The following is a 48545-nucleotide window of genomic DNA, read 5'->3' on the forward strand; positions in this document are numbered from 1 at the left end:
GACCGCGGACATCGCTTATCTCCGGCGCCAGCTGCGCCGAGCTCGTCGAGCACCGTGACGATACGGCGCGGCGGGCGCGGACCGGCGTCGACCACCAGCATCGCGTCGTGGGCGGCCGCGAGGTCGGCGCCGACGCGCACCGCGGCCTCGCCGTCGGCGTCGTCGCCGGCCCGGACCACGACCGTGTCCCAGCCGGCCGGCGGCGGCGCGATCACCGTCACCAGCCGGGGACCGGCGCCGGCCAGCTCGGGGTGGTCGCCGCCGAGCACGACCGTGTCGGGGCGGGCGACGTCGATCTGGGCCCGGACCTCGGCCGCCGGGTCGGCGCTGAACCGGGCGAACACCGGCGCCGCCGGCCCCCGCTCGCGGACCGGCCCGGCCAGCCGGTGCAGCTCGGCCATCGACGCGGTCATCGCGAGCAGGTCGCCGGACAGCCCGGAGCCGACCTCGATGCGCGTCTGCTCGTAGGGCACGACCCGGCTGAGCAGCACCTCGGACGGCACGCGCCGCACGGCGAGGTCGGTCGCGAGCTCGACCACGGCTGCCGCCGCCGTCCCCGGCGGGACGACGACCAGGACGCGGTATGCCTCCGGTACACCGAGAGCCGCCTTCCGCAGGTCGGCGGCATCCTGCTCGACCAGCCGGCGCGGATAGACGACCGCGAGCAGCGGGCCGGCCATCGCCGTGGTGACGAGCGCCATCACGACCATCAGCGAGAACAGGTCGGCGGGCAGGATCCCCAGTTGCAGGCCGACGGTGAGGATCACGATCTCGGTCAGGCCGCGGGTGTTCATCAGCGTCGCGAGGGCGCCGGAGCGGCGGGCGTCGATCCGGTTGAGCCGCGCCCCGGCGTAGGCGCCGAGGAACTTGCCGGTGATGGCGACGACCAGGATGAGCGCGAGGTCGAGCAGCCCGCGGCCATCCACGGTGGACAGGTCGACGCGCAGGCCGGCGATGACGAAGAACACCGGCAGCAGGACCAGCACGCTGAGCTGTTCGAGGCGTTCGAGGGTCTCGTGGCGCAGGGTCTCGCCGCCGGCGCGGGGCATGACCGCGCCGAACAGGAACGCGCCGAAGATGGCGTGCACGCCGATCGCCTCGGTGAACCAGCACGACAGCAGCAGCCCGATGAGCATTACGGCGAGGATGTCGGGCGTGAGCCGGCCGGCCCGGTCGCGGGCGGTGACGAGCCGCCGCAGGAGCGGGCGGACGACCAGGAACATCACCAGCACGTACGGCAGCGCGAGCAGCACCTGCCAGGGCACCTCCCCGCCGCCGGCGCCGAGCGCGACGACGCCGGCGAGCAGGGTCCACGCCACGACGTCGTCGACGGCACCGCTGGCCAGCGCGAGCCCGCCGACCTCGGTGCGCAGCATGCCCCGGTCGGCCAGGATGCGGGCCAGCACCGGGAACGCGGTCACCGACATCGCCGCGCCCAGGAACAGCGCGAACGGCGCCACGTCGGTGACGTCGTGGTGCCCGGCCAGCCAGACGGCGAGCCCGATGCCGAGGCCGAGCGGCAGCACGACGGAGCCGACCGACACCGACACCGCGGCCCGGCGCCGGCCCCGCACGGCGGCCAGGTCCACCTCGTAGCCGACGATGAACATGAACAGCACCAGGCCGACGTTGGCCAGCCCGGCCAGGGCGGTGCGCACCTCGGTCGGGAACAGCCAGCCGCTGACCTCGGTGCCGAACAGCGTGGGGCCCAGCAGGACGCCGGCCAGGATCTCGCCGATGACCGGCGGCTGGCCGAGCTTGCGGGCGGCCAGGCCGAGCACCCGGGCCAGCACGATGATGCAGGCGAGGCCCAGCATGAGCTGACCGACGGCGTGCGCGCTCATCGGGTCGCCCCGGACAGCAGCGTGGCGACCGCCGCGGCGGACGGGCGTTCGCCGGCCGGGCCGAGGCAGGCCCGGACGATGCCGGCGAGCGGTTCGGGCAGTGCGCCGCTGACCTGGGGCGTCGCCGCGAGGACCCGGCGCAGGGCGAGCAGGCCGTCGCCGTCCGGCAGGTCGCCGTAGACGCCGGTGCCGCTCACCACCCGGTGCAGCAGCACGCCGAGCGACCACACGTCGGCGGCGGGCACCGGCCGGCCGCCCATGAGCACCGCCGGGTCGACGTACTCGACCGTGTCGAGCGCGCCCATGCCGGTGATCGTCACGCCCTCGGTGAAGACCTGGGCGAGGCCGAGGTCGGACAGCTTCCCGCCGCCGGGGTGCAGCAGCACGTTGCCCGGCTTGACGTCGCGGTGGACGATGCCGGCGGCGTGCAGGTCGGCGACCGCGCGGGCGGCGTCGGCCACGGCCCGCAGCGCGGCGGCGGGGGAGACCGGCGCGGCCGGGCTCGCGAGCGAGCCGTCCGGCAGGTACTCCATCGAGTAGTAGAACGTGCCGTCCTGCTGGCCGGCGTCGAACGGGCTGACCAGGTACGGCGACGCCACCGCGCTGAACGCGGTCAGCTCCCGCACGGCCCGGCGGAACGCGGCGTCGCTCGACTCGGCCGACAGCACCTTGACGGCGACGAACTCCACGTCGACCGGCAGCCGGGCCGGGCGGCGCGCGAGGTAGAACTGCCCGTGGTTGCCGGCGCCGAGCGGCCGGATGAACTCGTAGTCGGCGATTCCCTGCACGGCGGACTGACCCCTCTCGCTCACGGATTGCGGTGCGACTCGTAGCGCAGCCACCGGCGGCCAAAGATGATCTTCGCGCCGGGCCGGACCTCCACGGCCCCACCGGCCGGGACGCGCGGCGCCTCGTCGGCGCCGGGGCCCTGCACGTAGGTGCCGTTGGCCGAGCCGAGGTCGACCACCCGCACGGTCCAGCCGGACAGCTTGACGCGCAGGTGCCGGCGGGAGATGCCGCCGTAGGAGTCGGCGATGCGCAGCGGGCGGGCCCGGCCGGCGGCGACGTCGGGGTCGCGGCCCGGGTCCCGGCCGACGACGTAGTCGGCGTCGGCCCGCAGCGTCATGCCGTTGTCGAGCAGCAGCACGCCGAGCGGCGGCCGGGGCCCGAGCCGGCTCACGAGCGTCAGCTGATGCATGGCGATGCCGCAGCGTTGGCAGTACCGCAGCGCCGGGTCGTTGAAGTGACCGTTCTTGCAGTCGACCCCCTCGACGAGCACCTCCGTGTCGGCGACCGGCTCGGCCGGCGCGAGCGGCGGCGCGAAGCCGGGCACGAGCAGCACCGCCTGGAACGGTTTCGGTGCCTCGTCCGGTGGCTGCGGCGCGGCGCCGAACCGCACGCTCAACCCGGCCGCGCCGACGACCCCGGCGTCGAGCCGGGCGAGCGGATGGGGCGCACCGGCCTCGGGCAGCCGCAGCTGTACCGCCGTGACGGGCCCGGCGACAACCCGCGCGGCGGGGCCCGGGCCGGTCAGGCGGACCTGCTCGTGGCGGCCGTCGACCTCCGCGGTCGCGTGGCCGCAGACCAGGACCGCCAGGTCTCCGTCCGCGGTCGGGCCGGCCACCGCGCAGCTGAGCTCGCCGGCCGGGAACAGCTCCGCGACCCGGCGGACGAGGTCCGACCCGTCGCCGCCGTCGGCCGCGATCCGCTGCACGAGGGTCAGCAGCTCCTCGGCGCCGGCCGGCTCGGCGACCGCGAGCAGGGCACCCGCCCGGGTCACCAGTCCGGGACCGGGCATCGGCAGTACCGTGGGATCCGTCACGTCAACCGCCCGCCCCGGAACCGCCACCGCAGGAACGGCACCCGCATCGGCCCGTTGCCGACCAGCCAGACGGCGAGCCACACCGCCGCGAACTGGAGGACGAACGCCGTCAGCGGCGGCGCGGCGGCGATGCCCGGCACGGCGCCGGCGCGCAGCAGCAGCCACAGCACCACGGCCTCCGGCACGCCGGTCAGCAGGCCGAACAGCGACGGCCAGTCCTTCTCCCAGCGGAACTGCATGAGGAAGTGGTAGAGCAGCTCCCAGCCGATGCCGAGGACGGCGACGGCGGCGAGCACCAGGAACGCCGTGCGGTACCGCTCCGACAGCGGCCCGTCGCCCGGCAGCAGGGGGACGATGAGCGCCGTCACGGCCGAGCCGACGACGGCCAGCAGGAAGATCCGGGTCTGGAGGCGACCCGACAGGATGGGGACCATTGGTGGGTTCTCCGTCTCAGATCGGGCGGCCGAGCGCCCAGCGCCACCACTGCACCGTGGAGCGGATCGGTCCGATGCGCCGGCACCAGCCGCGCCGGGCCAGGTCGTCGGCGATCTCCTGGGCGGCGATCTGCAGGCCCAGGAACGTGTCGACGCCGGGGAAGTAGCCGCCGAGCGTGGTCGTGCCGGAGGCGTAGAGCGCACCGTCGCCGCTGGCGGTGCCGCGCACCTCGAAGTGCCGCTCGACGTCGAGCCGGCCCAGCGGGTTGCGCCCGGCGCCGCCGTGCTCCAGGAGGTCGGCCAGCACGCGGTGCTCGGCGATGTCGGCCTCCAGGCCGGTGCAGTCGATGACGTAGTCGGCCCGGATCTCCCGGAAGCCCTGCTCACCGGCGACGACGCTGACCAGCCTGCCGTCGGTGTCGGGCCAGACCTTCTCGACGGTGCCCTGCGCGGCGCGGTACCAGCCGGCGGTCCGGCCCTCCCGCATCTGCTGCTGCCAGCGTCGCCGCTTCGGCGTGTTGGTGCCGCCCATGCCCTTGTACGCGGCGGCGCGCTCCGGACCCTCCAGCCGGCGCATGCGGGCCTTGAGCTGCCCGCCCCAGACCGACTTCGGGTAGTTGAAGCCCTGGTAGGCGAAGCCGTCGCCGCCCCTGCGCCGGGCCCACAGGTGCGGGCCGTGCGCGCCGGTGACGTACGTGCGGAAGAGGTGCTCGATCTGCGTCTGCAGCCCGTGCTTCGCCCGGTCGTCCATGAGCCGCTGCAGCACCCGGGAGGCGACGATCCCTCCGCCGCGCACCAGCACCGTGCCCGGCCGCGTCTTGAGGAACTCGTAGACGTGCTCGTGCGGCTCGTAGGCGTTCACCACGTGCTCGAAGTCGCCGTGCTCCTCGCGGAACTTCTGGAGGTCGGGCAGGAACCGCAGCCCCGGGTAGCCGACGGCGAGGTGCACGAACCGCGACCGGTAGGCGACCCGCCTGGTGGGGCCGTCCGGCGGGGTGAGCACGGTGAAGTACCCGCCCTGGTCCCGCTTGCGCACCATGCGCACGACACCCTTGGCGACCATCGCGTCGTACCCGATCCGCGCGGACTCCCGCCGCAGCCCGGCGAAGACGTCACCGGCCCGCGGGGTCCAGTAGTCGGAGAAGACCGGCTCGCCGAGCACGTGCACCAGCGGCCGCAGGGTGCGGTCCCGCCAGGCCTCGGCCAGCGCGTACGACGGGAAGCCCCAGATGTTGTCCGGCCGCGACGACGAGTCCGAGCGGATCCGCTCCGGCTCGGGGATCTGGGAGACCCGGGTAAGGTACTGGTAGGTCTGCCACGGATGGTCGATGTTGGACAGCACCCGGATCTGTTCGGGCGGCACGCCCGCGATCCGCAGGTAGTCGACGGTCACGAACGAGCCGATCCCGCCACCGACGGTCACAAACGGCACGTCATGCACGGGAATGCCGGCCGCGGCCACCATGCCGTCGGACCACACGGCAGAGCCAGTCAGCTCGGGCGTGAGCTCACCAAGATCCATTTGAATCCCCCGATTTTATGTGCCAATACGGGTAGCACACCGGGAGATCGCCGGGCAATACACAATGAGGACAGTGACCGCTCGCCGACACTCGCACTTCGAGGGGCGCCGCCCCGCGGCTGCCGGCCGTCGAGGCCAACGAGCTGCCGAGTCACGCGGTCGCCAGGCCTCCCGGGCGAGCGCTTGGGCCCTACCTGCGGACCTCCGCGCACCTGTGGGCCTCCGCACACCCGCCGGCTGCCCCGCACCTGCGGGCCTTCGCGCGCCTGCGTGGCCTCTGCGCTCCTGCGGCCCTGTACGCGCCTGTGGCCTCCGCGCGCCTGCGGGCCTGCACACGCCCGCGGGCCTTCGCGCGCCCGCCGCCCACCTGCGGGCCTTCGCGCGCCTGCGTGGCCTCCGCGCAACTGCAGGCTGCGCGCCCGCGCGCAGCCTGGCTTCTCCCGTTCGCCGACAGCGGGCTGCCGCCCACTTGCCCGCAGGCTGCCGGCAGTCGGCCGCGGCGGCGCGTCGCCGTCGCGGCTCACATCCGGAGGACGCCGGCCGCCGGCGATCCATGATCGCGAAAGGTTGTTGTCGCCCGAGCCGTCCCGCGGGCTGTGCTGCGGGCAGATTGGCCATGATCCCGAAGAGTTCTTGCCGCTTGGGCGACCAAAAGTCTTCGGGATCATGGTCGACGTCGGCGACAACCCTTCGTGATCATGGTCGTGGGTGGTCAGGTCTGCCCCGGGCCCGCCGGCGCGGCGCTCGCCGCGACCACCGTCCAGGAGGCCGCTGGTGCGGCGGCTGCCCGGACGGCTCAGCGCCGCTTCAGCGAGCACCGCACGGCCGTCCGGGGTGGGCGCGCCTACGCAGGCACGATGATCGGGGTTCCGGCCACCGGGTCCGGGACCACGACGCAGCTCAGGCCGAACACCTTCTCGATCAGCTCCGCCGTCACCACGTCCGTCGGGGCGCCCTCCGCCACGATGCTGCCGTCGGCCATCGCGATGATGTGGTCGCAGTACCGGCAGGCGAGGTTCAGGTCGTGCATCACGATCACGATCGTCTTGCCCGACGCGGCGTTGAGCTTGCGGAGCAGGCGGAGGAGCTCGACCTGGTGGTTGATGTCGAGGTACGTCGTCGGCTCGTCGAGCAGCAGCAGGTCGGTGTCCTGGGCCAGGGCCATCGCCACCCAGACCCGCTGCCGCTGGCCGCCCGACAGCTGCCGCAGCGGGCGGTCGATGAGCTCGGCGGTGCCGGTCGCGTCCAGCGCGCGGGCGACCGCGTCGTCGTCGGCGTCGGTCCAGCGGCGGAACCAGCCCTGGTGCGGGTACCGGCCCCGCGAGACGAGGTCGGCCACGGTGATGCCGTCGGGCGCCACCGGGGTCTGGGGCAGCAGCCCGAGCACCTTCGCGACGTCGAGCGTGCTCAACGATGCCATCTGCCGGCCGTCGAGGTACACCGTGCCCTCACGCGGCCGCAGCAGCCGGGCGAGCCCGCGCAGGAGCGTGGACTTGCCGCAGGCGTTGGCTCCCACGATGGCGGTGACCTTGCCCTCCAGCACGGTGACGTCGAGGCCCGCGACGACGGTGCGGTCGTCGTAGCCGAGGGTCAGGTTCTCAGCGCTCAGCCGGGTCATCCACCTGCTCCTTGCCGGTTTGTGGTGGCCAGCAGCCACAGGAGGTACGGTGCGCCGACCGCGCCGGTGACCACGCCGGTCGGTAGTGCGGTCGGGAGCAGGTGCACGGCGACGAGGTCGGCGCCGAGCAGCAGGGCCGCGCCGGTCAGCGCGGCCGGGACGATGCCGCCGGTTGCCGGGCCCAGCAGCCGGTTCGCGACGGGGCCGGCGACGAGCGCGACGAAGATGATCGGGCCGGCCACCGCGACCGCCATCGCGATCAGCGCCACGGCCGTGGCGAGCAGGCCGGCGCGGTGGAGCTCGGTGCGCGAGCCGAGCGCGCGGGCGGTGTCGTCGCCGAGCTCCAGTGCCCGCAGCCCGCGCTGCAGTACGACCGCCAGCGGCAGCAGCACCAGCAGCGCGATGATCAGCAGGCGCAGCTCCGGGCCGCTGGCCTGGCCCACCGAGCCGGTCAGCCAGTGGATCGCCTGCCGGGCCTCGAACAGCTGCGCCCGGGTCAGGACGTAGCCGGTGAGCCCGTCGAAGAAGACGGCCACGCCGATGCCGATGAGGATGAAGCGGTACCCCGTGACGCCGTCGCGCCAGGCGAGCACGTACATGAGCGTGGCCGCGACGATCGCCCCGCCGAGCGCGAAGCCGGTGATCGCCAGCCCGCCGGCCTGGAGTACCACGATGCCGGTGACGGCCGCGAGCCCGGCGCCGGAGGTGATGCCGACGAAGTCGGGCGAGGCGAGCGGGTTGCGCAGCAACTGCTGGAAGATGGTGCCGGAGGCGCCCAGGGCCAGCCCGACGGTCAGGCCGGACACGGCGGTCGGCAGCCGCAGCTCGCGCACGACGAAGTCGACGCTCGGGTTGTCGGCCAGGTGCAGCACCGACGTGATGACCTCGCCGGCGGTGAGCCGGAAGCTGCCGACCATCATCGTGACGACGAAGAGGGTGACCACGGCGGCGGCGAGCCCGCCGGTGACCACCGCGAAGCGGGTGCTGCGGCGCCGCCGGTCCGAGCGCAGTGCGCGGACGGTCTCGAGGGTGGCGGTCATCGGTTCACACCTCCGAGAGCTTGCCGTAGCGGACGACCGCGACGAAGGCGGGCGCCCCGAGCACCCCGAGCACCACGCCGACCTGCAGTTCGTCGGGCGCGGCGACCACCCGGCCGACCACGTCGCACAGCAGCAGCACGATCGGCGCGAGGAGCATGGAGTACGGCAGGATCCAGCGGTAGTCGGGGCCGCAGATGAGGCGGGCGAGGTGCGGCACGACCAGGCCCACGAAGACGATCGGCCCGCAGGCGGCGGTGGCCGCCCCGGCGAGCACCGCCACGACGACGAACGCGGCCGCGCGGGTGCGCCCGACCCGCTGGCCGAGGCCGCGGGCGACGTCCTCGCCGAGGGCGAGCCCGTTGAGGGCGCGACCGAAGCCGAGCGACGCGAGCAGCGCGACGATGAGGAACGGCGCGACGCCGGTGAGCACCGGCGCGTAGCGGCCGGCGAGCGAGCCGACCTGCCAGAACCGCAGCTCGTTGAGGGCGTCGATGTTGGTCATCACGATGCCGGTGGTGACCGAGGTCAGCCCGGCGGTGACGGCGGCGCCGGCGAGCGCGAGCTTGACCGGCGTGGCCCCCTCGCGGCCGAGCGACGCGATCGCGTAGACGAGCACGGTGGCGAGGATGGCGCCGGCGAACGCGAACCAGATCGACACGCCGATGCCGTGGACGCCGAGGACGGTGACGGCGAACACGACCAGGACGGCCGCGCCGGCGTTGATGCCCATGATGCCGGTGTCGGCGAGCGGGTTGCGGGTGACGCCCTGCAGGATGGCGCCGGCGACGCCGAGGGCGGCGCCGACCAGGATGCCGAGCAGGGTCCGGGGGACGCGCAGCTCCAGCGTGACGGTGCTGTTGATGGAGCCGTCGTCGTCCACGCCGCCCAGGGCGTGCAGCACCTCGGACAGGCTGATGTCGCGGGAGCCCTGGGTGACGCTGAGGAACGCGACGACGGCGAGCACGGCACACAGCACGGCGAGGCCCGGCCCGAGGGCCGCGCCTCGCCGCACCGCGTGAGCGGTCCGGTTCATCAGTTCCCGATGTTGGGGTCGGCGCTCTTCACGGCCTCGGTGAGCTTGTCCAGCTCGGTCGCGAAGTGGCCGTAGGTGTGCAGCCAGTACGCCGGCCATGCGACGACGGCGCCGGCCTTGGCCGCCTTGATCTTGAACCAGGTGGGCTGCTTCTGGCCCCACTCGGCGTTGGCCGAGGCGGTGTAGGAGCGGCCGTCCCACAGGATCAGGTCGGGCTGGTACTTGTCGGCGTTCTCCCAGCTGAGGTTCTCCCAGTACGGGAACGCCGGGTCCGGGCTGTCCGGGTTGATCACCTTGAGGCCCCAGCGCTGGAAGTCGAGCAGCTCCGGCGCGTACTCCGGGTTGGCGAAGTACACCTTGTCGTCGGCCGGCGACATCGCGCCGACGGTCAGGCCGGGCTTGGCCGCGACGGCCTCCTTGAACTTGGCGAGGGACTGCTCGAAGCGCTGCTTGTTGGCCGCGATCTTCGGGTCGTCGACCTTGGCGCCGAGGCTCTCGGCGAGGTCCTCGTACCCCTCGGCGAGCTCCAGGATCGACTTGCCCTGGCTGATGCCGACGATCGGGGCGAGGTCCTTGAGCTTCTTGCTCTTCTCGTCGACGCCCTCCTCGAGGCCGCTGTTGGCCTTCTCGGCCGGCCACCAGTCGGCGACGATGAGGTCGGGCCGCAGCGAGGCGGCCTTCTCGACGTCGATCTTGCCCCACTCCTCACCGAGGATCTCGATCCCGCTGAGGTCGAGGTCCTTGAGGTTGGAGTCGGTCTTGACCGACTCGTCGGCGTAGATGCCGACCGGCTTGATCCCGAAGGACATCAGGGCGGCCGCCTCGCCGGCGTGGGCGATGATCCGGGTGGGGACCTTGTCGGCGGTGACGACCTTGCCCGACCCGTCGGTGAACTTCCAGGGGCCGGATGCGCTCGGGCCGGACGAGGGCGAGTCCTCGGAACCACATCCGGCAAGGACGGCACTGAGGGCCGCAACGGCGACGATCGAACGCCAGACACGCATATGAACTGATTTCCATTTCAGTCAGTGACGAGGAGTTAGGTTAGGCTAAGCTGACGACTCCCTGTTTGGTCAACAGTCGAGATCAAACAGTGACCTGATCGGCGGTACAGTGCGGGTGGCTGTCCGGGCAGCCGCCGGTCCGCGGAAATGGGCACAGCCCACCCGGTGCGCGACAAACCTGAGGCCTCACCCTCCTTTCGGCCTGACCCAGCGGACAGCAGGCGTGAACGAGAGGAGGCCACCGTGCCTGACTTCCGCCGAGCGGCCCGAGCCCTGCAGCGCGCGGTGCGCGCAGGCGATCCCGACGCGATCGCCCGGGTCGCCGCCCACCACCCCGCCGGCGCGCCGGCCGACCCCGCCGACTTCGCGCTCACGGCGGCGCAGCTCGTCGTGGCCCGCGAGCAGGGGTTCGCGAGCTGGCCGCGGCTGCGGCGGTACCTCGACACGGTCGCGTCACACGGCTGGGACAGCCGGACCGCGGCGTCGCCCGCCGCCCTCCCCGCGGACGAGTTCTGCCGGCTGGCCTGCCTGACGTACACCAGCGACGACGGTCCCGACCGATGGAGCGCCGCGGGTCGCCTGCTGACCGCGGACCACATCTGGGCGGCGTCGGCCGCCGCCCGCCCCGCGGACGTCGCCCGGCTGCTCGACCGCGACCCCGGACTCGCGGGGGCGCGGGGCGGACCGTTCGGGTGGCGGCCCCTGCTGTACCTCACCTACTCCCGCGTCGACCCGGCACCCGCCGAGGCGGACGTGCTCGCCGTCGCCCGGCAGCTCCTCGCCGCCGGCGCCGACCCGGACGAGGGCCACCTCTTCGCCGGGCTGACGTTCCCGTTCACCGCGCTCACCGGCGTGCTCGGCAACGGCGAGCTGGGCCCGGCGCGCCAGCCGCGGCACCCGCACTGGCACCCGCTGGCCGGCCTGCTGCTGCGCGCGGGCGCCGACCCGAACGACGCGCAGGGCCTCTACAACACCATGTTCCTGCCCACGACCGATCACCTGGAGCTGCTCCTCGCCCACGGCTTGGGCTCGCCCGGTCGCGGCACCTGGCGCTCCCGGGTGGGCGGGGCGATCCCGCCCCCGGACGAGCTGCTGCGCACCCAGCTCCGCTGGGCGGTCGAGCACGACCAGATCGCGAAGGTGCGGCTCCTGGCGTCGCACGGCGTCGACGTCCGGTCGCCGTTCACGGCCGCCGGCCCGGCCTGGGCGCCCGGCGACGGCCGGACCCCGCTCGAACTGGCCCGCCTGTACGGCCACGCGGAGATCGCCGAGCTCCTCGTCGAGCACGGCGCTCCCGCCCCACCGCCGGACCCGGTCCAGGATCTGATCGCGGCCGCCTTCCGCGCCGACCGCCCGGCGGTGCAGGCGCTGCGCGCCGAGCACCCGGACGTCGTGGCGCGGGCCCGCGCGACCCGCCCGGGCCTGGTCGTCTGGGCCGCGGCCCACTCGTCGCCGCCGACCGTGGAGCTGCTGGTGGAGCTGGGCTTCGACGTCAACGCCCTGGGTCGCGCGGACGCCCCGGTCGAGGAGCCGTGGGAGACGGCGCTGCACCACGCCGCGGGCGCGGGCGACGTGGAGCTGACCCGCCGCCTGCTGGCCCTCGGCGCCGACCCGGACGCCCGCGACCGCCGCTTCGCCGCCACGCCCCTGGACTGGGCCCGCCACCTGGGCCGGCCCGCGACCGCCGCCCTGCTGGAGGAGGAGGCCCGTCGGTAGGTCAGCGGATGGCGCGCTCGGCGAGGGCGAGCAGCGAGTCGGTGAGCTTGCCGATCAGGGCCAGCAGCAGGATCGCCAGCAGCATCACGTCGGTGCGTCCGGTGTTCTGGCTGTCGATGAGCAGGAAGCCCAGGCCCATCGACGACGCGATCAGCTCCGCCGCCACCAGGAACAGCCAGCTCTGGGCCAGGCCGAGGCGCAGGCCCGAGACCACCGCCGGGGTGGCCGCCGGGAACAGCACGGTGGTCAGCAGGGCCACGCCCGAGCGGCCGTAGGCGCGGCCGACCTCCACCAGGTGCGGGTCGACCTGGGACAGCGCGGCGGCGACCGTGGTGTACACCGGGAAGAACGCGCCGATCGCGACCAGCACGATCTTCGGCGTCTCGTCGATGCCGAGCCAGAGCAGCAGCAGCGGTACCCAGGCCAGCGACGGCACCGCCCGCAGCGCCTGGACGGTCGGGCTCAGCAGCGCCCGCGCCGGCCGCGACAGGCCGACCAGGCCGCCGAGGGCGAGACCGGCGGCCGAGCCGAAGGCGAAGCCGATGAGCACCCGCTGGACGCTGATCGCGACGTGGTGGCCCAGCTCGCCGCGGGTGGCCAGCTCCCGCAGCGCGGCGAGCACGTCGGCCGGCGGCGGGAGCTGGCTCGCCGACCAGACCCCGCTCGCGGTGGCGGCCTGCCAGGCCGCCACCAGCAGGACCGGGACGACCGCGCCGGCCAGCAGCCGCCGGACGGTCGACGTCACGGCTTGGTCCGGGCCTGGGCGAACCTCGGCTCGAACAGGGTGTCGAGCGCGGCCTGGCCGTCCTGGGCCGACTTGATGTTCCCGTCGGCGACGAGCACCGGCAGGATCGTCTGGAGCACCGTCCGCTGGGCGTCGCCCGGCACCGGGTCCAGGTCGAGCGTGGTGCGCTCGGTGAGCACCAGCTTCGCGACGGCGGGGGACACCTTCGACTCGCGGGCGAGCAGCTCCACGGCTTGGTCCGGGTTGGCCGCGATCCACGCCTTCGCCTTCTCGTAGGCGTTGACGACGAGCTGGGTCGTGGCCGGGTACTTCGCCAGGAAGTCCTCGCGGGCGTTGAGCGTGCCGTAGGAGTTGAACGCCTTGTTGCGGTAGATCAGCTTCGAGCCGCTGTCGACCTGGGTCTGCGCCATGATCGGGTCGAGGCCGGCCCAGGCGTCGACGTCGCCGCGCTCCAGCGCCGCCTTCCCGTCGGCGTGCTGGAGGTTGACCACCTCGACGTCCTTCGACGTCAGGCCCACCTCCTTGAGCGACTGGAGCAGGAAGAAGTACGGGTCGGTACCCTTCGTCGCGGCCACCTTCCTGCCCTTGAGCTGCGCGACGGAGGTGATCGTGGAGTTCTTGGCGACGACGATCGCGGCCCACTCCGGCTGGCTGTAGAGGGTGACCACCTTGATCGGCGTGGCGTTGGCCCGGGCGAGCAGCGCGGCCGCGCCCGCGGTCGAGCCGAAGTCGACGGCGTTGGCCCGCAGCGACTCGTTCGCCTTGTTGCTGCCGGCCGACAGCACCCAGGTCACCTTGGTGCCCTTCGCGGCGAGCTCCTGCTCCAGCCACTTCTGCTCGCGCAGGACGAGGCTCGCCGGGTTGTAGTACGCGTAGTCGAGGCGCAGCTCGCCCGGCGCGTCGCCGCCGCTCGCCGCCGCCGCGGGTGCGGGGCTGCTGTTCTCGCCCTCGACGCAGCCGGTGGCCAGCAGCGCCGCGGCCGCCAGGGCGATCCCGAGCAGGACACGCTTCATCGAGACTCCTCCAGATTCTGTGGTACTCCGAGCCGACCGAGCAGATCGGCGCGCATCGCGGCGAGGACGGCGTCACCCCGGTCGCGGGGCCGGGCGCCGGGCACGTCGACGGCGTGGACGACGGTGGCGCCGGGCCGGCCGGGCTCGCTGCCCAGCAGGACCACCCGGTCGGCCAGGCGCAGCGCCTCGTCGACATCGTGGGTCACCAGCAGCACGGTGGTGCCCGCCCGGCGCTGCACGCGGTCCACGAGGTCCTGCATCCGCAGCCGGGTCAGGGCGTCGAGGGCGGCGAGGGGCTCGTCGAGCAGGAGCACGCCGGGGTGCCGGGCGAGCGCCCGGGCCAGGGCGGTGCGCTGGGCCATGCCGCCGGACACCTGCCGCGGCCGGTGGCGGGCGAAGTCGGCCAGGCCGACCACGTCGAGCAGCCGTTCCACCTCAGCGCCGGCCTCCGCGCGGGTGGTACCGCGCGGCAGCCCGTAGGCGACGTTGCCGGCGAGCGTGCGCCAGGGCAGCAGCCGCGGCTCCTGGAACATCACCGCACACCGCGCCTCGATGCCCCGCACCGGCCGCCCGTCGACGGTGACCGCCCCGGCGGTCGGCGCGTCGAGCCCGGCGACCAGCCGCAGCAGCGTCGACTTGCCGCTGCCGGACGCGCCGAGGATGGCGACGACCTGCCCGGCGGTGAGCTCCAGGTCCACGTCGCGGAGCACGACGTGGTCGGCCCAGGCCTTGCCGACGCCGCGCAGCCCCACGGGGACCGCGGTCGTCACGGGGGGTGCGACGGTCACGAGCGCACATATTACATATAAACTCGATCTACTTAATAGGTGATCGATGCCACGACGATCCGCACCCGCTTGCGAACCCTGCGTAACCGAAACGGACCGGCCGCACCTCGGGGGTGGCCCGTTCCTTCGCAGGTGGAGGGGGTTGTGCGATGCTGGCGGGGTGACGCCGGAGGACCTCAAGCACCTGCGCCGCGCCCGCGACCTGATCGACCGCGACTACGCGCAGCCGCTCGACGTGCCCGCGATGGCCCGCGCCGCGCTCATGTCCCCGGCCCACTTCGCCCGCCAGTTCCGCGCCGTCTACGGCGAGACCCCCTACTCGTACCTGATGACCCGCCGGATCGAGCGCGCCAAGGCCCTCCTGCGCCGCGGCGACCTGTCGGTGACCGAGGTCTGCATGGCGGTCGGCGCCACCTCGCTCGGCTCGTTCAGCACCCGGTTCACCGAGCTGGTGGGGGAGAGCCCGAGCGCCTACCGGGCCCGCAACCACAGCGACCTCGCCCCGATCCCGGCGTGCTGGGCCAAGCTCGTCACCCGCCCGAGCAGGAACAAAGAAGCGCAGGTCAACCCGGCCGGGTAGCGTTCCGTGGCATGGAGCTGACACTCACGTACACCTTCCTGGAGGTCGACGACCACGACGCCGCGCTCGCGTTCTACCGCGACGCGCTCGGCTTCGAGGTTCGCCAGGACGTCGCGATGGAGGGCGCGCGCTGGCTGACCGTCGGCCCGAAGGCGCAGCCCGAGCTCGGCATCGTCCTGCAGTCGGCCGGTGTCGCCCGGTCGCCGGAGGACGCCGACTCGATCAAGGCGCTGCTCGCCAAGGGGTCGCTGTCCGGGCTGGTCTTCCAGACCGACGACGTCGACGCGCTGTTCGACAGGCTCATGACCAGCGGCGCCGAGGTGCTCCAGGAGCCGATGGACCAGCCCTACGGCCTGCGCGACTGCGCCTTCCGCGACCCCGCGGGCAACATGCTGCGGTTCAACCAGAAGCCCAAGCAGTAGCCGGGCGTTCCCCGAGATGGGCATACTGCCGGCCCATCCACTTCCGATGGATTCGTCAGCAGGTGCGGCTGAACCGGCCGTGGCCGTCGGCGGCGTAGTACAGGGAGGGGACGCGCCCCAGTTCGGCGGCGAGTGGTCTGAGATCGGTGCAGGCGTCGGCCTGGACCGTGGCGTCGCGGGTGTCGAGGTAGACGGCGAACGCACCGTGCTGGGTGTTCGCCGCGACCAGGTGCGAATGCCACTCGGCGCCGCCGAACTGTGCCGTCAGCCTGTCGTGCGTCGCCCGCTCGTCGTAGATCGGGTCGCGGCCGAGCACGAACATCGCGGCGGCCAGCGCCACGCCGACGACGGCGAAGGCCGCAAACGCGATCCGGTTCGACCTGCGGCTCGGCTCCCGCTCCCGCCCCCGTCGCATGCCGTAGTGCAGCGCCGTTCCCACCGCGGTGATCCACAGCGCGTTGCCGGCGAACATGCGGCTGAAGGTGAGCTCGTCCTGCGGGCCGACCTGCGAGGCCAGCATGCGCGCGGCGGTGGCGGCGAACAGCAGCACCAGCCCGGCCTGGGCCCAGCGCGGCAGCGCGACGAGCGCGCCCCAGAGCCGGTCCCACTGCAGTGAGCCTCGCCGGCCTCCGCTGATGACGAGGAGCGCGGAGCCGAAGATCAGCGCCGCCGGGATGAACGGCACCCAGAAGACCGCCGGGGCGAACGAGACGCCGGGACTGTACAGCGCGGCGAGGAGAGCGGCGTTGAATACCAGCCCGCCCACCGACAGCGGCAATATCAGCTTACGCACGACAGCAATCTAGTGACCGTCGGCCGGGTTCCGGGGTCCCGCCGGCGGCCGCTACCGGTAGTAGCCGAGGAGGATGCCGCCGCCGTAGACCAGGGCCGTCAGGCTGGCCAGCCAGAACAGGCCCGACCACAGCGACGCCGGCAGGAAGGTCAGCTGACGCAGCACGTAGGCGTCCGAGGACTTGTCCGGGCCGGCGTGGCGGAGGTTCTGGAACGCCAGGACGTGGATGAAGCCGCCGAAGAGCAGGAACCAGATCCAGGTGTACGCGAAGAACGCCTCCTGGCCGTCCGACGCTTTGCGCATGACCATGACGATGACCGCGCCGATGGCGATGATCGCGAAGCGGGTGTAGAAGCTGCCGGCGGCGAACAGGGCCATCAGGAGCAGCACGACGCTGATCCACAGCACCGTGCGGACCTGGCCGCGGGACAGCAGATATGCGCCGGCGAGGCCGAAGGCGGACGGACCCACGTAGCCGGCCAGCGCGGTCACGAAGCGGCCGAGCGGGCCGAGGCCGGTGAAGGTCGTCACGCCGCCCTGCGGTCGCAGGGCCTTCAGCGACTTCACCGAGCCGCCCATCAGCGACACCGCCATGGCGTGGCCGCCCTCGTGGGCGAGCGTGATGAGGACGTGCACGACCGGCCACACGACGACCGAGACCGCGAAGGCGGTCAGGCCGGCGCCGATCACGACGAGCTGTGAGGGTTCCACGCGCCGGACGTTATGCGGGCGCCAGCCGGATTCCATCGGATGATTCGGTACATGTTGACGTCAGTCGATTCTTGGGGTTTTCTTACCGGAAGACCAGTCGGCGAATCGGATGGCGGCCCTCCGTCGACGCACCACCCTCCGGAGGGGCCATGTCCATCGTCCTTCGGCTCGCCGTGCTCGCCCTCGCCGCGACGGGCGCCGTCCTCGTCCAGCCGCCCACGCCGGCGCGGGCGGCCGCCGACATCTGCAACCGGTACTGCGACGGCCGCGACCCGGCCCTCGCCCCCGCCGACCGCACCGCCGTCGCGGCGACCCTGTACGGGCGGCGGTTCACGCTGCACGTCGACGACACCGACGCCATGGCCTGGGGCGTGGTCGAGAACGGCAGTCCGGGCGACGAGGTCTGGCTCGACCGCTCGTTCGACGGCGGCCGCACCTGGGTCGACAGCCGCCTCGGCGCCACCGCCGTCCCGGCCGGCGCCCGCACGAGACGCACCCTGATGTACAACGTCGACGACTGGACCAACCGCGGCGTCGGCGCGCTGCGGGCCTGCGGCAGGGCCGGCGACCGGCCCGAGCTGGTGTGCACGGCGTGGGCGCGCAGCACCTGGAACGCCTGGGACCGGCGGACCGCGGCGGCGACCGCGCTCATGATGCGGTACGACAGGAGCACCGGGCTCTTCGACGGTAACGCCTGGTGGACAAGCGCCAACGCGCTGACCGCGGTGGTCGACAACATCCGGCGCAGCGGGATGCGCAGCTACGACTACGCGATCGCGACCACCTACGACAAACAGCTGAACGCCCGGCTCGGCCAGTTCCGCAACGAGTACCTCGACGACACCGGCTGGTGGGGCCTGGCCTGGGTCGCCGCCTACGACGTCACCGGGAACAGCCGCTACCTGAACACCGCCCGGGCCGACGCCGACCACATGTTCGCCTACTGGGACACGCGGTGCGGCGGCGGCGTGTACTGGCGCACCGACCGGACCGTCAAGAACGCCATCGCCAACAGCCTCTACATCCAGCTCAACGCCGCGCTCGCCCAGCGGGTCCCGGGCGACACGGTGTACCGCGGCCGAGCCCAGGCCGGCTGGGCCTGGTTCCAGGGCACCGGCATGCTCAACGCGTCGAACCTCGTCAACGACGGCGTGAACCTGAGCACGTGCCGCAACAACGGCGACGTCACGTGGACGTACAACCAGGGTGCGCTCATCAACGCGCTCGTGCAGCTCAACCGCCTGACCGGCGACGCCGCCGCGCTCGCCACCGCCCGGCGCATCGGCGACGCACTGACCTCCAGCACGTACCTCAGCCCGAACGGCATCCTGCGCGAGCCCAACGAGAGCAACACCTGCGCCGGCGACGGCGTCTCCTTCAAGGGCGCGGCGGTGCGCGGCCTGGGCGCGCTGAACGCGGCGACGGGCGGTGCCTACGACGCCTACCTGAGGCGCAACGCCGACACCGCCTACGCCAACGACCGCGACCGGCTCGACTCGTACGGCAGCCACTGGGCCGGCCCGTTCGTCCCGACCGACCACAGCTGCCAGCACAGCGCGGTCGACCTGCTCAATGCCGCCCCGTAGGGCCTACGGGAACGGCAGGCCCGGTCTGCTTCGGCCCGGCACGGCCTGCACCAAGCCGGGCGCGATGGGGATCGCCCTGCGGTGACACCCTTCGCGTGAGTACGCTGCGAACCGTGCTGCTGCAGCGGACCCCCGGGGAACGGGTGAGGGCGCGGGCCGTCGGCCGGGTGATCTACCACGCCGGCCACCTCCTCCTGACCGGTGGCGTGCTCGCCAGCGCCATCGCGTTCCTGGCCGTCGCGGGCTCGTTCGCCTTCGCCGCCGACCGGCGCGACGCGGCCTACGGGGCCCTCGTGCTGGCCGGCTCCGTCGTCGCCGCGGCCGGCGCGCTGATCTACCTCGGGACCCTCCTCGGCGGCGACCGTTAGGCTGCCGGTTCGATGAACACGGAAGCGGTGCGGTCGTTCGTCCTGGCGGCCGAGCTCGGACAGCTGCAGCAGGTGGCCGACGAGCTGGGCGTGACGCAGCAGGCGGTCTCGAAGCGCATCGCCGCGCTGGAGCGCGAACTGGCGGTCCGGCTGTTCAACCGGACCGCCCGAGGGGTCGAGCTGACGACCGACGGCCAGGCATTCCTCCCGCACGCCCAGAGCATCGTCGCGGCCGCCGAGCGCGGGGTCGCCGCGATCCGGCCCGGCTCCCGGAGCCTGCGGATCGACGTCCTCGGCCTGCGCAGCGCGCAGGCCGTCGTGCTGCACGACTACTGGCGCGCGCATCCCGGGACCGACCTCGACGTGGTGACGCTCAAGGTCAATGATCCCCAGGTCGTGGTCGCCGCCGTCCAGGCGGGTGAGGTCGACGCCGCGTTCCGCACCGTCACAGATCCGGCCGCGCTGCCACCCGGCGTACGGATGCTCCACGCCTTCGACTCGCCGCTGGAGCTGCTCGTCGGCCCGGGCCATCCGCTCGCCTCCGCGCGGGCCGTGACGCCGGAGCAGCTGGCCCGGCACCGCATCTGGGTGCCGGGCATCGCCCCCCGCAGCGAGTGGGCCGAGTTCTACGACCAGCTCGCCACGGCCTTCGGCCTCCGCGTCGACGCGGCCGGCCCGAACTTCGGCAACGAGGTGCTCCTCGACGCCCTCGCCGGCGCTGCCGACGTGGCGACCCTCGTCGGCGCCCGCGACCGGTACCTCTGGCCACCGGAGCACGACCTGCGCCGCATCCCGATCGTGAACCCGACGCTCGCGTACCCGCTCTCGCTGCTCGTGCGCAGCGAGAACGCACACCCCGGCCTGGCCGCGATCATCGACCACCTGGCAGCGCTGCCGCCGCTGCCGGGCCCGGCCTGGCGCCCGTCCTGGGCGACGACGCCGTCGTAGGAGAGATCCGCGGTGGACACCTTCGCCGTCGTCGGCGGCGTATCGTCCAAGCCGTGACCGTCATCTCGCTCATGCTGGCGGTGCCGGACGCGGGGGCCGCCTCCGCGTGGTACCAGCAGGCGCTCGGCGCGACCGAACTGTGGAGCCTCGGATCGGTCGTCGGCCTGGAGGTACAAGGGGCGCCCTTCTTCCTTGCCGAGCCGGAGCGGAACGGCTGGGAGAGTCCGGCCGTCCTCGGCACCACGACCGTGCGGGTCGAGGTCTTCGTGGACGATCCCGACGCGCTGCTCGACCGGGCCGCGGCGGCCGGGGCGAACTACCACGACCCGGTTCGTGACCATCAGACGCTGTGGGGCCGGCACCGCCAGGGCGGGTTCGTCGACCCCTTCGGCCACCGCTGGCTCATCGGCGACCGGTCACCACTCCAGCGATTCGCGGACCGGTCACCGCTTCAGTGATCCGGCGTGCCGGGCGGGGCCATGATGCGCAGGGCGTTCGGGGCCAGGCCGATGCGCAGCGGGGTCCGGCCCCGCGGTTCGCCGTCCACCTCGACGGGCGCCGGCCGGTCGGTCTCCAGCCACAGCTCGTCGGTGGCCACGAACGGCTCGTCGCCGAGGGTGCGCAGGTGGCCGGTGGCCGCGTTGCGGGCCGTGTCGCGCACGAGCTGCCAGCGGCTGGGGCCGCCGACCGGGTAGGCGATGAGCAGCCGGTCGTCGGCGTGCGCGTCGGCGGTGATGGGGCGGCCGGCGTGGAAGCCGCCGTTCGCGACGTACACCTGATGCGTGTGGAACTCGTGGCGCCGCCCGTCGGTGCGCGCCACGACCCGTAGCGGGCGGTGCCGGGCCAGCAGGCCCGCGGCGGTGACCGGGTAGGCGAGCCGCCCGACCACCCGCTTCAGCCGCCGGGGCGCGGACAGCATCACCTGGGCCGACAGCCCGACCCCGATGTGGTTGGTGAACGGCACGTCCCCGGCGAGGCCGAGATCGACGTCGATCACCGTACCGTCGGCCAGCGTGCGGACGGCCGCGTCGAGGTCGAGGGGGATGCCGACGGTGCGCGCGAAGTTGTTGGTCGTGCCGAGCGGCAGCAGGCCGAGCGCCACGTCCCGATGGGCGAGCACCCGCGCCGCGGTGCTGATCGTGCCGTCCCCGCCGCCGGCGACGACGAGGTCCGCCCCGCCCTCGACCGCGGCGTGCAGCCGCTCCTCCAGGCCGCCGCCGTCGGCGGTCTCGATCGAGAAGCCGGCCGCGACGAGCCGTGACCGCGCCTCGCCGTACAGCTGCCGTCCCCGCCGCGCCCGGGTGTTGACCACCAGCACGGCGCGCCGGTCCCGCCGGATGTCCTCGGTCAGCTCCTGCTTCGTCCGCACCGACCCGAGCGTACCGCCAGTAGAGTCCACGGGGTGTGGCTCCTGCTGGACGACGACGAAGCCCCGCTCGCCGAGTGCACCGACGTCGACGGCCTCTTCGCCGACCTGCCGCCGCGCCCGCGCGAGCGGTTCACCCTCGTCGGCTGCGCGCCGGAGGGGGCGCTGCGGGAGCGGGGCCGGCTCGGCGACCTCGCGCTGACGTCGCCACCGTCCTGGTTCGAGTTCCTCGGCGACGTCGCCGTGCTCGCGCATCGCCCGAGCGCGGCGGTGCCGGGAACGGTCGACGTCGATCTCGACGGATTCGTGCACGTCTACGACCGCACGGACGCGGTGGTCCGCCCCGGCGGCGTCACCGAGTTCGTCCTGGAGGGCGGCGCCGGCGAGGCCTACGGCACCTGCCGGGACGTCGTCGGCGTGTTCCGCGAGCAGGCCCCACCGCCGGTCCCGCGGGTCCGGCTGCGCGGCTGCCGCCCGTTCGCCGTCGGCCGCCGGATCCGCGCCGAGGTGCATCACATCAGGGCCGACGGATCGATCACCAGGCTGGTCGACGCGACCGTGTCCGGGACGGTCGAGTCGGCACAGGACGACGTCGTCGTCGCCAGCGACCCGCGCGAGCCGCTGCCGACCGGACTGCTCGAGATCCTTCAGCAGTGGTACCTCGGCCGCCCCACCGAACGGAACCTGTGGGCCGGCTACGACCGCGACCTGCGCCACCACTGGGCCGGCGTGGCGCTGGCCAACCCGCCGGGCACGCCGGACCGGCCGCCGGGCGCGACCTACGACCTCGACGGGCGGTTCGTCACCGACGTCGAGGGCTTCTACTGTGCGATCGGCGAGGCGGTCAACGGCCCCGGTGGGTACTTCGGCTGGAACCTCGACGCCCTCGACGACTGCTTCGGCGGCAACTTCGGCGCGCGGCCCCCGTTCCGGCTGGTATGGCACGACTCGGCCGTCGCCCGTGAGCACCTCGTCCCCGGCTATGACCACCGCCGGCTGGCCCCGGCGGTCACCTTCGGGTACCTGCTGGAGCTGCTCGTGGCGCACCGGGTCGACGTCGAGCTGCGTTGATCAGCCGAGGAAGTCCAGGCGGCCGCGGATGCGGGCCGCGGTCAGGTGGTCGAAGTAGTCGCGGGAGCTGACGATCTCGCCGTCGCGGACCCGCATCACGAAGATGCCCGGGAGCGCGAACGGCTCGCCGGTGTCCTCGACCGTGCCGCGGTACTCGAACTCGGCCACGATCACCTCCGGATCCGTCGTCTCGTGGACGGTGATGTTGGTCGCCTGGCGCAGCAGCCGGGGGACGTCGCCGGTCGGGCGGAAGTGCTCGCGCAGCTCGTCGCGGGTGCGCAGCGCCGGGGCGCGGCGCGGGTCGAACGGGTGCACGACGTCGGTCTGCTCGGCGTAGAGGTCGGGGAGCTCCTCCCAGCGCTCCTCGGCGACGCCGTTGACGAGGGCGAGGAAGACCTCGCGTGGGCTACGGGCCATGAACACACCTCCGGTACGATCCGAAGTCGATACTCCGATCATACGAAGTCCAGACTTCGTTTATCAAGTGCGAGGGGGACCATGCGCGCCGACGGGCAGGCCAACCGGGGCCGCATCCTGGACGTCGCCGAGGAGGTCTTCGGCCGGGGTGGCGAGTCCGCGTCGACCGAGGAGGTTGCCCGCCTGGCCGGCGTCGGCATCGCCACGGTCTTCCGCCACTTCCCGACCAAGGCGGCCCTGCTGCAGGCCGTGCTCGTCCGGCGGTTCGACCGCCTGCGCGGCCAGGCCGAGGCGCTGCTGGAGGACGACCCCGGCACCGCGTTCTTCGGCTTCTTCCGCCACCTCGTCACCGACGCGCCCACGAAGATCGCGATCGGCGACGCCCTGCTCGACGCGGGCGGCGACGACGGCGGCGAGGCCGCCGAGGCCTCCCTCGGCCTGCGCCGCGCGGTGGGCGCCCTGCTCGAGCGCGCCCAGCAGGCGGGCGCCGTCCGCGATGACGTGGAGCTGCCCGAGGTCTACGCCCTGCTGGTGGCCATGTCCCGGGCGGCCGCCGTGGACGACGAGACGAAGACCCGCGCGCTCGCCATCGTCTTCGACGGCCTGGCCGCTACCGCAGCGCCGTAGCCGCGTCCGCGCCCCGCGCCCCGCTTCTGAACGCGAGCCAGAAGCACCAGACGGCGATCACCGGGTCGCACAGGGCGCAGCCGAACGACGAGTCGTGCAGCGACGGGATGATCGGCGCGCCCTTGTGGTGGTGGGCGACGTCCCACGCGGTGTGCAGCAGCCAGCCGAGGCCGATGAACGCGTACGACCGCAGCCCGGCGAACGCGAGGGCCGCCATGACCGCGGCGAACGCGAGCTCCCACAGCCCGAACCCGCCGCCGCTGATGTAGGCCGCGCCGGCCCCGCCGACCATGACGGCGTTGAACCGCCGCCGATGTGGTTCGGGCACGAACGAGTTGAGGGCCACGTACAGCGCCCCGATCGCCACCGGCACGACGTACCCCAGCATGGCACTCCTCCTCGGTCACCCGATCGTCGTCGGGTGCCCCGAAGTTAGCCGCGCGTCAGGGGTACGACACCGTCCTGCGATGCCAGAAACCAACGGATTCCCGCCAGCTCATGGGATCGGGTAGCTGACGCCGGTCAGGCGCTCCGACACCTCCCACAGCCGCCGCTGGGCCTCGGGGTCGTTGGCGCGGCGGCTCGCCTCGACGCGGCGCGGATAGCCGCGGATCTCCAGCAGGCCGTCCGGGCCGTAGTACTCGCCGCCGGCCGCCGCCGGGTCGGTGGCGGCGCGCAGGGTCGGCAGGGCACCCATCGCCGGGGTCCGGCCCAGCAGCCGGGCGATGAGCAGGTTGGGCACGCGGAACCACGGCGACGAGTACCGGAAGATCTCGGTCGTCGCGCCGCCGGGGTGGGCGGCGAGCGCCTGGGTGGCGTGGCCGGCCGCGCGCAGGCGGCGGTCGAGCTCGTGGGTGAACAGCAGGTTGGCCAGCTTGGAGCGGCTGTAGGCGGCGCCCCGGCCGCGCTGCGGGTCGGCCGTGTCTCCGGTCAGGTCGAGCCGCCCGAGCCGGTGCCCGATGCTGCTGACGGTGACGATCCGCGCGTCGCGCAGCCGGTCCAGCAGCAGGCCGGTGAGGGCGAAGTGGCCGAGGTGGTTCACGCCGAACTGCATCTCGAAGCCGTCCTCGGTGCGGCCCCGCATGCCGGTCACGCCGGCGTTGTTGACCAGCAGGTCGATCCGGTCGTAGCGCTGCCGGATCGTCTCGGCGGCCGCCCGGACCGCGGCGAGCGACGCGAGATCCAGCCGCACGATGTCCGCGGCGCCGATCGCTTCGGCAGCGGTACCGCCGCGAGCCAGGTCACGGCAGGCGAGCACGACGGTGGCGCCGCGCTGCGCCAGCACGCGCGCCGTTTCGAACCCGATCCCGGTGTTGGCGCCGGTGACCACGGCCACCCGGCCGTGCTGGTCGGGGACGTCGGCCTCAGTCCAGGTACGCAAGACTCCCACTCCTAACATGAACGACTGGTTCATGTTGTATGGTGAACGCTAGGTTCACCTTTTGGCAAGCAGGGGGAGTGCATGCGCGCCGACGCCGCCCGCAACCGGTCCGCGATCCTGGCCGCCGCCCGGCAGCTCATCGCGGCCCGCGGCCCCGGCGTGGGCATGGACGAGCTCGCGGCGGCGGCCGGGGTCGCGGTGGGCACGCTGTACCGGCACTTTCCGGCGAAGGAGGACCTGGTCCGCGCGATCGTCGCCGACCTGGCGACGGCCGTCGGCGAGGTGCTCGACGCGGGCCTGGCGGAGGTCCGCGCCGGCCGCCACACCGCGCACGAGGAGCTCGCCGCCCTGTTCCTCCGCGTGGTCGTCGAGATGGGCCAGGAGCGCCTGCTGCGCGAGGCCCTCGCCAGCCGCGAGGCGCTCGAGGCGATCCAGCGCCGGGCCGTGGAGGCGCTGACCGAGATCGTCGCCGCGGGCCACGCGGACGGCAGCCTGTGCCCTGACGTGACGGTCGACGACGTCGCCCTCCTGCTGCGCTCGGCCCCGGACGCCCAGACCCCCCGGCCGGACCGCGAACGCTGGGTCGAACTGGCCGGCCGCGCGCTGCGGCCCGCCGATCCCGCTGGCTTCCCGGGCGCCGATAGCTGATCATTTCGCCCTGTGGGTTGGTTCAAGCGCCGCAGGCGGGTCGTGCCGGATCCGCGGCTGGAGTTCGACGCGGACGGCCGGCTGACGGCGGCCTCGCTCGCCGCGGTCCGGAAGGCGGCCAAGGCCGGGCACGTCGGCGCGGTCGGCACCTTCGCGTCGCTGCAGGGCGACCTCGACCGCGCCGAGTCCTACTGGCTGGCGGTGGCCGCGCTCGACGGGCGCGGCAGCGCGGACGCGATGCTCGAGCTGGCGCGGCTGGCACTCGGCCGCGGCGACCACGCCGCCGCGGCCCGCTGGATCGAGCCGGTGCTCGGGCAGGACGACGTGTACCCGGTGACCGCGCTGGGTGTCGCCTTCCGGGACCACGGCGACGAGGCGACCGCGCTACGGCTGTTCCACGCGGCGATCGGCCGCGGCGACCCGTGGGCGATGGACTACGCCGCCCGGATCTACGCGGCCCGCGGCGAGTCCGGGCACGCGGCGGAGCTGCGCGGCCGGGCGGCGGACCTGCGGACCGTCGAGGCCATCCGGCAACCGCCGATCCTGGGCCTGTGACGCCGGCGTCCGGAGCTCGCCTCGCGTCATTGCGTCGCCAGGTGGCGTTCGAGCCAGCCGAGCAGGGCCGCGAACTCCGGCGACATGGTGGTGTCCGACTGGGTGAGGAAGATCGGCTGCCCGCCGTCCTCCACCGTGATCGTGTAGCTCATCGCGTCCCTGGCTCGTCCAGGTCGTTCCTCCTCGGCCGCCGGAGCGGTCGTCGCCGCTTCCACCAGGCGAGCCAACTCGCGCGCCTCCTGCTCCGGCAGAGCGTCGGCATCCATGACCCGGGGCGGGAGGCGCAGGTGGATCGCGGCCGCCTGCCCGCCGTGGGCCGCCAGCGTCACCTTCATCCCGCGCCTCCCTGGCCTGGTGTGCACTACTTCCGCGTCAACGCACCGACGTCGTCGGCCAGCGCCTTGGCGTGCGAGGAGAGGGCCTCGATCCGCCGGATGAAGTCGGCGATCGTCTCCTCGTTGCCGGCGACGCCGTCCGGCAGGCCGGCCGGGACGCGTTCGCGGCCCGCCTCCGGCGCGGCCGGCGTGCCGCTGATCGGGATGCCGACCTTGCTCCACGCCGCCTGCACCGCCGTTTGCTCGGTGCCGCCGGCTCCGTACAGCTCTTCCGCCTTCCAGTAGGTGGTGTCGGCGAAATCCTGGAACCCGGACTGCGCGTTGGACGCCTTCAGCGACTCGTACCAGATGCGCCCGGGGGCGTTCCACGCGTACCCGCCGATGCCTACCGCGGCCAGGTAGAAGGCCCGGTTGGGGATGCCGGAGTTGATGTGCACCCCACCGAAGTCGCCCTCCTCCGTGTCCGGCAGCCTGACGAATCGGCTCATGTGGTCCGGCTGCGGGTCCTTGCCGAACAGCTCGTTGTCGAACGCCGTGCCCGGCGCCTTCATCGATCGCAATGCGTCCGCGTCGATGCCAGGGGTGAACACCTCGGGTCCGATCAGCCAGTCCGCCTCGGCCGCCGTCTGGTTCAGCACCCGCTGCTTGACCATTGCCCCGAAGGCGTCGGACAGCGACTCGTTCAGCGCCCCCGGCTCGCCGTGATACTCCAGGCCGGCCGTGTGCTCGGTGACCCCGTGCGTCAGCTCGTGGGCGATCACGTCGACGGACCCGGTGAAATCGGTGAAGATCCTTCCGTCCCCGTCGCCGAACACCATCTCCTGCCCGTCCCAGAACGCGTTGTTGTAGTTCGTTCCGCGATGGACGAATGCCTGCAGCCGCATTCCCCGGTCATCGATCGAGTCGCGGTCGAACGCCTCCTTGTAGAAGTCGCGGGTCGCGCCGAGCCCGTCGAAGGCACGGTTGACGGACGCGTCGGCGACAGGTGGATCGGACTCCGACCTGACCAGCACGGCGAGCGGCAGGAACGTGCCGTTCCGGCAGTCGAAGATCGTTCGGCGGCCGTGGGCGGGCGCAATGGCGGAGCCCGCGAAACCCGCCCGCGCGGCTCGCCCGCCCCGCAGCTGGGCGGTGGTCACCAGGGTGCCCAGGGCGGCTCGGCGGATGTCCTCCTCGCCGCTTTCGAGCAGCTTCTGCAGGATGTAGGGCGGCATGATGCAGTTCCGGCGGTGATGGGTCCTGGTCATGGAACACCTCGGGTGTGTAGTCGGGATTCGGTCGGCGGCTTGCCGCCGTTGAGGTACTGGTAGAGGCGTGGGACCTGGTCCGGGAACCGGTCGGCGTTCAGCAGGACGTACGGGGCGGCAGTGCTGGTTCTCGGGCCGCGCTTGCGGTCCTTGCGCTGCTCGCGTTCGATGCCCAGCAGATAGTGGTCGGCCAGCAGGTGTCCCCATGCCCGTTCCCGCTTGAAGCGCGGGCCGTCGATGCGGACGCCTCGCCTGGTCGGGTCCGGCGCCAGAACGCCGAGTCGGGCGACGATGTCGAACTCGTTGCCGTAGCTTTCGATCCACGGGACCGGCGTGTCCTGATGGGTCGTGACGTAGCGCATCGCGGTCGCGCAGTTGGCGAAGCAATAGACCTCGAGCTTGGCGATCTCGCTCGGTTCCAGCGGGTCGAAGTCGGCGAGGTCCAGCGGTGCGTCGTCGGGGTACACCGGCTCGGGTCCGGCCGCGCGAAACGCCGGTGCCGTCGCCCGGCGTTCGTCCAGCCGTCGCAGGTACCGCAGTACCGCGCCGGCGATGATCGTCCCCTGTGAGTGCGCGATGAGCACCACGCGTGTCCTTTGTGGATCCTTCAGTGCGTCGTACAGCACGGGAAAGGTCATGGTCGCCGCCTCGCTGATGCGGGTCCAGCCCCACGCCTTGTCCAGCGCGCACTCGAGCAGGTCCTCGACGAATCCCCCGGTCGCGTTCTGGATCAGCGTGATCGGGCGGTGGAAGAGGTCGGCCAGGTAGGCCGCGTTCAGCTGCGCCACCGCGTCGTTGGTCATGATGCCGTTGACGAAGAGCCAGGCCTCGTCGGGATGTGCGGTGTAGTTGTTGTTGTGGTCACCGCGCTGCAGGACGAGCGTCGGGTGCCAGAACAGCCGCTCCACGATGGACGGGAGCAGCGGCGGAGTGAACGACGGCGGCGTCGCCGGCATCGACGGGACGACGACGTCGGCGACGAAGCCGAGCACCCGAGCCGGCCGCCACACGTCGAGCAGCCCGAACTCCGAGTAGCGATGGTGCGGTGGCAGCCAGGTCCACGGATGCCCGAGCAGCGACGAGAGGTACGCGGGTGGGATCCTGAGGGCATCCACGACGCCGCCGAGCAGGTCGTTCCACGCTCGACCACCGACCACGTACGACCGGTCCGTCGGGAAACGGTCGGCCAGGTCGGGCTCGGCGTGGCGCGCGTCGCTCTTCTCGTCGATGCTCATGTCCGCGTCCTCGCATCGTCGTGCCGTCTGCGATGCCGGCGGTCTGCTACCCCGGACCCGTCCCACCAACCGCACCCGCCGGCATCTCGTCGTGCGGCCCAACACGCGGCGCTGGCCGATTCGCTACACAGGGTGTGGCACGGCGCGCAGGATGCCGGGCACGTTGGACCCATGGCACCGACGGCTGGTGCGCCGTCGACAGAAACCTTCGCATCGACGTGCCGGGGCGCGCTGCAAAGGGTGAGCCGCAAGTACCCACCTCGGCATCAAGACCGTGAGGAGCAACCATGGCACTGCTGAGCACCCTGACCGAGGGCGCGTCGGCCACGAAAGCTGCGCCGGGCGGCGCCACACTGCTGCAGTCCGGCCCTGCCTCCCCCGTGGCGGAGGACATGCCCGGACCGCGCGCGGGCACCCGTGGTACCGCGCAGGACATGTACTTCTTCACCTCCATCGAGGACTTCCCGCCCAACACCGGGGACCTGGGCCTGACGCACGACGACGTGCAGGGCTTCTACGACTACATCCGGCAGTTCAGCACGCCGAACGCCTGGTACCGCGACGGTTCGGTCGGGCAATGGATCTACGAGGAGACGTACGACAACTACCTCGACGACTACGGGTTCGACGCGGCCCGCGTCGTGTACCACTCCGGGCACGGCTCGATGGACGGTAACGGCGTGTTCTGGCTCCCCGTGGGCAACGACTGGGGCGGAGACACCTGGACATCGTCGAACGACATGCGGCTGGGCAACGAACAGGCCCGCTACGCGTTCTGGTCGACGTGCCTGTCGCTGCGCGTCAAGGATGGACACACTCCGTTCCGCACCTGGTCCACCGCGAACCTCGGCCTGCGGATGATCTTCGGTTACGAGACGACGAGCGTCGACAGCGGCGACTACGGCAAGTTCTTCTTCGAGGAGTGGAACAGCGGCAAGTCGTTCAGCACGGCGTTCCTGGACGCCTCCTGGCGCATCAGCACCGCACAGGAACCATCCGTGGCCGCGTGCGGCGCGACCCAGGCCGAGGCGACGGACCGGCTGTTCAACGAGCGGGTGTTCAACGGCGACCGGGCCGACACCGCCTGGTGGTGGTGGCGGTGGTACAATGCCGCGCGAGCCCGCACACGCAACGTCCGGATCCCGGACGGGGCGCGCTCGGCGAAGCTCGCACCCGCCGTCGCCTCGCACGAGGATCTCGCCGCCTGGGCGGAGCGGTTCGACGTGCCCGTTCCTCCCGACGCCCGGGAGCGCGGGCTGCGCCACGGCATCATCTTCGGTGGAAAGGCCGGCGCCCGCGTCGCGGTCGACCCGGGCGGCGCCCGGGAGGTGTGGCTGGCCGAGACCTCGGACACCCGCCGGCAGATCGGCACCGAGCAGGCGGTCACGGCGGCTCAGCGGGCGGTCGAACAGTACCGGCTGGCCGAGAACGTCGACCTGGTCCTGGACCGCATCCGGTACGACCGGCACGCCGGACAGAGCGCCGACGAGCGCGTCGACGACGCGGTCCGGGAGATCACGGTGGACTTCGTGCAGGTCATCGACGGAGTCCCGGTCGTGGGCGCAGACGGGGGCAGGGTGCACGTCAGGGTCGACAACGAAGGTACGGTGACCGGCATCAGCGACTCCACGCATCAGGTGCGCGACCTGCGGGACCAGCCCGCCGTGCCGCCACAGCCGGAGTCCCGCAAGTCGCGCGCACCCCGGCCGAGCCTGGCCGGCAGCGTGCGGCGGGAAGGCGAGAACGGCGTGGCGTCCGCCGGCGGTGCGGCCGTCGACCAGGCCATCGACGAGGCGCTCGACACCGCGCTGCAGCGCCGCCTGCAGCGGATCGCGTCCGGCGGGCGCTTCCCCGGCGGGATCCGCACCGTGCCGGACACGACGGAGGTCGGCTACGCGCTGCGCGACGGCGACGCGGTGCTCGTGGCCCGCCGCGAGGTCGAGTTCGACTTCGGGCAAGGACTGGCGAAGCGGTACGTGCTCGCGCAGCCCATCGACGGCTGACCCTTCCCCGGGCACCCGCACCCGCGCGCGCGGGTGCCCGCGGCGGCCATCCGGAACCTCGCAAGCGTGGCCGGTCGCGAGCCGTAGCGCGGTTCGGTGGGTAATACGCGGTACACGGGGAAGCATCGACCCATGACCGCAACGCTCAAGGACCGGACCGTGCTCGTCGTCGGGCGGGGCAGCGGGATCGCGCGGGCCGTCACGGTCGCCGCGCGGGACGCCGGGGCGACCGTCGTGGCCGCCGGCCGGCACCGGGGCGGGCTCGACGACGCCTACCGGGACGAGCCCGGCATCGTCGCCGAGACCGTCGACCTCACCGACGAGCGCTCGATCGAGGCGCTGGGTGAGCGGCTCGGTACCGTCGACCACGTGGTCACCACCGCCTCCGCGCGGGCCCGCGGGCGGCTCGCCGACCTGGACCGCGACGACGTGCGGCGCTCGTTCGACACCAAGGTGATCGGCCCGCTCATGCTCGCCAAGCACCTCGCGCCGCGGATGCCCGAGGAGGGCTCGATCACCCTCTTCTCCGGCGTCGCCGCGGCGAAGATCGCGGTCGGCACCATGGCGGTCGCCATCACCAACGGCGCGGCCGACATTCTCGCCCGCTCGCTCGCCCTGGAACTCGCCCCGATCCGGGTCAACGCCATCTCACCCGGCGTGGTCGACAGCGGCGCCTGGGACGAGTTCGGCGGCCAGGGCAAGTCGGCCTACTTCGACATGATCAGCGCCCGCAACCCGGCCCGCCGCATCGGTACCGCCACCGAGATCGCCGACGGCGTCCTCTTCGCGATGACGAGCCCCTTCCTGACGGGTACCACGCTGCACATCGACGGCGGTGAGCCGCTCACCTGACCGACCCCTCGGTACGCCCGAAGTCGAACACGAACGTGCCGTCCTCGATGCGCTCGACGAGCTCGCCGACGTCACGGGCCTGCGGGACCGCCGTGTCCCAGCCGGTGCTGGCGACGTCCACCAGCAGCACGGGCGCGGGATCACGCCGCAGGTCCAGCACCAGCTGCGTCCGTGATCCATCGCTGCCGATGACGGCAATGCCCGGATGCGCGGCCGTGCGCTCGCCCCACGCCTCCTGGGCGGCGGCCGTCTCGCGCGGCCGGTGCAGCGATACGAAGGTCTCCTCAGAGATCCATCCTCGCCGGTACCACGACGAGCCCTGCAGATAGCTCCGCCACGAGGCCGGCAGCGGAGCGGTGAACTCGTCGTCGGGGATGGGCCCGCGGTACTCCGCCTCCTCGACGATCGCGCCGACGATGTGCGCGTTGAACTCGGCGAGCCGCTCGGCCGGGATCCAGTACTCCAGCACGTCCCGCCCACCGACCTGCTGCACCTGGTACTGCTCCAGGTGGGAGCGCTCGACCTCGAACCGCGTCACGTACCCGACCCCACCGGCGGGCACATTCCACTCCCGCGCGATCCTGGTCGCGTACCACCGGTTCAGTACGGGGTAGAAGATCGGCTGGTCGGCCAGGCGCGGCGGCCACTCCCGCCACCCCGAGGCCGCCACGAGGTCGAGCTCGCCCTGCCCGGTAGGCCGCCAGAGCGTGATGGTGTCGGACACCCCGATCATGATGCCGCACCTACGCTGTCCGCGTGGACGAGTTCTGGGCGCTGCTCGAAGCGTCCGGCCGGTGCGGGCCGGCAGCAGCGCGAGGCCATTCTGCGCGACTTCGTCCAGCACCTCTCGGCCACGCGGGATCCTGTGAACACTCTTCGGCGAGCGCTGGAGGGGCGGTACACAATTGACGGATGGAGTGGGTTCGAGTGTGTGCCTACGCGAACGTCACGGGGTGTCCGCGGCCGGACGAGGCCCTGCGGCATTGACTGCGGGAGCGGGGCATCGACTGGATGCCCATCGCCGCTGAGCAGGTCATGATCGGGCTCTACTGCGGGCCCTGGGGCGGCACGATCGACATCCAGGTCGCGGGCGCCGCGCTGTGGCCGCTCGGGCTGCATCCGGACCAGCCCACGTCGCGGATCGTCGGGCCGCCGCGGCCCAAGTGGTGGCACGCCGAGGCCGACCGGTCCTGGCGGCGTACGCCGGACGAAGCGACCCCGCGGCCCCGTCGGCGGCCGCGTTCGTGACCGGCGCGCCCGGGCTCCTCGGGCGCACCGTGAGCGACCGGCGCGCCGCGGTCGGCCCCGCCCTGCCCGCCCTGCCCCGGGCCGCGCTGCAAGCCGCGCCGCGAGCCCCGCCCTGCCCCGCCCCACGCCGCGCCATGGTCGGCGCCGCGCCGCGCCGGAAGCCCCGCCGTGGTCGGCGCCCCCTCCCCGACCTCGCGCCGCGCCGGGAGCCCCCGCGATCTTGGAGTTGTGGTCCTGGAAATGTCCGATAAAAGCGATAAATCCGGGACCACAAGTCCAAGATCGCGGGGGGCGTGCCGCAGTTGGCGGCGCCGGGCGGCAGGCGTGGGCGGCGTGTTAGCTCTTGCGGGGGTCTCGGCGGGTCTTGGCGTCCGTCAGGCGGCGGCGCAGGTCATCGCGCACGTCCATGACCGCGGCGTGCAGGTCGTCCTCGGTCGACACGGTGACGATCTTGTCCAGGCCTGGCGTCCAGCACTCCAGCGTGACCTTCTGGCCGGGGGACTGGCGGTCCTTCACCGAGATCTCCAGTTCGGTCGCGTCCGCATTGAACGACGCGAGCCGGGCGTCCAGCGGGCCGAACTGCTCGGTGATCCAGTTCCGGTCACCCTGGGTGAAACCTGCGCCCACGCGCAGGCACTGCTCGACGGTGGCGGGGTTCGAGACGCTACTCATGTCGATCGTGTACCCCGGAGCGTGCCGGAAAAAAACCATTTGACGGCCGCGATATGTTCATCCTCCGTGCTTCCGGACGGGTGGGGTCACCCACGCTTCTGGAGGAGCACGTGTCCCTGCGCCGCCCGCCCGCGCTGGCGTTCCTGCTGGTCACCGTCGTGATCGACATGCTCGGTCTCGGCATCGTCGTGCCCGTCGTCCCGAGCCTGATGACCGCCGTCACCGGCGACCCGGTCGCCGCCGCCCACTGGTCGGGGTGGATCGACGCGAGCTTCGGCGTGACCCAGTTCCTGGCCGCGCCGCTGCTCGGCCGGCTCGCCGACCGCTACGGCCGCCGTCCCGTGCTGATCGGCGCGCTCACCCTGCTGGGCCTGGACTACCTCGCCCACGCCCTGGCCGGCGCGCCCGGCCCGATGCTCGTCGCGCATGCCGCCGCGGGAGCCCTCGCCGGTACCACGACCGTCGTCAACGCCTACATCGCCGACGTCACGCCGCCGGCTGAGCGGCCGCGGGCGTTCGGTCTCGTCGGCGCGGCGTTCTCCGTCGGGTTCGTCGCCGGGCCGGTGCTCGGTGGTGTGCTCGGCGCCGTCGACCTGCGGCTGCCGTTCCTGGTCGCGGCCGGGCTGGCCGGGGCCAACGCCCTGTACGGCGCGTTCGTGCTGCCCGAGTCGCGGCCCGGTGACCGGACCACCAGCATCGCCTGGACGGTGGCCAACCCGGTCGGGGCGATCGCCGCGCTGGCCCGCCGGCCCGGGCTCGGGCGCCTCACGGTGTCCCGCCTGCTGTCCGACGTCGCCCGGATGACGAACCAGGTCACCTGGACGTTCGTCGTGATCGCGCGGTTCGGCTGGGACACCGTCAAGGTCGGCGCGGTCCTGGCGGCGAGCGCGCTGCTCGGCGCCCTCTGCTCGGCCACGCTGTCCGGGCCGTACGTGCGGCGACTCGGGGTACGCCGGGCGGCCATCGTCTCAGCATGGGCCGGAGCCGTCAGCCTCGCCGGCTTCGGGCTGGCCGGGCCGGCGTGGATCGTGCCGCTGATGGGGCTCGGCGCGGTGGCTGCCCTGGGCGGCAACGCGGTCCAGACGTGGATCACCTCGGCCACCGACGAGCGCGAGCACGGGACCGTGCAGGGTGCGCTGACCGGCATCGCGGCGCTGGCCGAGGCCGGTGTGCCGGCGGTGGCGACCGCGCTGTTCGCCTGGAGCCTGGCGGTGCCGCTGCCGGGGCTCGTCCTCGTCGCGGCCGGGCTCGTCGCCGCGGCGTCGGCGCTGGTCCTGTGCTCCACATTAAGAGTGTCTTAGGGCGGTACCGCCCGTCGATACCCTCCCGTTACGTTTGGCTGGCCCGATCGGACGTCGCCGCCTCGCCCGAGGCAGCCCGGACGGGCGCCGCCGAGTCGGCGGTCCGGCGCCCGTCCCCCGGGCACCGGCGGCCGAGCCGGGGACCCACCTGGGCGAGCGATCGCCCACGGGGTGAATCCGTGGCGCGACTGGCCGCGGTAGGGCGCCTTCTTCTCGCCCGAACCCGTCAGCTCACCCGGTAGGCGGTCCGGAAGAAGGAATCCGCCGTGTCCAACGGACGAACGCTCCTGCGTGCTCTGCTCGTCGGGATGACGGTGGCGGCGGTCGTGGCGCCCGCGTGCGCCGCCCACGCCGACCCGACAGCGGCCGAGATCCAGGTGCAGATCGACGACGGCAACCGCAAGGTGGAGCTGATCGTCGAGGAGTACAACAAGGTCAACGGCGACCTCGCCGCGACCCAGACGGCGCTGGCCGACCTCGACGCCAAGCTGCGCCCGCTCCAGGCGCAGATGGCCGCGGCCCAGGTCAACGTCGAGCAGGTGGCGGTGTCGGCGTACAAGACGGGCAGCCACCTGCGCACGCTGTCGGTGGTGCTCGGCGCCGGGTCGTCGGAGGGCTTTGTCGACCAGCTCGGCACCCTCCAGCAGATCTCCCACAACCAGCAGATCGAGCTCGACACGTTCACGGCCGCGAAGAAGGCCTACGACGCCGAGCAGCAGCGGCTCAACACCCTCCTCGCCACCCAGCAGACCCAGAAGGGCGAGCTGGAGACGCGGCGCAAGCAGATCGAGGCGGACATCGCCCGGCTCGACGCGCTGCAGGACAAGGTGAACGCGGAGGAGGCCGCGAAGAAGAAGGCCGCCAGTACCCCGACCACCACCAACCCCGGCCCGCCCCCCGCGGTGTCCGGCCAGGCGGGCAAGGCGGTCTCCTACGCCTGGGCGCAACTGGGCAAGAAGTACGTCTGGGGTGCCGCCGGCCCGAACACGTTCGACTGTTCCGGCCTGACGATGATGGCCTGGAAGGCCGCCGGAGTCACCCTGCCGCACAATGCGGCCCAGCAGTGGGGCAAGGTCAAGCACATCAGCCGCAGCCAGCTGGCCCCCGGCGACCTGGTCTTCTACAACGGCCTGGGCCACGTGGGCATCTACATCGGCAACAACCAGATCATCCACGCCCCGAACAGCCGCACGGTGGTGAAGGTCGCCCCGATCGACGTCGACCCGCTCTACGGCTACGGCCGCCCGGGCTGATCGACGCCGCCTCGTGGGCCGGTCCGCCCCCTCGACGGACCGGCCCACGCGGTTGTCAGTGTCCTTCGCATGCCCGTCATCCTTCCCGCCGGCGGCGGTCGACGGATGGGCTCGCCTACCCGATCCCCCTGAGTAGGCGTACTCAGGGGGATCGGCATGGGCGGCAACGATCAGTATCTGGCGATGTAGAGGCGCTGCCCGGCCGGCCGGAAGCCGGCCCGCTCGTAGACCCGCCACGAGTCGTCGCCGCCGGCCTCCAGCCAGGCCACCTCGACGCCGGCTTCGAACAGCCGCCCGGCGATCTCCGCGGTGATCGCCCCGGCCAGACCCCGACGGCGGTGGGCCGCGCCGACCGCGATGCCGCCGACCTCGCAGATCCCGTCGCTGGGCACGACCGTGCCGCCGCCACCGGCGTACCGGCCGTCGGTGGTGCGGGCGCCCACGAACACCCCGCCGCGCAGGCTGACGCGGCGCTGCCGGTCGATGTCCGCGGGCCCGGCGTCGCCGGGCGAACCGAACGCCTCGTTCTGGACCGCGATCATGCCGGCGATCTCACCGTCGGTCTCCGGGACGAACAGCTCGAAGCCCGCCGGAACGGGCTGCGCGACGAGCGTTGCCGGCATGCAGGTGAGGTACTCGTTGCGGGCCTCCACGGCGAACCCGGCGTCGAGCAGCAGTTGCTCGAGCTCCGGGGCGCAACTGGTGACGTACTCCAGCCGCGGCGGCCGACCGGCGAAGGCCGTGACCAGGTCGGCGACGTCGGCCGCGGTGATCTCGGCGCCGGGAACCGGCGTCGCGTAGTTGATGTGCGGACTGTCGGTCCCGTGGTCCAGCCCGAGCACGAACGGGCCGGACTCGACGGCGTTCAGGCGGGTGCACAGGTTGGCGACAACGGCGCGCTGAATGCGCAGATCCATGGTGAGATGACCCTTTCGAGGGCTCGGAAGAAAAGGCGAAGCGAGGGCAGATGTCAGCGGCAGAGGCCGCTGGGGACCGCCGGGATCACAGGCTTCACTCTTTCGAGCACTCGGGGATCGCGCGCCTCATGCGCGGATCGCGCTGCGACTCTATCAGGCCGCCGCGGTGCGGAAGGTGTTGCGGTACGTCGTCGGGGAGACGCCGATCGTCTCGCTCATGTGGAGGCGCAGCGACGCGGCCGTGCCGAAGCCGGACTCGGCCGCCACGCGGTCGACCGGGAGGTCCGTCGTCTCCAGGAGGCGGCGGGCGTGCTCGACGCGCTGGCGGATCAGCCACTGGCCCGGGGTCAGGCCCACCTCGTCGCGGAAGCGGCGGGAGAACGTGCGCACGCTCATCCGGGCGTGCGCGGCCAGCTCGGCCAGGCTGATCGGGCGACCAAGCCGGCCCAGCGCCCACTCGCGGGTCGCCGACGTCGTCGCGGCGGAGGCCTCGGGGACCGGGCGTTCGATGTACTGCGCCTGGCCGCCCTCCCGCCACGGCGGCACGACGCACAGGCGGGCGACCCGGTTTGCGGCGGCGCTGCCGTGGTCGCGGCGGAGCAGGTGGAGGCAGACGTCGACGCCCGACGCGACCCCGGCCGACGTCAGGATCTCGCCGTCGTCGACGAACAGCACACCGGCGTCGACGACGACGTCCGGGAACGTGCGCTGGAAGTGCTCGGCGTCGTTCCAGTGCATCGTCGCCCGGCGGCCGTCGAGCAGGCCGGCCGAGGCGAGCACGTACGCCGCCGAGCAGATCGAGACGATCCGCGCCCCCGGACGCACCCGGCGCAGCGCCGCCTCGATCCCGTCGGGCAGCCAGTCGCGCGGACCCTCCGGCCCGCACACGAACGGCGGCAGCACCAGCGTGTCGGCGGTGTCGATCACCTCGGCGCCGTGCCGGACGGTCACCGCGAAGTCGGCGCTCGTCGCCACCGGCCGGCCGTCGAGGCTGCAGGTCATGACCTCGTACAGCGGGGCGCCGTCCGGATCCGCGGCGGTGCCGAAGATGCGGGCCGGGATGCTCAGCTCGAACGGATAGACGCCGTCGAGGGCCAGGACCACCACGCGATGAGGCATGGCCAGATCTTTGCACATCTTGGCGATCTGGCCACTCGATGATCGGGATCCCGATCGGCAGGGTTGAGGCACACCAATCCGAAAGGCACTCCACATGCGCGCAATCGATCAGGTCACGTTCGGCGGCCCCGAGGTACTCCAGTTGGTCGAGGCCGACAAGCCCGAGCCCGGACCCGGCGAGGTGCTCGTCCGCGTCCACGCGGCCGGCGTGAACCCGACGGACTACTGGCACCGCGCCGGCGGCGGGTTGCTCGGCCGGCCGGTGCGGCTCGGCTGGGACGTCTCCGGCGTCGTCGAAGCGGTGGGCGTCGGCGTCGCCGTGCACCGGCCCGGCGACGCGGTGTTCGGCATGCCCCGCCTGCCCCACGAGGCCGGCGGTTACGCGGAGTACCTCACCGCGCCCGCCCGCCACCTCGCGCCCAAGCCGGCCACCCTGTCCCACGTGGAGGCCGCCGGCCTGGGCCTGGCCGGCCTCACCGCATGGCAGGCGCTGGTCGACCTCGCCGACGTCCAGCCGGGCCGGCGCGTCCTGGTGCATGCCGCCGCCGGAGGCGTGGGTCATCTGGCGGTACAGCTGGCCAAGGCGAAGGGCGCATACGTCATCGGCACCGCCCGCGCGGCCAACCACGAGTTCCTCCGCGGGCTGGGCGCCGACGAACTGGTCGACCACACCACGGCCGACTTCGCCGCCGAACTGTCCGATGTGGACATCGTCGTCGACACCATCGGCGGCGAGTACGGCCCGCGCTCCCTGCGCACCCTCCGCCCGGGCGGCATCGTCGTGTCGCTGGCGTCACCGGCCGAGGCGGCCCTGGCCGAGCCGGCCGCCGCCGCCGGCAGGCGGGCCCGGTTCATGATCGTCGAGCCGGACCAGGCCGGCCTGCGGGCCCTGAGCGGGCTGGTCGCCACCGGGCAGCTGCGCGTGGCCCTGGACACGGTCCTGCCGCTGGAGGAGGCCGCCAAGGCGCACGAGCTGGGTCAGGCCGGCCGGGCCCGGGGCAAGATCGTCCTGACCGTGGCGGACTGACTAGACCCGTCTTTCGCACATGGTTGTGCGTGGTGGCGGGTTGGGGTGGTTGGGTTTGTGGATGGGTGTTGGTGGTGGTTCTCGGGGTCGTCGGTTGGTGGGTGGGCGGCGGGCGGAGCTTGTGGCGGTACCGGTGCTGGAGAAGCGGTTGGGGTCGTTGCCGGTGATCGCGGAGTTCTCCCGCCGTCTGGACATCGCGGGGGTCATCGACCGGGTTTGCCCGGTCCGGGACGTTGCTCATGCGACGCATGGGCAGGTGATCGAGGTGCTGATCGCGAACCGGTTGACGAACCCGTCGGCGATGGTCGGGATCTCGGCGTGGGCGTCGGCGTGGGCGGTTGAAGAGGTTTACGGGGTTCCGGCCGCGGTGTTCGGTGATGACCGTCTTGCTCGGGCGCTGGACGCGATCGCCCCACAACTGGACCAGATCGTCGGATCGGTGGGGGCGGCGGCGATCGCAGCGTTCGGGGTCGACGTGGCCAGGTTGCACTGGGACATGACCAGTGTGTCGCTGCACGGCGCCTACGACGACGTCGAGGACGGGTTCCCGGCGCCGGGGTGGGGACATCCGAAAGACCGCCGCACCGATCTCAAACAGATCCAGGCCGGGATTGCGGTCGCCTCCGACGGCGGCGTCCCGATCTTCCACCAGGCCTACGACGGTGGCGCTGGAGAGATCTCCCAGGTCGTCGAGGCGATGCAACGCCTGCAGGTCCTGGCTGGACCCCGCCGGTTCCTGCTGGTCGGGGACTCGAAACTGCTGTCCTACGGCAACATCACCGCGATGAGCGGCGCCGGCGTCGGGTTCATCGCACCCCTCGCCGCGAAACGGGTCCCGGCTGGGCTGTTCGCCTCCCTCGATCCCGCCCGGGCGGTGCCGGTGGACTACACCGCACTGCGCGACGCCGGTAAGCCCGCCGACCGGCGCGGCGGCTACCGGGTCGTCGAGGACGTCATGGACATCCCCGGACCCCGCAAACGCGACCCGGTCCACCACCTGCGCCGGGTCCTGGTCCACTCCACCGCGAACCAGGCCGCCGCGATCAAAGCCCGCACGCTGAAACTCGACAAGGCCCGCACCGAACTGGACACCCTGGTCCGCACCGCCGGCACCCGATATCACCCCGACACCGCCGCAGTCACCGCCAAAGCCGAACAGATCAGCCGGCACCGCCGCATCGGCAACTACCTACGCACCCGGATCACCACACACCCCGACACCGGCAAACCGGTCTTCACCTGGCACTACGACCAAGCCGCCATCCAGGCCGAAGCCGCCACCGACGGCTGGTACGCCCTGCTGTCCAACCTGCACCCCGACGAGGCCGACCCCGCCGAAATCCTGCGCCGCTACAAGAACCAACCCGCCGTGGAACAACGCTACGCCACCATCAAAGGACCCCTCGCCGTCACACCCATGTTCCTGCAACACAACCGCCGGATCACCGCACTCATCACCGTCATCTGCCTCGCCCTGCTCATCTTCAGCCTCATCGAACGCGAACTCCGCACCAACCTCGCCGCGCAAGGCCACACCGACATGGCCGGGTTCTACGCCTACGACAACCGCGCCACCCGACCCACCGGCCGACTCATCCTGCAAGCCCTCCACGACCTACGACTCATCCCCGCCCACAACCAACAACCACCCAGAATCCCTCACCCCGGATGGCTACAAGCCCAAATCCTCGCCCTCCTCAACACCGACCCAACCCAACCCCGCTGGCCCTAAACCACCGCACAACCACGTGCGAAAGACGGGACTAGACCGTCTCGGTGACCGGCGCGGGCCGGCGGCGCGACAACCACCGCTCGACGAGGAGCGTGGTCAGCGGCGGTACCGAGGCGGCGAGGGCCACGACGGTGCGCACGAGCGACCACCGCTCGGCCCGCGCGACCCACAGGGTTGCCACCAGGTAGGCGATGAACAGGGCGCCGTGCAGCCGCCCGAACAGCCACACGCCCGCATCGGTCGTCTCGGCGACGTGCTTGAGATACATGCCGATGAGGAGGCCGGTCCACGAGAAGGCCTCGGCGATCGCGGTGATGCGGAACAGGCGGTACGGCTGCATGACGACCGAGGATAACCGCCCGGCGGACGGGTCACCGCTCGCCGGGCGGCGGGCGTGGCGTGTGCCACGCGCGGGCCTCAGCGGATGACCCGGCAGACCAGCGCGTCCGAACTGCCGCGGAAGGCGCTCATGACCACGTCCGCGGTGAGGTACTTGCAGGCGAGGTACGGGTCGCCGGAGCCGACGTAGGTCAGCGGGCTCGACCCGGTGTAGCAGCGCAGGCCGGAGCTCTCGTAGAAGCCGATCCAGGCCGAGGGGTACTTCGAGTGGCAGTAGTCGCCGATGGACAGCGGCCCGAAGGGCACGTCGACGACGGCCGCCTGCGCGGGCGAGGCGAACGTGAGCGTGCCGGCGAGGGCCAGCGCGGCGCCGGCGGCGAGGGTCACGAGACGACGAAGCACGGTACAACCTCCACGAACCTGGGGAAGAAGATCGCGGCGCCGCACTCATCATGGGCGAGGAACGCTTCCACGACAATGGATGTGTTGCCCAGCCATGCCGCTCAGCGCCGCGAGCTCGGCCGGCCAGGCTCGCTGGGCCTGGGTGTCCGGGACGGTGAGGCCGCGGGCGCGTTCGAGCAGCGGCCAGGCCTGCTCCGGCGGGACGCCGTTCAGGGCCAGGATGCCCGCCGCGAGCAGCGAGGCGCGGCCGATGCCGATGCGGCAGTGCGTGACGACGTGCGCGCCCTCGCGGACCCGGCCGGCGAGGCCGCGGAGGACCGGCAGCACGGCGGACGGGTCCGGCACCTCGCGGTCGGGGATCGGGATCGAGACGTACTCCAGGCCGGCCGCGCGCGCCGCGTGCGGTTCGCCGGCGAGGCCGACCTCGTGCAGCTCGGCCGGCGTGAGGGCGCAGACGAGGACGTCGACGCCGGCGGTGCGCAGGGAGGTCAGCTCGTCGGCGAGCCAGTCGCCGGCCCGGGGCTTGGCCATGGTGCTGAGCCGCCCCGGGCCGGGAATGTCCACAGTGAACAGTGTCGGGCGCATCGGTGGTAGGAGCCTCGCGGGGTCGTGGATCAGGCCGCCGGGGCCGTCTCGTAGGTCATGAACGTCTGGCTGTCGGCTGCCTCGCTGCGGACCCGGCCGCCCGAGATGCGGCGCAGCCACACCGCGATCGCCCGGTCCAGCCGATACGTCTCGATGTTGTGGCGGCAGATGTCGAGGGAGATCACGCCTCCGTGCTCCTCGGCGTGACGGTACATCGCCTCGATGAGCCTCACGAAGACGCCCTGCTCGTGCCCGGGGACGGCGACGAAGCCGCAGTACCAGATCCGGTTGTCCGCGTAGTGGGCCGGCCAGCGGCGGGCGAAGTACTCGGGGGAGATGAGGGGCCAGGCGCTGAGCTGGTTCGTGTACGTCGCGAGACCCAACAGTACGCCGTCGTCGGAGTAGGCCAGCCACTTCTCCACGCGCGTGTCGGTCATCACGGCGTCGAACTCGGCGCGGTACATGAGATGCCGCTGGACGGTGAGGGCATTGAGGTGACGGAATGCGGTGTCGTACAGGGTCCAGGCGAGTTCGAGCTGCTCTCCGACGAGATCCGCGTGAATGTCGATCTTCATCCCGACGCTCCGAGTTACGTTCAGTAGGGCTCTGTGTACAGACTGTACGCATGGCGGGGTGTGATCGACAATCATCAGAATCTTCGCCATAAGGGAGGCCCTGATCCCGCGCGCAGGACGCCGAGTCCTGGACTTCCGGTACCTGATCGGTTCCCACCGGAAACCGATCCGCCGATCGTCGCGGTCCCCGCCGCCGTGCGAGGCTCGGGGTCATGGGGCTGTCGTTCGAGGTGCATCGGCGGGCCGCGGGGCAGATCATCCTGCTGCTGCGCGGGGAGCTGGACCAGGAGACCGCCGGGACGTTCCACCAGGCCCTGGCCACCGCGCTCGCGGCGTTCCCCAGCGACCTGCTGCTCGACCTGAGCATGGTGACGGCAATGGGCGCCGGTGGCCTCGGTGTGCTGCTGGCCGTGCGCCGCGCCGCCGACCAGCTGCGCTGCCGGCTGGCCCTGCAGGCCGCCAGCCCCGCGGTCCGCGACGAGCTGCGCGCCCGCGGCCTGGCCGACGACCTGCGACCGGTTGGAGCCTCAGGCGGCGCCGGTGCCCGCGGCACCGCCTGAGGAGTCACTCGACTAGCAGGCGCCCTGGTCCTCCCAGGCGCCCCACTGGCCGGACGTCGACGGGTTCTCACCCTGCGTCCACCACTTGGCGCGGTACTTGCGGTTGCTGTACTGCACGACCGTGTTGCCGCTGTACGCGGTCGTGGAGTTCCAGACCGGCAGCCCCGCGCAGCCGGTGCCGGTGCTGGTCGACGGCGAGGCCGAGGCCGACGTCGAGGCCGACGGTGAGGTGCCCGAGCAGGCACCCTGGTCGACCCAGACCGCGTTGACGCCTGGCGTGTCGCCCTGCGTCCACCACTGGGCCTTCCACGTGCGGCCGTTGTACGACACCAGGTTGCCGCCCGTGTAGACCGCGGTCGACGACCAGGCCGGCGCCGTGCAGGTGCCGGTCCCGCCCGACGGGCTGGTCGACGTCGTCGGGGACGCCGTCGGCGCGGTGCCGCCGCGGGCGTAGTCGGCCGCGAGCGCGTAGGTCTGGCCGCCGAAGGCGAGCGTGAAGTTCGACGGGCCGGAGATCGGCAGCTGGTAGTTGAGCGTGACCTCGGCGAACGAGCCGGCCGCGATCGCCGCCGGGATCGTCAGCCGGACCCGGTGGAAGTCGCCCTTGAGGCCGCCGACGTTGCTGCCGGTGTGGCCGGTGGAGACGACGGTCAACGCCCAGCCGGACTGCTGGCCGAGCGTGCCGGGCGTGGTGGTCGGGTAGTCGAACTCCAGCTGCGCGCCGGCCGGGATCGGCGCGCCCGTGTTGTTGACGAGCCGCAGCTCCGGGTTGATCGGGTAGTTGTTGTCGCCGAGCGCGAAGCCGCTCACCTGTACGCCGACGTTGAGCGTCGCCGTGGGCAGGGTGATGTTGGCCTTCTTCGCGCCGTACGGGCCGGCCGTCTTGAACTTGTCGTAGAGGATGGTCGTCATGGTGTTGCCCATGTAGTACTCGCCGCGGGTGGCGTTCCAGGCGTAGTCACCGGCGAGCTCCCAGATCATCACGCCGCCGATGCCCTTGTTCACCACGTAGTCGGCCTTGACGCCGATGGACTGGTCGTCCTCGGTGGACAGGAACACCTGCTTCTGCGCGTTCCACAGCCACGGCGCGACCAGGGCGCTGGAGTAGTTGCGGGCGTAGGTGCCGCTGATGCGGTCCTCGGGGTCGGTCGCCGGCGTCAGGCCGTACGCCTCCAGGTAGCTGCCCTGCCGCCCGTCCTGCAGGTTCTTGGCGTGCCACATCGGGTTGGCCCCCGCCGGCACCTCGGCGTTGAGCTCCGTGTCGTGCCACAGGTTGTCGATGCCCACCGCGCCGTTGCCGCACGGCGTGGTCGAGCCCACGGTCCCGCCGGTGCCGGCCGGGCACTTCGTCTGGTCCGGCAGTGCCGCCCGGCCCCACAATCCGTTGGTACCACCGGTGACCCCGCGGAAGCCGCGGGTGTAATACGGCACGCCGATGTTGATCCGGCCGGACTGCATGGCGCCGCGGAAGTAGTGGTAGGCCCAGTCGGTGTTGAGGTAGCCGATGTTCTGGTACGCCCCGTACACGCCGCCGGCCGCGAGCTCCGCGTCGTCGCCGTTGTCGTAGAGCGCCGCGTTCGGGCCGACGAAGTGGTTCCACGCGCCGTGCAGGTCGTACGACATGATGTTGACGTAGTCGAGGTACTGCAGCGCCTGGTAGGCCTCCATGCCGCGCAGCAGCCAGCCGGAGGCGGGCGCGGCCACGGTCACCATGTAGTACTTGCCGTCCGCGGCGGAGGCGGCGTCGAGCTTCTCCCGCAGCGTCTTCATGAGCACGTGGTAGGAGGCGTTGAGCCCGGCCCGCTTGGCGTCCGCCTGGGCGAAGTCGAGCGGGTTGCCGGCCTTGTTGTTCGACGTCGGGTACTCGTAGTCGATGTCGACGCCGTCGAAGCCGTACGTGCGCAGGAAGCTCACGACGGAGTCGGCGAACGTGTTGATGCCGGCCGTGTTGACGGTGTTGGTTCCGGTGGTGGTCATGCGGTAGAAGCCGCCGGAGTCGACCCGGCTGCCGTCGTCACCGAAGTAGCCGCCGGTTTCGGCCCAGCCGCCGACGCTGATGAGCGTCTTTACGTTGGGGTGCTGCTTCTTGTACTTGTTGAGCAGGTTGAAGTGCCCGGTGTAGGAGTACGCGGGGTCCATCTCGGCCCCGGCGACGCCCGGCCAGGTCATGTTCGTCGACACGTTGTCGGCCGCCGTGGGCGTGCCGACCGAGATCTTGTTCGCGCCGTCCACGTGTGCGAACGCGTAGTTGATGTGGGTGATCTTGTCCCACGGGATCTGGCTGGCGAGGTAGGCCGGTGCGCCGTTCTTGCCGGTGCGCCAGCTGGTGAAGTACCCGATGATCCGCCGGCCGTGGTCGGCGCCGAGCGTCTCCCGGCCGTTGGTGTCGTAGGCGTTGCAGTAGGGGACCGTGACGCCGGGCGTCTGGTAGAGCCCGTCGGGCCGGCAGGCCGCGTGGTCGACCTCCGCGCTGGCGGTCGTCACGAAGAACGCCGCCGAGGCCGCCACCAGGGCGGCCGTCGCAGCGGACAAGAGGTGCAGAGCGCGTCGTCGCATAGAACCCTCCGCCAACCGTTAATAAACTTAACAGTAAAGTGACCTCAAGGTATAGCGGCATCGATGCGTTGAACGCAAGGGTTGTTATGCCTGCCGAAAGGTAGGCGGCAATTCCTTCGGTTCCCCTTGCCCGGATCGAGATCACCGAGACGGCCGCGGCTACGCCCGCCGCCGCGCACCCGGCAAGGCTGGGCCCGGCGACCTGAGCCACCCGACGCCATGATCGATGGCGGGTTCTGGTTGCCATGACAGCCAGAACCCGCCATCGATCATGAAAGCCGCCCCTCTGCCGGCGTGGCTCGTGGGTTGCGTCAACGCTGGCCCATGATCATGGGAAACATCCGGCTGCCAGGGCGACCAGATGTTTCCCATGATCACGGAACGCCACCCCGCGCAGCCGCTGTGGGGCGGGCAATTCGCTCAACACGACAACAAGGCGGAGGTGGGGCGAGCGCGGAGCTAGGCGTCCAGGGGGTTGAGGGTGATGCGGGTGGCGAGGTCCCGGCGGATCGATGCGGCCGCCGCGCAGTGGGGCTTGCGGACTGCCTGGTCCTCGAAGTCGGCCAGGAACTCCGACGTGAAGCCCAGCCGGGGGTAGCGGCGCAGTGTCGCGGCCCGGGCGTCCGGCGGGAACTCGTCCGCGTGGCGGCCGATGATCTCCCAGCTCGTGGCCACCTGCAGCACGTGCGCCTCCGGATCGGCGGCGGCTGACACGTCGTCGCGCATGTGCAGGACGATGATCTGCGCGATGCGGTCGGCCCGTGGGGGTGGCCAGCCGGCGGCGTAGGCGAACACCCGGGCCAGGTCCCCGCCCGCCTCCTCGAACGGCACCGTGTGGCTGTCGAAGGACGGTGTCAGCGCGATGTCGTGCAGCAGCGAGCCCACGCAGAGCAGCTCGTCGTCGCAGGCGATGCCGTGCGCCTGGCGGTACATTGCGCCCCACGCATAGGTGCGGACCGAGTGGTTGAGCAGTGCGGGCGAGCAGTGGCGCTCCGCCACCGACAGCGCGGCGGCGACCGCGGGCGTATCCGGCAACACACCGACACTGTCGGGCAACCCGTCAGCCGACGGCATCATCCGCGCGGAGTGAGCCGGTGCGCAGGGCCACCGCCACGAGCAGGGCCACGCCGAACAGCCAGCTCACCGGGAGCGCGGCCGTCGACGGCCAGTGCGGCGCCGGCAGCGGGGGCAGGTCCGTGGTGGAGCCGAACGCCGGCAGCGCCCAGCCCGTCAGGCGCCACACCGCCAGCGACACCACCAGGCCGCACACCCCGGACGCGACGACCAGCGCCGGATAGGTCCACAGCGCGGCCCGGCGGACCGTGTCGCGGCCCAGGCCCTGGAGCCGGAGCGCCGCGCGGTCGGAGGCGCGGTCCCGGCGGTCGACCGCGGCGATCAGGCCGATGCCGCCCGCGGCGAGGACCACCGCGAGGAACCCGGCGCACAGGTGGAACCAGAGGGACAGTGCGGGGCCCTGCTGGTCCAGGCGGTCGCGTACCGAGCCGGCCGTGCGCTCGCCCGTCACCGACAGGCCGGCCGCGGCCAGGCGGTCCAGCACGTCCGGCGGTGCGGCCGCGTTCAGCCACACCTCTGGCGACCGGGCCAAGCCGGCGTCGACCGCGACGCGGTCGGCGTACTCCAGGTCGGCCAGCATCCCGGCAGTCCCGACGCGGGGGAGTGCGGTGAACCGCGCGAGCGCCCGGACGGGCATGGCCCGCTCGTCGAGGCCGGGCACCTGCGCGGGCGCGGCGCCCGCGGTGACGACCGGCAGCGGGTACGGCGCGTCGGACGGCTGCAGCCACGCCGGCGAGTCGACCAGGCCGGCGACCGAGAGGGTCAGGCCGTCGCCCGACGCCGTCACCGCGCCGCCGCTCACGCGCCAGTGCGACGCGTCGAACAGGTCGGCCGACGACAGGGACCGCAGCGTGATCGAGGCGTCGGCGGCGCCGCCGGTACCGTCGCGGCTCAGGCTGATGCCGGCCAGGCGGCAGCCGCCGTCGCACATGCGCTCGCGCTCGGTGAACGTGTGCGGGCCGTTGTCGAGCAGGCCGAAGTCGAGGGTCGTCGTGTCGGGGCCGGTGAGCGACGCGAGGACCATCCGCAGCCGCACGCGCTCACCCGAGTCGATGCCGGCCACGACGGCGTCCAGGGTCACGTCGCGGGCCGGGAACACGACGGGGGCGTGCGCCGGCGGGTGCAGAAGGTCCGCGGCCCGGTGCAACGAGCCGTAGGAAGGCAGCTGGTCGACGACGGCGGGCAGGCGGGACGAGTCCACCGCCCAGCCCGTGCCGGGCAGCTCCGCGACCGCCATCGCGAACGCGCCGGACGGGTCGGCCGCCCGGACCGCGCGCAGCAGCTCGTGCCGGCTCACCGGGGCGACCGACACCACCCGCGGCGCGCCGGTGCCGATCCGCGCGGCCAGCTCGCGGTCCTGGCGGGCCACGTCGGCGGCGCTCACCGCGTAGCCGAGCACGGCGACCGCCGCGACCAGCAGCAGCATCATCCACGTGACCACCCACGTCGGCCTGCTCGACG

At 72.5% G+C, this 48545-nt stretch carries 49 protein-coding genes, 2 pseudogenes and 1 riboswitch; of the genes and pseudogenes, 19 read left to right on the forward strand and 32 right to left on the reverse strand.

Going from position 1 to position 48545, the window contains the following annotated elements:
- From ABZS66_RS30640 to ABZS66_RS30680, 9 genes are all read right to left on the reverse strand, one after another.
- Window positions 1-1844, reverse strand: a 1844-nt coding sequence (locus tag ABZS66_RS30640; protein ID WP_354763680.1) for a cation:proton antiporter, incomplete at its 3' end; no start/stop codon positions are given.
- The gene (locus tag ABZS66_RS30645) at window positions 1841-2632 is read right to left on the reverse strand and encodes a protein kinase (RefSeq protein WP_354763681.1); all 792 of its coding nucleotides are present in this window, start codon (window positions 2630-2632) and stop codon (window positions 1841-1843) included. The genes ABZS66_RS30645 and ABZS66_RS30640, both read right to left, overlap by 4 nt.
- Window positions 2633-2652: 20 nt before the next feature.
- The gene (locus tag ABZS66_RS30650) at window positions 2653-3642 is read right to left on the reverse strand and encodes an FHA domain-containing protein (protein WP_354763682.1); all 990 of its coding nucleotides are present in this window, start codon (window positions 3640-3642) and stop codon (window positions 2653-2655) included.
- A 20-nt stretch (window positions 3643-3662) separates the two neighbouring features.
- A complete protein-coding gene (locus tag ABZS66_RS30655) occupies window positions 3663-4100 on the reverse strand; it encodes a hypothetical protein (RefSeq protein ID WP_354763683.1) in 438 nt (145 codons plus the stop codon).
- A 16-nt stretch (window positions 4101-4116) separates the two neighbouring features.
- On the reverse strand, window positions 4117-5532 hold the full coding sequence (locus tag ABZS66_RS30660; RefSeq protein WP_354763685.1) for a hypothetical protein: 1416 nt from the start codon (window positions 5530-5532) through the stop codon (window positions 4117-4119).
- Between the two features lie 934 nt (window positions 5533-6466).
- Window positions 6467-7240, reverse strand: coding sequence for an ABC transporter ATP-binding protein (locus ABZS66_RS30665; protein ID WP_354763687.1), 774 nt, complete (start codon window positions 7238-7240; stop codon window positions 6467-6469).
- Window positions 7237-8280, reverse strand: a complete 1044-nt coding sequence (locus ABZS66_RS30670; protein ID WP_354763689.1) for an iron chelate uptake ABC transporter family permease subunit — start codon at window positions 8278-8280, stop codon at window positions 7237-7239. The genes ABZS66_RS30665 and ABZS66_RS30670 overlap by 4 nt, the downstream gene beginning before the upstream one ends.
- A gap of 4 nt (window positions 8281-8284) precedes the next feature.
- Window positions 8285-9313, reverse strand: coding sequence for an iron ABC transporter permease (locus tag ABZS66_RS30675; protein WP_354763691.1), 1029 nt, complete (start codon window positions 9311-9313; stop codon window positions 8285-8287).
- Window positions 9313-10317: an ABC transporter substrate-binding protein gene (locus tag ABZS66_RS30680; protein WP_354763693.1), complete on the reverse strand. Its 1005-nt coding sequence runs from the start codon at window positions 10315-10317 to the stop codon at window positions 9313-9315. Before ABZS66_RS30680 ends, ABZS66_RS30675 begins: the two co-directional genes overlap by 1 nt.
- Before the next feature lie 243 nt (window positions 10318-10560).
- On the opposite strand from ABZS66_RS30680, the gene ABZS66_RS30685 reads away from it, so the two are divergent.
- Window positions 10561-12033: an ankyrin repeat domain-containing protein gene (locus ABZS66_RS30685; RefSeq protein WP_354763695.1), complete on the forward strand. Its 1473-nt coding sequence runs from the start codon at window positions 10561-10563 to the stop codon at window positions 12031-12033.
- 1 nt (window position 12034) lies between these two features.
- Here ABZS66_RS30685 and ABZS66_RS30690 read toward each other — a convergent pair whose 3' ends face one another.
- The 3 genes from ABZS66_RS30690 to ABZS66_RS30700 are packed head-to-tail and all read right to left on the reverse strand — an operon-like array spanning window position 12035 to window position 14579.
- On the reverse strand, window positions 12035-12778 hold the full coding sequence (locus tag ABZS66_RS30690; protein ID WP_354763697.1) for an ABC transporter permease: 744 nt from the start codon (window positions 12776-12778) through the stop codon (window positions 12035-12037).
- Entirely contained in the window at window positions 12775-13791 is a 1017-nt protein-coding gene (locus ABZS66_RS30695; RefSeq protein WP_354763699.1) for an aliphatic sulfonate ABC transporter substrate-binding protein, read from the reverse strand. Before ABZS66_RS30695 ends, ABZS66_RS30690 begins: the two co-directional genes overlap by 4 nt.
- Complete coding sequence (locus ABZS66_RS30700) at window positions 13788-14579, reverse strand: ABC transporter ATP-binding protein (protein WP_354763701.1); 792 nt, start codon at window positions 14577-14579, stop codon at window positions 13788-13790. The genes ABZS66_RS30695 and ABZS66_RS30700 overlap by 4 nt, the downstream gene beginning before the upstream one ends.
- A gap of 160 nt (window positions 14580-14739) precedes the next feature.
- On the opposite strand from ABZS66_RS30700, the gene ABZS66_RS30705 reads away from it, so the two are divergent.
- Both ABZS66_RS30705 and ABZS66_RS30710 read left to right on the forward strand, forming a co-directional pair.
- A complete protein-coding gene (locus ABZS66_RS30705) occupies window positions 14740-15159 on the forward strand; it encodes a helix-turn-helix transcriptional regulator (RefSeq protein ID WP_354763703.1) in 420 nt (139 codons plus the stop codon).
- An 11-nt stretch (window positions 15160-15170) separates the two neighbouring features.
- Window positions 15171-15581: a VOC family protein gene (locus tag ABZS66_RS30710; RefSeq protein ID WP_354763705.1), complete on the forward strand. Its 411-nt coding sequence runs from the start codon at window positions 15171-15173 to the stop codon at window positions 15579-15581.
- A gap of 55 nt (window positions 15582-15636) precedes the next feature.
- On the opposite strand, the gene ABZS66_RS30715 is transcribed toward ABZS66_RS30710, so the two are convergent.
- Window positions 15637-16374 (reverse strand): hypothetical protein, encoded by a 738-nt coding sequence (locus tag ABZS66_RS30715; RefSeq protein WP_354763707.1) that lies wholly within the window; start codon window positions 16372-16374, stop codon window positions 15637-15639.
- Between the two features lie 51 nt (window positions 16375-16425).
- Window positions 16426-17085, reverse strand: a complete 660-nt coding sequence (locus ABZS66_RS30720) for a M50 family metallopeptidase (RefSeq protein ID WP_354763709.1) — start codon at window positions 17083-17085, stop codon at window positions 16426-16428.
- A 149-nt stretch (window positions 17086-17234) separates the two neighbouring features.
- On the opposite strand from ABZS66_RS30720, the gene ABZS66_RS30725 reads away from it, so the two are divergent.
- The 4 genes from ABZS66_RS30725 (at window position 17235) to ABZS66_RS30740 (ending at window position 20445) form a co-directional block, all read left to right on the forward strand.
- On the forward strand, window positions 17235-18671 hold the full coding sequence (locus tag ABZS66_RS30725; protein ID WP_354763711.1) for a glycoside hydrolase family 76 protein: 1437 nt from the start codon (window positions 17235-17237) through the stop codon (window positions 18669-18671).
- A 95-nt stretch (window positions 18672-18766) separates the two neighbouring features.
- Window positions 18767-19039 carry a hypothetical protein gene (locus ABZS66_RS30730; protein WP_354763713.1) on the forward strand — a complete coding sequence of 91 codons (273 nt, stop codon included), beginning with the start codon at window positions 18767-18769 and terminating at the stop codon, window positions 19037-19039.
- A gap of 12 nt (window positions 19040-19051) precedes the next feature.
- Window positions 19052-19987: a LysR family transcriptional regulator gene (locus tag ABZS66_RS30735; protein ID WP_354763715.1), complete on the forward strand. Its 936-nt coding sequence runs from the start codon at window positions 19052-19054 to the stop codon at window positions 19985-19987.
- Window positions 19988-20040: 53 nt separating this feature from the next.
- Entirely contained in the window at window positions 20041-20445 is a 405-nt protein-coding gene (locus ABZS66_RS30740; RefSeq protein WP_354763717.1) for a VOC family protein, read from the forward strand.
- On the opposite strand, the gene ABZS66_RS30745 is transcribed toward ABZS66_RS30740, so the two are convergent.
- The gene (locus tag ABZS66_RS30745) at window positions 20439-21356 is read right to left on the reverse strand and encodes a diacylglycerol kinase family protein (protein ID WP_354763719.1); all 918 of its coding nucleotides are present in this window, start codon (window positions 21354-21356) and stop codon (window positions 20439-20441) included. The two genes, ABZS66_RS30740 and ABZS66_RS30745, sit on opposite strands and share 7 nt — an antisense overlap.
- Before the next feature lie 33 nt (window positions 21357-21389).
- On the opposite strand from ABZS66_RS30745, the gene ABZS66_RS30750 reads away from it, so the two are divergent.
- The gene (locus ABZS66_RS30750; RefSeq protein ID WP_354763721.1) at window positions 21390-22424 is read left to right on the forward strand and encodes a barstar family protein; all 1035 of its coding nucleotides are present in this window, start codon (window positions 21390-21392) and stop codon (window positions 22422-22424) included.
- Here the strand turns inward: ABZS66_RS30750 and ABZS66_RS30755 are convergent, their stop codons facing one another.
- Complete coding sequence (locus ABZS66_RS30755; protein ID WP_354763723.1) at window positions 22425-22841, reverse strand: nuclear transport factor 2 family protein; 417 nt, start codon at window positions 22839-22841, stop codon at window positions 22425-22427.
- A gap of 81 nt (window positions 22842-22922) precedes the next feature.
- On the opposite strand from ABZS66_RS30755, the gene ABZS66_RS30760 reads away from it, so the two are divergent.
- Window positions 22923-23468: a helix-turn-helix domain-containing protein gene (locus ABZS66_RS30760; RefSeq protein WP_354763725.1), complete on the forward strand. Its 546-nt coding sequence runs from the start codon at window positions 22923-22925 to the stop codon at window positions 23466-23468.
- Here the strand turns inward: ABZS66_RS30760 and ABZS66_RS30765 are convergent.
- Entirely contained in the window at window positions 23452-23856 is a 405-nt protein-coding gene (locus ABZS66_RS30765) for a DUF6010 family protein (RefSeq protein WP_354763727.1), read from the reverse strand. The genes ABZS66_RS30760 and ABZS66_RS30765 overlap by 17 nt on opposite strands.
- Before the next feature lie 108 nt (window positions 23857-23964).
- On the reverse strand, window positions 23965-24867 hold the full coding sequence (locus ABZS66_RS30770; protein ID WP_354763728.1) for an oxidoreductase: 903 nt from the start codon (window positions 24865-24867) through the stop codon (window positions 23965-23967).
- A gap of 63 nt (window positions 24868-24930) precedes the next feature.
- Between ABZS66_RS30770 and ABZS66_RS30775 the strand changes: the two genes are divergently transcribed.
- The gene (locus tag ABZS66_RS30775; protein ID WP_354763730.1) at window positions 24931-25497 is read left to right on the forward strand and encodes a helix-turn-helix domain-containing protein; all 567 of its coding nucleotides are present in this window, start codon (window positions 24931-24933) and stop codon (window positions 25495-25497) included.
- Between the two features lie 12 nt (window positions 25498-25509).
- A complete protein-coding gene (locus ABZS66_RS30780) occupies window positions 25510-26052 on the forward strand; it encodes a hypothetical protein (protein ID WP_354763732.1) in 543 nt (180 codons plus the stop codon).
- A 26-nt stretch (window positions 26053-26078) separates the two neighbouring features.
- On the opposite strand, the gene ABZS66_RS30785 is transcribed toward ABZS66_RS30780, so the two are convergent.
- From ABZS66_RS30785 to ABZS66_RS30795, 3 genes are read right to left on the reverse strand one after another with little or no spacing between them, the layout of a single operon-like run.
- Entirely contained in the window at window positions 26079-26387 is a 309-nt protein-coding gene (locus tag ABZS66_RS30785; RefSeq protein WP_354763734.1) for a protealysin inhibitor emfourin, read from the reverse strand.
- Between the two features lie 26 nt (window positions 26388-26413).
- On the reverse strand, window positions 26414-27634 hold the full coding sequence (locus ABZS66_RS30790; RefSeq protein WP_354763736.1) for a M4 family metallopeptidase: 1221 nt from the start codon (window positions 27632-27634) through the stop codon (window positions 26414-26416).
- Window positions 27631-28869, reverse strand: coding sequence for a hypothetical protein (locus tag ABZS66_RS30795; RefSeq protein WP_354763738.1), 1239 nt, complete (start codon window positions 28867-28869; stop codon window positions 27631-27633). Before ABZS66_RS30795 ends, ABZS66_RS30790 begins: the two co-directional genes overlap by 4 nt.
- Window positions 28870-29156: 287 nt before the next feature.
- Between ABZS66_RS30795 and ABZS66_RS30800 the strand changes: the two genes are divergently transcribed.
- Both ABZS66_RS30800 and ABZS66_RS30805 read left to right on the forward strand, forming a co-directional pair.
- On the forward strand, window positions 29157-30872 hold the full coding sequence (locus ABZS66_RS30800; RefSeq protein WP_354763740.1) for a DUF6345 domain-containing protein: 1716 nt from the start codon (window positions 29157-29159) through the stop codon (window positions 30870-30872).
- A 132-nt stretch (window positions 30873-31004) separates the two neighbouring features.
- Complete coding sequence (locus tag ABZS66_RS30805; RefSeq protein WP_354763742.1) at window positions 31005-31724, forward strand: SDR family oxidoreductase; 720 nt, start codon at window positions 31005-31007, stop codon at window positions 31722-31724.
- A 403-nt stretch (window positions 31725-32127) separates the two neighbouring features.
- Here the strand turns inward: ABZS66_RS30805 and ABZS66_RS30810 are convergent.
- Window positions 32128-32448: pseudogene (locus tag ABZS66_RS30810) on the reverse strand (ADP-ribosylation/crystallin J1); the annotation flags it as partial.
- A gap of 287 nt (window positions 32449-32735) precedes the next feature.
- On the opposite strand from ABZS66_RS30810, the gene ABZS66_RS30815 reads away from it, so the two are divergent.
- Window positions 32736-32972: a hypothetical protein gene (locus tag ABZS66_RS30815; protein WP_354763744.1), complete on the forward strand. Its 237-nt coding sequence runs from the start codon at window positions 32736-32738 to the stop codon at window positions 32970-32972.
- 336 nt (window positions 32973-33308) lie between these two features.
- On the opposite strand, the gene ABZS66_RS30820 is transcribed toward ABZS66_RS30815, so the two are convergent.
- Entirely contained in the window at window positions 33309-33644 is a 336-nt protein-coding gene (locus ABZS66_RS30820) for an HPF/RaiA family ribosome-associated protein (RefSeq protein WP_354763746.1), read from the reverse strand.
- Window positions 33645-33754: 110 nt separating this feature from the next.
- Here ABZS66_RS30820 and ABZS66_RS30825 point away from each other — a divergent pair, with 110 nt between their 5' ends.
- Both ABZS66_RS30825 and ABZS66_RS30830 read left to right on the forward strand, forming a co-directional pair.
- A complete protein-coding gene (locus tag ABZS66_RS30825) occupies window positions 33755-34945 on the forward strand; it encodes an MFS transporter (protein ID WP_354763748.1) in 1191 nt (396 codons plus the stop codon).
- Between the two features lie 112 nt (window positions 34946-35057).
- Window positions 35058-35206: riboswitch (cyclic di-AMP (ydaO/yuaA leader) on the forward strand.
- Window positions 35207-35211: 5 nt separating this feature from the next.
- Window positions 35212-36198, forward strand: a complete 987-nt coding sequence (locus ABZS66_RS30830) for an NlpC/P60 family protein (protein ID WP_354763750.1) — start codon at window positions 35212-35214, stop codon at window positions 36196-36198.
- 170 nt (window positions 36199-36368) lie between these two features.
- On the opposite strand, the gene ABZS66_RS30835 is transcribed toward ABZS66_RS30830, so the two are convergent.
- Both ABZS66_RS30835 and ABZS66_RS30840 read right to left on the reverse strand, forming a co-directional pair.
- Window positions 36369-37115, reverse strand: coding sequence for a GNAT family N-acetyltransferase (locus tag ABZS66_RS30835; RefSeq protein ID WP_354763752.1), 747 nt, complete (start codon window positions 37113-37115; stop codon window positions 36369-36371).
- A gap of 153 nt (window positions 37116-37268) precedes the next feature.
- Entirely contained in the window at window positions 37269-38234 is a 966-nt protein-coding gene (locus tag ABZS66_RS30840; RefSeq protein WP_354763754.1) for a helix-turn-helix domain-containing protein, read from the reverse strand.
- Between the two features lie 94 nt (window positions 38235-38328).
- Here ABZS66_RS30840 and ABZS66_RS30845 point away from each other — a divergent pair, with 94 nt between their 5' ends.
- A complete protein-coding gene (locus tag ABZS66_RS30845; RefSeq protein WP_354763756.1) occupies window positions 38329-39261 on the forward strand; it encodes an NADP-dependent oxidoreductase in 933 nt (310 codons plus the stop codon).
- A 61-nt stretch (window positions 39262-39322) separates the two neighbouring features.
- A complete protein-coding gene (locus tag ABZS66_RS30850; RefSeq protein ID WP_354763758.1) occupies window positions 39323-40993 on the forward strand; it encodes an IS1634 family transposase in 1671 nt (556 codons plus the stop codon).
- 31 nt (window positions 40994-41024) lie between these two features.
- On the opposite strand, the gene ABZS66_RS30855 is transcribed toward ABZS66_RS30850, so the two are convergent.
- From ABZS66_RS30855 to ABZS66_RS30870, 4 genes are all read right to left on the reverse strand, one after another.
- On the reverse strand, window positions 41025-41333 hold the full coding sequence (locus ABZS66_RS30855) for a DUF3817 domain-containing protein (protein ID WP_354763760.1): 309 nt from the start codon (window positions 41331-41333) through the stop codon (window positions 41025-41027).
- Between the two features lie 77 nt (window positions 41334-41410).
- The gene (locus tag ABZS66_RS30860; protein WP_354763762.1) at window positions 41411-41734 is read right to left on the reverse strand and encodes a hypothetical protein; all 324 of its coding nucleotides are present in this window, start codon (window positions 41732-41734) and stop codon (window positions 41411-41413) included.
- 48 nt (window positions 41735-41782) lie between these two features.
- Window positions 41783-42319 carry a tyrosine protein phosphatase gene (locus tag ABZS66_RS30865; protein ID WP_354763764.1) on the reverse strand — a complete coding sequence of 179 codons (537 nt, stop codon included), beginning with the start codon at window positions 42317-42319 and terminating at the stop codon, window positions 41783-41785.
- Window positions 42320-42348: 29 nt separating this feature from the next.
- Window positions 42349-42894 (reverse strand): hypothetical protein, encoded by a 546-nt coding sequence (locus tag ABZS66_RS30870; protein WP_354763766.1) that lies wholly within the window; start codon window positions 42892-42894, stop codon window positions 42349-42351.
- A gap of 212 nt (window positions 42895-43106) precedes the next feature.
- Here ABZS66_RS30870 and ABZS66_RS30875 point away from each other — a divergent pair, with 212 nt between their 5' ends.
- Window positions 43107-43454, forward strand: a complete 348-nt coding sequence (locus ABZS66_RS30875; RefSeq protein ID WP_354763768.1) for an STAS domain-containing protein — start codon at window positions 43107-43109, stop codon at window positions 43452-43454.
- Between the two features lie 12 nt (window positions 43455-43466).
- Here the strand turns inward: ABZS66_RS30875 and ABZS66_RS30880 are convergent, their stop codons facing one another.
- The 3 genes and pseudogenes from ABZS66_RS30880 to ABZS66_RS30890 form a co-directional block, all read right to left on the reverse strand.
- Window positions 43467-46010, reverse strand: a complete 2544-nt coding sequence (locus ABZS66_RS30880; RefSeq protein ID WP_354763770.1) for a glycosyl hydrolase family 18 protein — start codon at window positions 46008-46010, stop codon at window positions 43467-43469.
- A gap of 459 nt (window positions 46011-46469) precedes the next feature.
- Window positions 46470-47048, reverse strand: coding sequence for an HD domain-containing protein (locus ABZS66_RS30885; RefSeq protein ID WP_354763772.1), 579 nt, complete (start codon window positions 47046-47048; stop codon window positions 46470-46472).
- A gap of 22 nt (window positions 47049-47070) precedes the next feature.
- A pseudogene (locus ABZS66_RS30890) lies at window positions 47071-48545 on the reverse strand (hypothetical protein); the annotation flags it as partial.

This window comes from Dactylosporangium sp. NPDC005572 (assembly GCF_040605515.1).
GTDB lineage: Bacteria > Actinomycetota > Actinomycetes > Mycobacteriales > Micromonosporaceae > Dactylosporangium.

Bases quoted from the DNA above. Each gene is read 5' to 3' on its own strand.
- ABZS66_RS30650 (WP_354763682.1), bottom strand. From the start codon at position 3,642: ATGCCCGGTCCCGGACTGGTGACCCGGGCGGGTGCCCTGCTCGCGGTC.
- ABZS66_RS30655 (WP_354763683.1), bottom strand. From the start codon at position 4,100: ATGGTCCCCATCCTGTCGGGTCGCCTCCAGACCCGGATCTTCCTGCTG.
- ABZS66_RS30665 (WP_354763687.1), bottom strand. From the start codon at position 7,240: ATGACCCGGCTGAGCGCTGAGAACCTGACCCTCGGCTACGACGACCGC.
- ABZS66_RS30670 (WP_354763689.1), bottom strand. From the start codon at position 8,280: ATGACCGCCACCCTCGAGACCGTCCGCGCACTGCGCTCGGACCGGCGG.
- ABZS66_RS30675 (WP_354763691.1), bottom strand. From the start codon at position 9,313: ATGAACCGGACCGCTCACGCGGTGCGGCGAGGCGCGGCCCTCGGGCCG.
- ABZS66_RS30680 (WP_354763693.1), bottom strand. From the start codon at position 10,317: ATGCGTGTCTGGCGTTCGATCGTCGCCGTTGCGGCCCTCAGTGCCGTC.
- ABZS66_RS30695 (WP_354763699.1), bottom strand. From the start codon at position 13,791: ATGAAGCGTGTCCTGCTCGGGATCGCCCTGGCGGCCGCGGCGCTGCTG.
- ABZS66_RS30710 (WP_354763705.1), top strand. From the start codon at position 15,171: ATGGAGCTGACACTCACGTACACCTTCCTGGAGGTCGACGACCACGAC.
- ABZS66_RS30725 (WP_354763711.1), top strand. From the start codon at position 17,235: ATGTCCATCGTCCTTCGGCTCGCCGTGCTCGCCCTCGCCGCGACGGGC.
- ABZS66_RS30735 (WP_354763715.1), top strand. From the start codon at position 19,052: ATGAACACGGAAGCGGTGCGGTCGTTCGTCCTGGCGGCCGAGCTCGGA.
- ABZS66_RS30755 (WP_354763723.1), bottom strand. From the start codon at position 22,841: ATGGCCCGTAGCCCACGCGAGGTCTTCCTCGCCCTCGTCAACGGCGTC.
- ABZS66_RS30760 (WP_354763725.1), top strand. From the start codon at position 22,923: ATGCGCGCCGACGGGCAGGCCAACCGGGGCCGCATCCTGGACGTCGCC.
- ABZS66_RS30765 (WP_354763727.1), bottom strand. From the start codon at position 23,856: ATGCTGGGGTACGTCGTGCCGGTGGCGATCGGGGCGCTGTACGTGGCC.
- ABZS66_RS30770 (WP_354763728.1), bottom strand. From the start codon at position 24,867: ATGTTAGGAGTGGGAGTCTTGCGTACCTGGACTGAGGCCGACGTCCCC.
- ABZS66_RS30775 (WP_354763730.1), top strand. From the start codon at position 24,931: ATGCGCGCCGACGCCGCCCGCAACCGGTCCGCGATCCTGGCCGCCGCC.
- ABZS66_RS30785 (WP_354763734.1), bottom strand. From the start codon at position 26,387: ATGAAGGTGACGCTGGCGGCCCACGGCGGGCAGGCGGCCGCGATCCAC.
- ABZS66_RS30790 (WP_354763736.1), bottom strand. From the start codon at position 27,634: ATGACCAGGACCCATCACCGCCGGAACTGCATCATGCCGCCCTACATC.
- ABZS66_RS30795 (WP_354763738.1), bottom strand. From the start codon at position 28,869: ATGAGCATCGACGAGAAGAGCGACGCGCGCCACGCCGAGCCCGACCTG.
- ABZS66_RS30800 (WP_354763740.1), top strand. From the start codon at position 29,157: ATGGCACTGCTGAGCACCCTGACCGAGGGCGCGTCGGCCACGAAAGCT.
- ABZS66_RS30805 (WP_354763742.1), top strand. From the start codon at position 31,005: ATGACCGCAACGCTCAAGGACCGGACCGTGCTCGTCGTCGGGCGGGGC.
- ABZS66_RS30815 (WP_354763744.1), top strand. From the start codon at position 32,736: ATGCCCATCGCCGCTGAGCAGGTCATGATCGGGCTCTACTGCGGGCCC.
- ABZS66_RS30820 (WP_354763746.1), bottom strand. From the start codon at position 33,644: ATGAGTAGCGTCTCGAACCCCGCCACCGTCGAGCAGTGCCTGCGCGTG.
- ABZS66_RS30835 (WP_354763752.1), bottom strand. From the start codon at position 37,115: ATGGATCTGCGCATTCAGCGCGCCGTTGTCGCCAACCTGTGCACCCGC.
- ABZS66_RS30840 (WP_354763754.1), bottom strand. From the start codon at position 38,234: ATGCCTCATCGCGTGGTGGTCCTGGCCCTCGACGGCGTCTATCCGTTC.
- ABZS66_RS30845 (WP_354763756.1), top strand. From the start codon at position 38,329: ATGCGCGCAATCGATCAGGTCACGTTCGGCGGCCCCGAGGTACTCCAG.
- ABZS66_RS30850 (WP_354763758.1), top strand. From the start codon at position 39,323: ATGGGTGTTGGTGGTGGTTCTCGGGGTCGTCGGTTGGTGGGTGGGCGG.
- ABZS66_RS30855 (WP_354763760.1), bottom strand. From the start codon at position 41,333: ATGCAGCCGTACCGCCTGTTCCGCATCACCGCGATCGCCGAGGCCTTC.
- ABZS66_RS30865 (WP_354763764.1), bottom strand. From the start codon at position 42,319: ATGCGCCCGACACTGTTCACTGTGGACATTCCCGGCCCGGGGCGGCTC.
- ABZS66_RS30870 (WP_354763766.1), bottom strand. From the start codon at position 42,894: ATGAAGATCGACATTCACGCGGATCTCGTCGGAGAGCAGCTCGAACTC.
- ABZS66_RS30875 (WP_354763768.1), top strand. From the start codon at position 43,107: ATGGGGCTGTCGTTCGAGGTGCATCGGCGGGCCGCGGGGCAGATCATC.
- ABZS66_RS30880 (WP_354763770.1), bottom strand. From the start codon at position 46,010: ATGCGACGACGCGCTCTGCACCTCTTGTCCGCTGCGACGGCCGCCCTG.